This window comes from Gemmatimonadota bacterium (assembly GCA_040882465.1).
GTDB lineage: Bacteria > Gemmatimonadota > Gemmatimonadetes > Longimicrobiales > Gaopeijiaceae > JBBEBG01.
Genome location: JBBEBG010000007.1, coordinates 34,210 through 77,346 on the forward strand (window position 1 = coordinate 34,210; position 43,137 = coordinate 77,346).

General features: G+C 67.5%; 27 protein-coding genes and 1 pseudogene. 16 read left to right on the forward strand and 12 right to left on the reverse strand.

The window, feature by feature from the left end:
• Nucleotides 1–30: 30 nt before the first annotated feature.
• Nucleotides 31–1,080, reverse strand: coding sequence for an alpha/beta fold hydrolase (locus WEG36_01770; protein MEX1256321.1), 1,050 nt, complete (start codon nucleotides 1,078–1,080; stop codon nucleotides 31–33).
• Nucleotides 1,081–1,311: 231 nt separating this feature from the next.
• Between WEG36_01770 and WEG36_01775 the strand changes: the two genes are divergently transcribed.
• The 3 genes from WEG36_01775 (at nucleotide 1,312) to WEG36_01785 (ending at nucleotide 6,071) form a co-directional block, all read left to right on the forward strand.
• The gene (locus WEG36_01775; protein ID MEX1256322.1) at nucleotides 1,312–3,561 is read left to right on the forward strand and encodes a cation-translocating P-type ATPase; all 2,250 of its coding nucleotides are present in this window, start codon (nucleotides 1,312–1,314) and stop codon (nucleotides 3,559–3,561) included.
• A 105-nt stretch (nucleotides 3,562–3,666) separates the two neighbouring features.
• Nucleotides 3,667–4,746, forward strand: coding sequence for an alpha/beta hydrolase (locus WEG36_01780; GenBank protein MEX1256323.1), 1,080 nt, complete (start codon nucleotides 3,667–3,669; stop codon nucleotides 4,744–4,746).
• Nucleotides 4,747–4,757: 11 nt separating this feature from the next.
• A complete protein-coding gene (locus WEG36_01785) occupies nucleotides 4,758–6,071 on the forward strand; it encodes an amidohydrolase family protein (GenBank protein MEX1256324.1) in 1,314 nt (437 codons plus the stop codon).
• Nucleotides 6,072–6,131: 60 nt separating this feature from the next.
• Here the strand turns inward: WEG36_01785 and WEG36_01790 are convergent, their stop codons facing one another.
• The 6 genes from WEG36_01790 to WEG36_01815 all read right to left on the reverse strand — a co-directional run bounded on the left by WEG36_01790 (nucleotide 6,132) and on the right by WEG36_01815 (nucleotide 12,102).
• Nucleotides 6,132–7,928, reverse strand: coding sequence for an L-lactate permease (locus tag WEG36_01790; protein ID MEX1256325.1), 1,797 nt, complete (start codon nucleotides 7,926–7,928; stop codon nucleotides 6,132–6,134).
• Entirely contained in the window at nucleotides 7,925–8,332 is a 408-nt protein-coding gene (locus WEG36_01795; protein MEX1256326.1) for a hypothetical protein, read from the reverse strand. Before WEG36_01795 ends, WEG36_01790 begins: the two co-directional genes overlap by 4 nt.
• Nucleotides 8,333–8,462: 130 nt before the next feature.
• Nucleotides 8,463–9,170 carry a TVP38/TMEM64 family protein gene (locus WEG36_01800; GenBank protein MEX1256327.1) on the reverse strand — a complete coding sequence of 236 codons (708 nt, stop codon included), beginning with the start codon at nucleotides 9,168–9,170 and terminating at the stop codon, nucleotides 8,463–8,465.
• Nucleotides 9,171–9,207: 37 nt separating this feature from the next.
• Nucleotides 9,208–10,119 carry an ion transporter gene (locus WEG36_01805; protein MEX1256328.1) on the reverse strand — a complete coding sequence of 304 codons (912 nt, stop codon included), beginning with the start codon at nucleotides 10,117–10,119 and terminating at the stop codon, nucleotides 9,208–9,210.
• The gene (locus WEG36_01810) at nucleotides 10,116–11,096 is read right to left on the reverse strand and encodes a hypothetical protein (protein MEX1256329.1); all 981 of its coding nucleotides are present in this window, start codon (nucleotides 11,094–11,096) and stop codon (nucleotides 10,116–10,118) included. The genes WEG36_01805 and WEG36_01810 overlap by 4 nt, the downstream gene beginning before the upstream one ends.
• Nucleotides 11,097–11,169: 73 nt before the next feature.
• Nucleotides 11,170–12,102: a hypothetical protein gene (locus tag WEG36_01815; GenBank protein MEX1256330.1), complete on the reverse strand. Its 933-nt coding sequence runs from the start codon at nucleotides 12,100–12,102 to the stop codon at nucleotides 11,170–11,172.
• Nucleotides 12,103–12,355: 253 nt separating this feature from the next.
• On the opposite strand from WEG36_01815, the gene WEG36_01820 reads away from it, so the two are divergent.
• Entirely contained in the window at nucleotides 12,356–14,839 is a 2,484-nt protein-coding gene (locus WEG36_01820) for a zinc-dependent metalloprotease (GenBank protein ID MEX1256331.1), read from the forward strand.
• A gap of 179 nt (nucleotides 14,840–15,018) precedes the next feature.
• Nucleotides 15,019–16,722 (forward strand): aminotransferase class V-fold PLP-dependent enzyme, encoded by a 1,704-nt coding sequence (locus WEG36_01825; protein ID MEX1256332.1) that lies wholly within the window; start codon nucleotides 15,019–15,021, stop codon nucleotides 16,720–16,722.
• 80 nt (nucleotides 16,723–16,802) lie between these two features.
• Here the strand turns inward: WEG36_01825 and WEG36_01830 are convergent, their stop codons facing one another.
• Nucleotides 16,803–18,569, reverse strand: a complete 1,767-nt coding sequence (locus WEG36_01830) for an SLC13 family permease (GenBank protein MEX1256333.1) — start codon at nucleotides 18,567–18,569, stop codon at nucleotides 16,803–16,805.
• A gap of 303 nt (nucleotides 18,570–18,872) precedes the next feature.
• Between WEG36_01830 and WEG36_01835 the strand changes: the two genes are divergently transcribed.
• From WEG36_01835 to WEG36_01845, 3 genes and pseudogenes are all read left to right on the forward strand, one after another.
• On the forward strand, nucleotides 18,873–20,888 hold the full coding sequence (locus tag WEG36_01835; protein MEX1256334.1) for a PQQ-binding-like beta-propeller repeat protein: 2,016 nt from the start codon (nucleotides 18,873–18,875) through the stop codon (nucleotides 20,886–20,888).
• A 767-nt stretch (nucleotides 20,889–21,655) separates the two neighbouring features.
• A pseudogene (locus WEG36_01840) lies at nucleotides 21,656–21,922 on the forward strand (hypothetical protein).
• Nucleotides 21,919–22,242, forward strand: coding sequence for a type II toxin-antitoxin system PemK/MazF family toxin (locus WEG36_01845; protein ID MEX1256335.1), 324 nt, complete (start codon nucleotides 21,919–21,921; stop codon nucleotides 22,240–22,242). Before WEG36_01840 ends, WEG36_01845 begins: the two are co-directional and overlap by 4 nt.
• Before the next feature lie 64 nt (nucleotides 22,243–22,306).
• Here the strand turns inward: WEG36_01845 and WEG36_01850 are convergent, their stop codons facing one another.
• The 4 genes from WEG36_01850 to WEG36_01865 all read right to left on the reverse strand — a co-directional run bounded on the left by WEG36_01850 (nucleotide 22,307) and on the right by WEG36_01865 (nucleotide 27,464).
• Nucleotides 22,307–23,362 (reverse strand): 2-oxoacid:ferredoxin oxidoreductase subunit beta, encoded by a 1,056-nt coding sequence (locus WEG36_01850; GenBank protein ID MEX1256336.1) that lies wholly within the window; start codon nucleotides 23,360–23,362, stop codon nucleotides 22,307–22,309.
• The gene (locus WEG36_01855) at nucleotides 23,359–25,188 is read right to left on the reverse strand and encodes a 2-oxoacid:acceptor oxidoreductase subunit alpha (GenBank protein ID MEX1256337.1); all 1,830 of its coding nucleotides are present in this window, start codon (nucleotides 25,186–25,188) and stop codon (nucleotides 23,359–23,361) included. The genes WEG36_01850 and WEG36_01855 overlap by 4 nt, the downstream gene beginning before the upstream one ends.
• A 41-nt stretch (nucleotides 25,189–25,229) precedes the next feature.
• The gene (locus WEG36_01860; GenBank protein MEX1256338.1) at nucleotides 25,230–27,062 is read right to left on the reverse strand and encodes an FAD-dependent oxidoreductase; all 1,833 of its coding nucleotides are present in this window, start codon (nucleotides 27,060–27,062) and stop codon (nucleotides 25,230–25,232) included.
• A gap of 171 nt (nucleotides 27,063–27,233) precedes the next feature.
• Nucleotides 27,234–27,464: a hypothetical protein gene (locus tag WEG36_01865; protein ID MEX1256339.1), complete on the reverse strand. Its 231-nt coding sequence runs from the start codon at nucleotides 27,462–27,464 to the stop codon at nucleotides 27,234–27,236.
• Between the two features lie 248 nt (nucleotides 27,465–27,712).
• Between WEG36_01865 and WEG36_01870 the strand changes: the two genes are divergently transcribed.
• The 8 genes from WEG36_01870 (at nucleotide 27,713) to WEG36_01905 (ending at nucleotide 43,033) form a co-directional block, all read left to right on the forward strand.
• Nucleotides 27,713–28,615 (forward strand): DUF4159 domain-containing protein, encoded by a 903-nt coding sequence (locus WEG36_01870; protein ID MEX1256340.1) that lies wholly within the window; start codon nucleotides 27,713–27,715, stop codon nucleotides 28,613–28,615.
• A 137-nt stretch (nucleotides 28,616–28,752) separates the two neighbouring features.
• Complete coding sequence (locus WEG36_01875) at nucleotides 28,753–31,119, forward strand: vWA domain-containing protein (protein ID MEX1256341.1); 2,367 nt, start codon at nucleotides 28,753–28,755, stop codon at nucleotides 31,117–31,119.
• A complete protein-coding gene (locus WEG36_01880) occupies nucleotides 31,116–32,159 on the forward strand; it encodes a hypothetical protein (protein MEX1256342.1) in 1,044 nt (347 codons plus the stop codon). Before WEG36_01875 ends, WEG36_01880 begins: the two co-directional genes overlap by 4 nt.
• Nucleotides 32,156–34,822 carry a tetratricopeptide repeat protein gene (locus WEG36_01885; protein MEX1256343.1) on the forward strand — a complete coding sequence of 889 codons (2,667 nt, stop codon included), beginning with the start codon at nucleotides 32,156–32,158 and terminating at the stop codon, nucleotides 34,820–34,822. The genes WEG36_01880 and WEG36_01885 overlap by 4 nt, the downstream gene beginning before the upstream one ends.
• A gap of 156 nt (nucleotides 34,823–34,978) precedes the next feature.
• Nucleotides 34,979–36,007, forward strand: coding sequence for a MoxR family ATPase (locus WEG36_01890; GenBank protein ID MEX1256344.1), 1,029 nt, complete (start codon nucleotides 34,979–34,981; stop codon nucleotides 36,005–36,007).
• A 19-nt stretch (nucleotides 36,008–36,026) separates the two neighbouring features.
• Nucleotides 36,027–36,971 carry a DUF58 domain-containing protein gene (locus tag WEG36_01895; GenBank protein MEX1256345.1) on the forward strand — a complete coding sequence of 315 codons (945 nt, stop codon included), beginning with the start codon at nucleotides 36,027–36,029 and terminating at the stop codon, nucleotides 36,969–36,971.
• The gene (locus WEG36_01900) at nucleotides 36,953–39,163 is read left to right on the forward strand and encodes a BatA domain-containing protein (GenBank protein ID MEX1256346.1); all 2,211 of its coding nucleotides are present in this window, start codon (nucleotides 36,953–36,955) and stop codon (nucleotides 39,161–39,163) included. Before WEG36_01895 ends, WEG36_01900 begins: the two co-directional genes overlap by 19 nt.
• 279 nt (nucleotides 39,164–39,442) lie before the next feature.
• The gene (locus tag WEG36_01905; protein MEX1256347.1) at nucleotides 39,443–43,033 is read left to right on the forward strand and encodes a DUF4175 family protein; all 3,591 of its coding nucleotides are present in this window, start codon (nucleotides 39,443–39,445) and stop codon (nucleotides 43,031–43,033) included.
• Nucleotides 43,034–43,137: the final 104 nt, after the last annotated feature.

Below are 43,137 nucleotides of genomic sequence, written 5' to 3' on the forward strand. Positions count from 1 at the left end.
CGAGGGCCGACCCCGGATGACCTCTCGACCTCAGTCGGCGAGGGCCTCCATCAGGATTTGCCCCGCCTGATCCTCTTCCAGGATGAAGGCGTCGTGTCCGCGATCCGAGAGGATTTCGCGGTATTGGGCGTCCACCGCGTCCGTCCATCGCCGGACATCCTCGGTCGCATAAAGGAGGTCGCCGGGGATGCCGACACCCGTGAGGCGACCCGAGAACCGCGCCAGCGCCGGTGCGACGCCGCCCCGCCCGGCCCCGACGTCGTGCCCGTCCATGGCGTTCGTCAGGATTCGATAACTCTCCGGATCGAAGCGCTCCCCGAGCTTTCTTCCCTGGCGCGCCAGGTACGACTCCATCTGGAAGACCCCGTCTTCGCGTCGCTCCCGGCCGAACCGGCGCTCGAACTCGCTCGCGGTCCGGTAAGTGAGCATGGCGGCCTCGCGGGCGAGCTCGAGCCCCTCCACCGGGGCGCCGAGCCTAAGGAGCGCCTTCTGGATACGCGAAAATCCGATCGCCTGGGCCGTGTGCGCGGCCGGCGCCGCGAAGACCACCGCGGCACGGGCGCGGTCCGGGAAACTCGCGGCCCACTCGAGGGCCGCCATTCCGCCGAGTGATCCACCCGTCGCGAGGCGGACTCCCGGGAGGTTCAGCCGATCCAGAAGGAGGGCGGTGAGCGCGACCATGTCGCGCACGCTCACTTCCATTCCCTGAAGGCCGGCAGGCCGGAACACGGGCCCCAGCCCCCCCTTCAGCCCAGCGGGAATGCCCTCTTCGGGAGGCGCCGGCGCCTCTTCGACGCTCCCCGCGCCCTGGGCCCAGGTTCCGTAACAGGAGCCGAGGAGATTCGGGGTCAGGAGGGCCCAGCGGGCGGGATCGAGCACCCCCCCGGGACGAACCAAGTCCGGCCACCAGTCGCGGGGCTCGGGCCCGCCCGTGAGCGAGTGGAAGACGAGGACGACGTTCCCCCCGTCCGGATCCGGGCGCCCGTCGAGGCGATACGCCTGATCCACCACCTCGAGCTCGAGCCCGGAGGGAAGGGTGAGGTCGTGGAAACGCTCCACGCGGAGCTCGACGTCGCTCATGGACCCCGTGCGGCCAAAGTAGAAGCGCCCAACCCCTCGGGACGCCGTGATCCGGCCGCGTGGGGAGTCGGGCGGGGAAGGCCGGAGGCTACTCGCCTCCCCCCGTGGCTGTCAACCCGCCACCCCTCCCCCGGGACGGAGCCCCGGAACGCGTTCGGGGTAAGCAGATCGTTCGAGCCGATCTACCCTCAGGCGAGGCCGTTGGAACCCCGGCCCCTCTTGCCAAGGAACATGGCCGTTTCCGAGTCCAGGACCGTTCCCGAGCCTCCAGGTGGAGTCGTGGCGACCCCGGCGGGGCACGAGACCTCAGTGGCCGTCGAAGAGCGGCTTTTCCCCGCGGAGGGGATGGACTGCCCCAGCTGCGCCTCCACGGCCACACGTGTGCTCGGCACCCTCGACGGAGTCGTCGCGGTGGACGCGGACATCGTGGCCCAGCAGGTGCGGGTCGGGTTCGATCCCCAGCGGGTCACCACGGTCCGGATCCGGAAGGAGCTCGATGGGCTGGGTTACGGCGCTCCCACGCGGGCTTCGGCGGTGGGTGAAGGGGAGGCGGTCGAGGCGGCAACCGGGGGCTCCCGCCTTCGCGCCCTCGCGAGCACCGTTCCCGCACACGTCGCGATCGGGGGCGCACTCTGGATCCTCACCATTCTCGCGACGCTTCTCGGCGACTCCGAGGCGATGGTCGCGATCCTCGCCGGCGCGACGGTGTGCGCGGCCGGGTGGAGCATCCTCCCCGGCGCCCTGGCCGCCGCTCGGCGGGGGCTCCTTGACATGCACGTTCTCATGGCGGTCGCGGCGCTGGGCGCCTTGGGGATCGGAGAATACGTCGAGGCGGGGGCCGTGCTCTTCCTCTTCGCCGTGGCGAGGGAACTAGAACATCGCACGCTCAGCCGGGCCCGCACCGAAGTCCGCTCCCTCATGGATCTCGCCCCCGTCGAGGCGACGGTTCTCCGGCACGACCACCAGGTTCGGGTCCCCGTGGAGGCGGTTCGCGTCGGTGAAGTGATCCTCGTCCGCCCCGGGGAGCGCATCCCGGTGGACGGCACCGTCTTAAGCGGCTCGTCCGAAGTGGATGCCTCGGCGATCACCGGCGAGTCCATCCCCCATTCGAAGTTCCCGGAGGACCACGTCTTCGGGGGATCCGTGAACGGGAGCGGGGCGCTCGAGATCCGGTGCGACCACCCCGCGGCCGAATCCGCCTTCGGTCGCATTCTGAAGAGCATCGAAGACGCCCGGTCTCGAAAGAGCGCGGCGGAGGCGTTCGTGGACCGCTTCGCACGCCTCTATACGCCGCTCGTCATGGCCGGAGCGCTCGGTGTCGCCGTCGTCCCTCCCCTCCTCGGGATGGGTCCCTGGGCGGACTGGGGTTACCGGGCGCTGGTCCTCGTCGTGGTCGCCTGCCCCTGCGCGCTCGTGATCTCGACCCCAGTCACGGTGGTGAGCGCCCTGACGGGGGCCGCCCGGCGCGGAATCCTCGTGAAGAGCGGGATCCACCTGGAAGTCCTGGGAAGGACGCGAGTCGTCGCGCTCGACAAGACCGGAACACTGACGGAGGGGAGCCCGCGCGTCTCGCGGGTGCTTGGGTGGGACGGGACGTCGCGGGAGGAGCTCCTCCGGATGGCGGCCGGAGCGGAGAGCCGGAGTGAGCACCCGATCGCGCGCGCCATCATGGAGGTGGCACGCGAAGCGGAGATTCCGATCCGGGGCGGAGTGGAGATGACCGCCCTTCCGGGCCGCGGGGCTCGCGCCAAGGTCGATGGACGACTCGTCCTCCTCGGGAGTCCCCGCCTCTTCCGCGAGGAAGGCGTGATGGACGAAACCGCCGAACGACGGGTAGAAGAGATGGAGGAGCAAGGAGAGACGGTGGTGCTCGTCGGGTGGAGCGACGGCGAAGGCGAAGAAGTCCGAGCACGCGGTGCGCTCGTCCTCCTCGACCATCCCCGGCCGGGTGTGGACGCCCTCCTGGCTTCGCTCCGGAGCGAGGGAGTTCGGCACATCGTTCTCATGAGCGGGGACCGGGCGCAAGCCGTTGAGGTAGCGGTCCGCGGCGAAAGTCGCGCCGCGCCCGGATTCGACGAGTGGCGCGGGGACCTCCTCCCCGAGGAAAAAGTCGCCTGGATCAACGAATTGAGGGCTCGGCATGGAGCCGTCCTCATGGTCGGCGACGGCGTGAACGACGCGCCGGCGCTCGCGGCAGCCGACGTTGGGATGGCGATGGGGGCCGAGGGGACCGCGGTCGCGCTCGATACGGCCGACGTCGCCCTCATGGAGGACGATCTCGCCCGCATTCCCGAAGCGTTCCGGCTGGGACGCAAAGCCTCCCGCATCATCCGGGCGAACATCGCCTTCGCCCTGGCCGTAAAGGTCGCCTTCGTCGCGCTCGGAGGACTCGGGCACGCTTCGCTCTGGATGGCGGTGGTGGCCGACATGGGTTCGAGCCTCGCCGTCATCCTGAATGGAATCCGCACGCTCCGGGCCTGACGAGGAGAGTGACGCGCACGGCGCCCGCCCCCATACTTTGGGAAGGTCTTCCCTAAGGGTGCGTCGAAAGGCCCGGCCTCCCCGCCGGCGAAACCGGGAGAGGACATGGTTCCGGATGACAACGAAGTCGCAGCCTCCGGCGGCGAGACGGACCGCCGCCACTTTCTGGGAACCTCACTTGCCCTCCTCGTCGGCTCCGCGGTGAGCCCCGTGGCGGTCGGCGCTCTTTCCACCAGCGCATCCTCGGTTTCTTCCGCGAAGCCCGGTCAAATAGCCATCCCGCCCGGCGCGTTCCCGCGGCGGCCGACCCTCGACCTCTTCCCCGGGTTCGAAGAGATCCGGATCGAGACGAGCGAGGCGACGATCGCCGGAGTGGTCGGTGGAAGTGGGCCCCCGCTCCTCCTCCTCCACGGGTATCCGCAATCGCACCTCGAGTGGCACCACATCGCCCCTCGGCTGGCGGAGCGCTTCACCGTGGTCGCGACGGATCTGCGCGGATATGGATCGAGCAGCGTCCCGCCGGACGGCGAGGAGCACCTCGGCTATTCCAAGCGCGCGATGGCACGCGATCAGGTCGAGGTGATGGAGAAGCTCGGGTTCGACCGTTTCGCCCTCGTCGGTCACGACCGGGGCGGACGGGTGGCGCACCGCCTCACCCTCGACTATCCGGACCGGGTGGAACGTGTAGCGGTGTTGGACATCGTGCCCACGCTCCACCTCTATCGGAACGTCACGAAGGAATTCGCGACCTCGTATTACCACTGGTTTTTCCTGATCCAGCGAGCGCCCGTGCCGGAGACCCTCTACGGAAGCAACGCGGACTTCGTCCTCCGGAGCACGCTCTTCGGCGGCCTGGTAGGAGGGGCGATTCCGGACGAGGTCTATGCTGGATACCTCCGTGCCTTCAGCGACCCGGCCTCGTTGCACGCGATGTGCGAGGACTATCGGGCCGGAGCCGGAATCGACCTCGTTCACGACGAAGCCGACCTCGACCGGCGGATCCACTGTCCCCTTTTCGCTCTTTGGGGAGCGAGCGGGGCGATGGCACGGCTCTACGACGTTCTCGCGATCTGGCGGGAGCGGGGAACGGATGTGCGCGGCGCGGCGATCCCCGGCGGGCACTGGTTCCCCGAGGCGAATCCGGAGGAGACCTTTGCCGCGCTTTCGGAATTCCTGTCGAGCTGAGTGAACGACTCATGAAGTCACGCACCCGCCACGTCCTCTTCCTTGCCGTCGCCATTGCGTCCGGGGTCGCCGTCGCGGCGGTGGATGGCGCGCCTCGCCTGGCACCGGCGGCCCATCCGAGCGCACTCCCTTCGCCCGCCGACACCGGCGTCCAGGCCTTCGTGGGCGCCCGGATCTTCGACGGGACGGGCGGTCCGGTGATCGACAACGGGGCGGTCCTGGTGCGGGACGGAGTGATCGCGGCGGTCGGTCCACGGGACGACGTGGAGATTCCCGCGGAGGCATGGGTCTTCGATCTCACCGGACTCTGGCTCCTTCCCGGCCTCGTGAACGCGCACGGCCACGTGAGCGGCGATCGGGAGGCAATTCTCGAACAGCTCCGCCAGTACGCCTACTTCGGGGTCACCACCGTGGTGAGTCTCGGGGGGAACGAGGCGGCGGGATTTCCGCTCCGGGAGGAGCAGGCGAGCCCCACTCTGGATCGCGCCCGTGTTTTTCTCGCGGGTCCCGTCCTCTCTCCGGGGTCTCCAGCGGAGGCACGAACCGAGGTGGCGCGCGTCGCTGAGATGGGTGCGGATTGGGTGAAGATCCGTGTGGACGGGGGGCTCCAGGGGGGAGCGAAGATGTCCCCGGAGGTCTACGGGGCGGTGATCTCCGAAGCGACGGCTCGGGGCCTTCCGGTGGCGATCCATATCTGGGAGCTGGAAGACGCCAAGGGCGTCGTCCGGGCGGGGGGATCGCTCGTTGCGCACAGCGTCCGCGACGGCCGTGTGGATGCAGAGCTCATTTCGCTCCTGCGGGAGCGGGACGTCTGCCTCGTCCCGACCTTTACGCGCGAGCTGTCCACCTTCACGTACGCAGAACGCCCCGCCTTCTTCGCCGATCCCTTCTTTCTCGCGGGCGCGGCGCCCCCCGACCTCGACGCCTTCCTGACACCCACACTGATGCAGCAGCAGCGCGAGGGGGCCGCGGCGGCCTTCTGGCGGCAGGCGCTCCCAGTCGCGCAGGAGAACATGCGACTTCTCCACGAGGGAGGGGTCGGGATCGCGATGGGAACCGACAGCGGCGCGCCGACCGGACGCTGGGAGGGATACTTCGAGCACGTCGAGCTCGAAATGATGGTCCAGGGCGGCATCTCGCCCGAAGCCGCTCTCCTCGCAGCCACGGGCGTCGGCGCGGGGTGCATGGGGCTCGCGGGCGAAGTGGGGACGATCGCGCCCGGTGCCTGGGCGGACTTCCTGGTGCTGGGTGAGGACCCGCGGGCCGATATTCTGAACACGCGGCAGATCCACTCCGTCTGGATCTCGGGAAACCGAGTGCGTTAAGCGGACTCCCGTCGCGCGGCGCGGCGAGGCTCGCCGGGGCCGCACCGGGACTTCAGCCAATCATCTCGCCGGGCCGGGACGCGCGCCCCCGGACGCGCCCCCGCCTCGAAGCCGCGCGATGGTCCCGATTAGGACCGCGCCGAGGAGCCCGAGCACGACCGTCCCCGCGTTCGCCCCCACCCCGTTGTTCCAGATGAAGGAGAGGGCTCCAGTCAGGAGGCAGTAGTAGATCATCGGGAAGATCGTCTTCCTCAGAAGGATTCCCTCCTTCCCCATGAGACCTACCGTCGCGGCCGCCGCAACCACGTTGTGGACGGTGATCATGTTTCCGGCGGCGCCTCCCACCGCCTGCGCGGCGACGACGACTTCGGGAATCGCCCCGATATTCTGCGCCGTCGCGAATTGGAAGAGCGCGAAGGTGAGATTGCTCACCGTGTTGCTCCCAGCGATGAAGGCCCCGAGCGCGCCGATCCAGGGGCCGAAGAGGGGCCAGGTCGTCCCCGCGATCTCCGCCGCGCCCTGTGCGAGCGTGATCGGCATGCTCTCGAGCCCCGACGCGTTGAAGCCCGGCCCCGAATTGATGAAGACGCGCACCAGCGGGAGCGCAAAGAGGAGGGCCGCCCCCGCCCCGAGAATCTGCCCGCCGGCGACCTTCCACGACTCCACGATCTGGGAGAGCGACATCTTGTGGACGGCGTACGTCGAGAGGACGACGAGGAGGAAGATGAACCCCGGGAGATAGACCGGTTGGAGGGACCCGGTGATCGTCGTCCCGAAAATGTTCGGCCAGGAAATCGTGATTCCGGAGAGGATCCGCTGGAGGGGAAGCTGTGGGATCCGGGTAAGGACGAGGATAAACGCCACCAGGAGATAGGGCGTCCACGCACGCCCGATTCCCATGCCCCGTCCGTCGTCCGCGAGTTCTTCCTCGGGATCCACATTTCCCATCCAATCTTTTTCCCATTCCTCGCGGGGAGCGAAGTCCCAGGTGCGCTCGGGAAGGAGGAACCCTCTCTGCGCCGCCAGGACGACGATGCCGAGTCCGATGAGGCCGCCCAGGAGCGAGGGAAATTCAGGCCCTAACGTGAGCGCCACGAGGAGGTAGGGGACGGTCATCGCGAAGGCCGAAAAAAGCGCAAACTTCCAGACCCCGAGCCCTTCCCCGAAGCTGCGATTTTTCCCGAAGAACCCGGTCAACATACAGACTAGGAACAGTGGGATGAGTGTTCCCGCGACGGTGTGAAGGGTCGCCACCCGAGCCCCGATGAAGGCGAGGTATTCGGGGAAGGTCAGCCCGAGCTCCGCGATGCGCGCCTCCACCGCGGGGGCTCCTGTGAGCCCTCCGGAAACGCCCACCAGGATCGGCGTTCCCACGGCACCGAAGCTCACCGGTGTGCTCTGAATCACGAGCCCCACCATGACCGCGGCCATCGCGGGAAAGCCGAGGGCGAGCATGAGGGGTGCCGCCACCGCCGCCGGCGTCCCGAAGCCCGACGCACCCTCGATGAAGCTCCCGAAGAGCCACCCCACGATGATCGCCTGCACCCGGCGATCCGGACTGATCCGCGTGAAGGCGCGCCGGATCGTCCGGATGGCGCCGCTCGCCGTGAGCGTCGAGAGGAGGAGGAGGGCGCCGAAGATGATGTAGAGGAGCCCGGTCGCGATCACGAGCCCCTCGACCGACGCCGCGGCGATCCCCACCGGTTCCACCCCCCAGACCAGGAGGGCGATCACGACGACGATCGCGTATCCGATCGGCATCGCCCACTTCGCGGGCCACCGGAAGCCGACGAGGAGCACTCCGATCGTGATGAGCGGAGCCAGAGCCAGGAGGCTCAGGACGATCAGGTTATTCACGCGGAAATAGCCTCTTCCACCGCCTCGAAGACGACTTCCTCCGGGGGCCACTCGTTCCGCGCCACGAGCCGCCCATTCACGACCACCCCGCGCACCGGGAGCCTGAAGAGCGTGTGGAGGAGCTCGCCGAAGCCGACATCCTGCTGGCGATAGTCCCTCACGAGAAGGGTGAGCAGGGTCGGCCAGGAGCGCGGGTCCACGACCTGGAGATCGACCGTGTCGCCGAAGCGTTCGCGGACCGCCCGGTAGAGAGAGCCCATGGACTCCATGGCCTCGCGGCGCTGGGAGAAGACCGGCTCCCCGCCGCGGCTCAGGAAATCCCCCTCGAGACGTCCGCAGCATCCGCTCGACGACATCTGCTGCTCCCACTCGCGGATCAGAATCACACTCGGCCGGATTCCCATGGTACCTCCCGCTCACGCCGCAAGGTTGGGGTCGGGACAGGTCTCTCGGGCGGAATCGCCGCTCCAGGGGCCGGCGGCTTCGGGGCGCGCGTAAACGTCGGCGACGACCGGGCGCGCCACAAGGAGCGGCTCACCTCGGAAACCGCTCGCGGAAGACCCAGAGGATGGCGAGGGGGACAATCGTGGCAACCGTGACCATGGCGACGACCCACACGGTCGAGTCGAGGGCGAGCGCCCCGACGATCGAGTAGAAGACGGTAGCCGGAAACGCGCCGGCGGCCATCGCTGCCAGGAAGGGGACCCACCGGATGCCAGTGACCCCGGCCGCGTAGCTCAGGACGTCCGGGTTGATGAAGGGAATCAGCCGCCCGAGAAAGACCGCCAGGAGCCCTCGCCGCTCCATGAAGGAGTCCATCCGTTCGAGGCTCTCTTTCGAGATGATCCGTATCACACCTGGGCGCCCCAGCGAACGTGCCAGGGCGAAGCAGACGGCGGCCGCGGTGCTCGCGGAGGCGAAGCTCAGGAGCCCCCCCCAAAGCGCGCCGAAGAGCATGGCGTTGGCGATCGCGAGGACAAAGCCGGGGAGGACGGGAATCAGCGCGGACAGGATGTAGAGGAGGACCGAAAGGATGGGTGCCCAGGCGCCAAACTCCAACAGCCAGAGCCTCAGGGGTTCGGGGTCCCCCTGCATCATGAGTCCGGACACCACCCGGAGCTCTCCTCGCACGGTCGTGCTGCGCCAGATCAGGATCGCCGTGGCCCCGAGGATGGCCAGGACGACGAGCCCCGCGACCCAGGCGTGTGTCCTCGCCACCTTCACGGCGGACGGCTCCGGCATCGTCATCCCCGCTTACGCGCCGTCGCGCCCCTTCCCGTCACGCGCCCTCGCGTTCCGCCGGCGGACTCATCGCCGTCGCACCGGCAGGCCCCGCCGACGGATTGGACCGGCCACAGGTCGGACAGACACCGCTTTCTCCAGGGTGGCGAAGCTCCTCCACGAAGCCGGCTCCGATGATCCCCGTGGGAATTGCGATCACGCAGACGCCCACGAGAGCGACGATCGCCCCGAGGAGGCGGCCGAGCCCGGTCACCGGATAGACGTCCCCATACCCGACCGTGGTCAGCGTGACCATCGCCCACCACATCGCCTCGGGGATGCTCTCGAAGGAACCCGGCTGGGCTTGGCGCTCGACGAAGTAGAGGGCGCTCGAGGCGATGATGAGGACGATTCCGATCGCCACGCCAGTGAGCGTCAGATCGGCCCGGCGATTCATGAAAACTCGGCCGAGGAGCTGAAGGGCGTTCGAATACCGAGCGACTTTCAGGATGCGGAAAACACGCATGAGCCGGAGCGCCCGGACGAACCGGAAGTCCAGCCCCAGAAAGGGCAAATACGCCGGGAGGACGGCGAGGAGGTCCACGACCATCATCGCGCGGGAGGCGTAGCGGAGCCTGCCCCCGACCGGCGCCCCGTACCCCGGCGCCTCGACCGAGGACCAGAGCCGGAGGAGGTACTCGATCGTGAACACACCCACGGAAATGATCTCGAACCAGCGGAAGGCGGAGCCTCCTGCCGCCGCGACGGAGGGGACCGTCTCGAGGATCAGGGCGAGTATGTTCAGCCCGATCAGGGAGAGGATGAAGATGTCCACCGCCCGGCTCGCGCGGTCGGACGGATCGGGGACGTCGAGGAGCTCGAAGGCCCGGCGCCGAAGAGTGGGCCCCGCGGCACTTCCCCGGTTCGCGGGACGCTCGGAGCGGGTCGCGTGACCGGGGCTCGGCGTCACCGGACGAAGAGGGGCCGGCCTTCCCTGAGAACCACTCGAACCTGCGTGAAGGCCGTGGCGTCCAATTCCGGGTCTCCTTCGAGAAGGACGAGGTCGGCAACCATCCCTGGCTCGATCGCTCCGAGGTAAAGGTATCCGAAGCGGCCCGCCGCCTCGGTCGTCAGCGCCGCGAGCCGGAACGGAAACGGAATCCCCGCCTCTTCGAGGAGAAGGTGATCGGTCAGGGGGTCATATTGTCCGGCGAAGCCCGCCCCGGTTCCGAACACGATACGCCCCCCCGCATCCAGGAAGCCGCGGAGGCGGGTGAGCGCCAATCCGAGGGGATCTTCTTCCGCGACCGGGCCGCCGGAGGCACGGGCGGTCGCTTCCCGCTGGGTGGCCGCCAGGGAGAAGATGACCGCGATGCCACTCTGCGCGAAAGTGGCGAGCCCCGGCTCCGGGTCGAGCAGCTCCGCGGGGGTAGCCCAGTGCACGCCTTCGATCGTCGTCCCTCCGATCGCCAGGATCCGGGGACCTGCGACGGCGCCGGATTCGATTCGCTCGATGAGGAGGGCGAGAGAGTCGCGCGGCGTCACCGCATCCACGACGGACGAAAAGCCGAAGCGAGTGAAACGATCCTGGAGGAGGAGCTGGAGCTCCTCGTCCGATCCGCTCGCCGCCGCCGAGAGGAGCTCCTGGTCGGCCTGAACACGCGCGTTCCAGAATCCCGGAAGGACGGACAGTCCCACCGCGTCGAGGCGCACGGCAGCGGACGGGATCGAGACGGTCCCCCGCGGTCCGACGGCCTCGATGACCCCGTTGATCACGAGGACCACGCCATCCTCGACGGGGACCACACCGGGCGAGGTGAAGACGGTCCCGCCCTCGATGGCGATGATCCCGAGCTCCTCGCTTTGCTCCGCGGTGGAGCATCCGCCGAAAGCCGCGAGCGCGAGGAGGGAGGCGCACCCGGTCCATCGGCGCGTGAGCGGTGTCATGGGGGCCTCGAGTCGTGTAGTCCTAGGAATCCGGCCAGAGTCGGGCGGCCCATTCCGCAATTTCCCTGACCCGCTAGAGATCCACGAAGACGATCCGGTTCTCGTTCGTGAGTGGAACGAGGAGGCGATTCCGCATCGCGTCGTAGCCGAGGTCCCCCGGGGAAGACACCCCGGTGAGCACGGGGTGAACCGCACCCTGGCCATCCACATGGTACACGGTGGAATCGCTCGACGAAGAATAAGCGAATCCCCCATCACCCACGAAAACGACCCCCTCGAAATCCGAATTGGGAGCCGAGAGGACCGTGGTGCGCTGGCCGTCGGCGGTGAGACGCAGGACCTGGCCCGGATCCGAGGTCACGACGAAAATTCCGCGCGAGCCGACGGCGAGCCCCATCGGATGCCCGAGGTCCGAGCCCTGTGCAAGTGTCGAGCCGCGGCGATCGTCCCCGATGACGAGGCGGTACACGGCCGCAGTACCGGAGGACACCATCCCGCCGGTGCCGGTTTCGAAGCCGCTATCGGTCAGGAAAAGGGAACCCTCGGGACCCACGTCGAGCCCGCTGATGGAAGAGACTCCGTCCATGCAGGTCCGTTCGACCGCCTCCCCGCTCTCCCGATTGAAGACCCCGATGCACCCGAGATCCGCGACGTACAGTGAGTCGCCGCGAATCGCGATGCCAGTGGGCGAGTGGAGAGCGCTTGCGGCCCCGAACGGGGCAATCCAGGTGAGGTTCTGCACCGTCCCGTCCGGTGCGATCCGGGAGACGAAGCCATTCTGGTCTTCGGCCATGATCGGGCCGTTCACGTTGGTGACGAGGTAAACGTCCGCGACCGGATCGTGGATGACCGCCCGGGGGGAGAGGAGTCCCACGTCCGCCACGGCGATCATCCCGTCGGCGAGCGTCGCATCTCCTCCATTCCCTCCACACCCGGCGGCGAAGAGGCCGATGGCCATGACCGGAAAAAAGCGGATACCCGGGGACACGCGGCGCGACCGCACCATCGAAACCTCCAAATTGGGGAATTCCCGCGCCTGCGGGCATGGGAGATCGAGGGCCCGGGCGCACCCTCAATCTTCAGCACGCGGCCTGCCCTCGCAACGGGACCCTCGCAAGACCCTTTCCGGAAGGGGCGCGCGAAGATACCGTGCGGATTGCGGATTCGTGAGAATCCGAGACTTGCACGAATTCACAGATGGCGGTTTGGACCGTCTCCGGACGCTCTCGCCTCGTTCTTTCCGCAAAGGAGATCGCCGCGTGCGCACCCTCGTCTCCCTCGCCTTTTTCATTCTGTTCTTTCCGGCCCTCGCGGCGGGAAGGAGCCCGGCGATCCCCCAGCAGCCGCCGGACGCACCCCCGACCGACACAGTCCCCGATGCGCCGGACGCGGATGACGACGAAGAAACTCCGGCGACGCCGCGCCCCCGCACCGGGATTCGCCCATACGCGGAGGTCGTTCCGGACAGCGCGGTGACGGACGAGGGATTGTTCTCCATCCACCGGGTGGGCCAAAACTACCTCTTCGAAGTTCCCATGAACCTCCTCGGTCGCGAGTTCCTCCTCCAGACGCGGATCACGCGGACACCGACGGGGGCCGGTTTCGGCGGACAACAGGAGTCGTCGGCCGTGGTTCGCTTCGAACGCCGTGAAGACCAGATCCTCCTGCGGCTGGTCGGGCACGACAACATGGCCCCCGATTCGCTCCCGATTTACGAAGCGGTCCGCAACTCGAACTTCGAACCGATTCTCCAGGCCTTTCCGATCCGCGCCTTCCCGGAGGATTCTTCTGCGGTCGTCGTGGACGTCTCGGCCTTTTTCCGGTCTGATGCCCAGGTCATCGGAATCCAACAGACCCGGCGCGATCAGTACCAAGTTCGAAACCTCAACGCCGACCGCACCTTCATCGAGTCCATGCGGAGTTTCCCGGAGAACGTGGAGGTCCGGCGAACCGTGACCTACACGGCGGGGCGCCCCCCTTCAAACGCGGTCGGCGGGGTGCTCTCGATGGAGCTGGGACACGCCTTCGTCCTCCTCCCCGTCGTCCCGATGACCCCCCGCCCCTGGGACGAACGGGTGGGATTCTTCTCGGTCGCCCAGAACGACTTCGGCGCCGAGGCCCAGAGGCTCCTCGAGCGGCGCTTCATCCGCCGTTGGCGCCTGGAGCCCTCGGACCCGGCGGCCTACGCGCGCGGCCAGCTCGTGGAGCCGGTCCAACCCATCGTCATCTACATCGATCCGGCGACTCCGGAGAAGTGGCGACCCTACCTGAAGCAGGGGATCGAGGACTGGCAGGAGGCCTTCGAGGCCGCGGGATTCCGCAACGCCATCCTCGCGGCTGACCCCCCCTCTCCCCAAGAGGACCCGGAGTTCGATCCCGCGGACGCGCGCGTCTCCATGATTCGGTATCTCGCCTCCGCGGTGCAGAACGCCAGCGGGCCGAGCTACTATGATCCACGTAGTGGTGAGATCATCGGCACGCACATCCAGTGGCACCACAACGTGATGAACCTCGTCCGCAACTGGTACTTCGTGCAGACGGCGGCCGCGAATCCAGAGGCCCGTGCGCTCGAGTTCGACGACGAGGTGATGGGTCGGCTCATCCGCTACGTGGCCGCGCACGAGGTCGGGCATACACTCGGGCTTCCCCACAACATGAAGGGGCACTCCGCGATCCCCGTGGAATCGCTCCGCACGAAGTCGGTGTGCGAGAACGGGACTTCGACCTCGATCATGGATTACGCTCGCTTCAACTATGTGGCACAACCCGGGGACGACACTTGCTTCATCCCTGTGATCGGACCCTACGACCGGTGGGCGATCGAGTGGGGATACCGCGTCGTTCCGAATGCCGCCGATCTCGAAGCGCAGCAGGCCACCCTGAACGACTGGATCGTCGAGAAGGGGGACGACCCGGTCTACCGCTTCGGTGACCCGAGCCAGATGGATCCCGGCTCCACCCAGGAAGCGCTCGGAGACGACCCGGTCCGCGCTTCCGACTACGGGGTCGCGAATCTGATGCGAATCACCGCAAACCTTCGCGAGTGGACCTTCGAGGACGGGCAGAGCTACGCCCAGCTGGACGAGCTGTACGGGCAGGTGCTGGGCCAGTGGAACCGCTTCACAGGGCACGTAATTCTCTCGCTCGGGGGCGTGGACTGGACCCGCCGCGCGCAGGGGCAGGACGGGACGCCCTACAATCGCGTCCCCGCGGAACGCCAGCGCGCCGCCATCGATTACCTCGACCGCCAGGTATTCCAGACGCCGACCTGGATGATCGATCCGGACATCCTCTACCGAATCGAGGCGACCGGGATCCAGGACAGAATCCGCGGCTTCCAGGTTTCCGCGTTGAATGGGGTCCTGAACGTCCCGCGAGTGAAGAGGATGATCGAGCAGGAGGCGCTGCACGGGGCCGAGGCGTATGCGCCGCTCGAGATGATGACGACGCTTCGGGAAGTGATCTGGCGCGAGCTCGGAACCGGTGGGTCGATCGACTCCTTCCGGCGGAACCTCCAGCGCGCCTATCTCGACCGCCTGGAGGCCCTTTTGGAGAACGAGGAGGCGCTCACGACGGACATCGCTCCGCTCGTGCGCGGCCAGCTGGTCCGCCTCCTCGATGCGGTCGCGGCGGCCCGGATGGAGGCGCGGGATGAGGTGACGCGCCTCCACCTGGAGGACGTGTCCGAGCGGATCGTGCGGATCATGGAGGAGGCCGAGCCCCAGCCCGCCGCGGCGGCGTAGGGTCGAAGGCCGCGTTCTGCCCCGGTTCGTCCGAACGAGGGGAGGCGTGGGTGCTCATGGCCTCCGAGCCAGTGGCCGCGCTCGGGGTCGCTGAAGTCGACCTCGTCATCCTGAACGACCTAACGGCGGGATTCGGCCGGATCGCTGCAGAGCCACGCCCACGCGGCTATTCTACCCAAATGCCCGGCTCCCCCTCGCTGATAACCCTGATCCGCTCGTCAATCATCGGCGAAGGCGAGGCGGTGGCCGGTCCGTTCGGACCGAGGCGCGTCACTTACGCCGACTACACCGCGTCCGGCCAGTCTCTCTCTTTCATCGAGGACTACATCCGCGATGCGGTGCTGCCGCTGTATGCGAATACGCACACGGAGAGTTCGGGGACCGGGCTTCAGACCACGCGGTTCAGGGAGGAATCCAGGCAGCTTATCCGTGAATCGGCCGGCGGCACGAGGGACCTGCACGCGGTGATCTTTTGCGGTTCCGGTTCGACCGGCGCAATCGACCGCTTGATCGGGATCCTGAACCTTCGCATCCCGCACGACCTCGACGTGAAGTACGGGCTGAGCGATCGGATCCCGCGCGAGGAACGGCCGGTCATTTTTATCGGGCCGTACGAGCACCATTCGAACGAGCTGCCGTGGCGCGAGTCCATCGCGGAGGTCGTGACCATCCATGAAGACCTGAGCGGCGGCATCGACCTCGGCCATCTCGAGGAAGAGCTGAAGCGGTACTCGGACCGGCCCCTGCGCATCGGAAGCTTCTCCGCCGCCTCGAACGTGACCGGCATCGTGTCGGACACCCGCGCGATCTCGATCCTACTGCACCGGTACGGCGCACTTTCGTTCTGGGACTTCGCGGCGGCCGCGCCCTACGTGCGCATCGAGATGGGGCCCGGTGGAGTGGACGGCGATGACCCGCTCGATTACAAGGATGCCGTGTTCATCTCGCCCCACAAGCTGATCGGCGGGCCGGGCACGCCCGGCCTGCTCATTGCCCGGCGTGAGCTGTTCCGCAACACGGTGCCGTGCGTACCTGGCGGCGGCACGGTCTCCTATGTCAATCCGGAAGGGCACCGCTACCTGACGGATCCGGAGCACCGCGAGGAGGGCGGCACGCCGGCGATCGTCGAATCCATCCGGGCCGGTCTCGTCTTTCGGGTGAAGGCCGCGGTAGGCGAGGACACGATCCGCGAGCACGAAGAGTCGTTCATCCGCAGTGCGATGGCGTCATGGAAGCAGAACCCGAACATCGAGATTCTCGGCAACTGCGAAGCTGAACGGCTTTCGATCGTGTCATTCGTCGTGCGCTACGGGGACCGGTACCTGCACCACAATTACGTGGTCGCGCTGCTGAACGATCTATTCGGCATTCAGTCGCGCGGCGGTTGCTCGTGCGCAGGCCCTTACGGCCACCGGCTGCTCGGCGTCGATCTGGATCGGTCGCACGAATTCGAGCGCGAGATCGCCCGTGGCTGTGAGGGCATCAAGCCGGGCTGGATCCGCGTCAACTTCAACTACTTCATCTCGGCGCCGGTCTTCGATTACATCCTAGAAGCCGTGCACATCGTTGCGAAGGATGGCTGGCGCCTGCTCGATCAGTACGGCTTCGATCCGTACACGGGTCTCTGGAAACACCGTGGCGGAACGGCCGAGCCGCCGATGAGCCTGCGCGACATCCGCTTCGAGCCCGGCGGCATGATGTACGAGCGCAAGCGACGTCACCTCCCCGAGTCCGCGCTGGCCGAACACCTCGCCGATGCGCGCCGTATCCTTGCCGATGCGCGGCCGGATCCGGCCGGCCCTTCAGGCACCGGGCTGACGGCCGACTTCGAACACCTGCGCTGGTTCCCACTGCCGGGCGAAACCGGCGACAGCGGAAACTGACGCTCGGACCGGCACGGCGCGCATGCTGACGGGGCCAGGCCCCTCGTGTGATGGCTCACCTTGTTCGCACGCGCCCTGCCTCAGAAGCTCCAGAAGCGCGGGATGAAGATGACGGAAAGGATCCAGAAGATGATGTTCAGCGGCACGCCGGTGCGCAGAAAGTCGGTGTAGCGGTAGCCGCCGGGATTAAAGATCATCGTGTTGGTCTGGTAGCCGACGGGCGTCGAGAACCCCGTGGACGCGGCGAAGGTGATGGCCATCAGCAGCGGCCGCGGATCCACGCCGGTCTGCTGCGCAGTCGAGATCGCGATCGGCGCCAGCAGGACGGCCGCCGCGTTGTTGCTCATCGTCTCGGTGAGGATCGCCGTCAACAGGTAGAGGACCGCCAAAACGGCGATCGGTCCAAGGGGGCCGACGAAACCCACGGCACTTTCGGCGATCAACGCCGCGGCACCGCTTTTTTGCATCGCGATGCCGAGCGGCAGGATGCCCGCGAGCAAGAAGATCACCTTCCAGTCGATGGCCTCGTAGGCCTCTTCCAGGTCGATGCAGCGGGTGAGCACGAGTGCCAGACAGCCGAGAATGGCCGTGACCAGGATGGGCATGAGGTCGAGCGCTGCCATGCCGACGACGATGAAGATGATGGCCAGCACGTGGGGAACTTTCTTCCGTCGCATGCCCGGGTCTTCCACCTCATCGAGAACGATGAAGTTCTTATCGCTCCGGAGGCGCTCGACCTGCGCATCCAGCGCCTGGATCAGAAGGGCATCGCCCAGTCCCAGCGAGACCGAGTTGAGCTTGTCGCGAACCGACTCCCCCCGGCGCTGGATCGCCAGCACCAGGGCCTTGTAACGGCTGCGGAAGTCGAGATCCTTGAGCGTGCGGCCCACCAGCTTCGACCCCGGCGCGATGAGCGCCTGCACGAGCCGCAGATCCCCGGCCTGAAGCGTATCGTCGTGGAGCTTGAACGCCACGTTCAGCTCCAGGTTGGAGGAGCGCAGCCCCATCAGCTCTTTGATGCTGCCGCGAACCAGCAGCACGTCACCCTCCGACAGCGGCTGCCGCAAGGGCGCCCAGGTCTTTTCCTCGCCGTGTATCAGCCGCAGCACGGTGACGTCATGGTCCTCGCCGAGGCGGCTCGCCTGCACCGTCTTGCCGACGAGCGGCGACCCCTCGCCGACACGCAGCTCGGTGATGTACTCGCCGAGCTCGAAGGCTGCGCTGAGCTCCTCCGCCTCGCGCTCGGGAAGCAGCCAGCGACCGAAGATGAGGAAATAGAAGAAGCCGGCGACGAACAGAATCACACCCAACCGGCTGAACTCGAACATGCTGAACGCGCCGAAGCCGGCCTGGTCGGAGATCGCGCTGACGAGCAGGTTGGTCGATGTGCCGATCAGGGTACACACGCCGCCGAACTGCGAGGCGTACGAGAGCGGGATCAGTAGCTTGGAAGCGGCGATCTTGCGGCGGTTCGCGACGATCATCACCAGAGGAATGAATACGGCCACCGCAGCGGTGTTGTTGATGAAAGCCGACATGACGCCGACGGATCCCATCACCACGACCAGGGCAAGGAAGTGGTTGCGCCCGTAACGCACCAACACACGCCCGAGAGAGGCGGCCGCCCCGGTCTTCTGCAAGCCGGCGCTGAGCACGAACATCGCCGCTACGGTGACCGTAGCCGGGTTGCTGAACCCCGAGATCCCCTCCTCGGGAGTGACCAGCCCGAGAGCGAGGAGGGTCCAGAGAACGAGCATCGCCACGAAGTCGATGGCGAGCTTCTCGGAGATGAACAGGGCGACCGCACCGACGAGAATCGCGAGCACCAGAACGATATCCCAGTTCATCCCGAGCCCTCCTCGGGGCGAGCGTTTCGACTCGTCATGACGACCTCTGGAGAGGTTGTGAACGCGGGTGACGCGGAGGTCATGACGGAGTGAGCCAAAGGTCAGGACCAGGCCCCATCCTTCGCAGACGATAGGGACCCATGCGGGAACCGGACAAGGCCATTGAAGCCCCAGCCGGGGTCCGGCCGCCTATCCGGCGTCCGTCTATCCGGCTCCGTTCATTGACGACTCTTCCCGCCGCCGCGTACCCTTCCTTGGATCCCGCACTCCTCGATCGCCCACGCCCTCAACCCGAGGCTCCGGATGCGCGCTCCTAACCCCCTTCCCTCCCTCTTCGGTTTTTTCCTTCTGGGAATCTCCGGCGGTGCCGCTCCCGCCGCGGCGCAGGACGGCACGAATCCACCCGGCGAGTGGCGGTACTGGGGCGGGGACGCCGGAAGCACCCGGTATTCTCCACTGGACCAGATCGACTCGGAGAACTTCTCCTCTCTCGAAGTAGCCTGGGTGTGGAGGGGGAACAACTTCGGGCCTTCGCCCGACTTCGTGATGCGCTCCACCCCGATCTATGTGGACGGGATTCTCTATACGGTCGCCGGGGAGCGCAGGACGGTCGCGGCGATCGACCCAGCGACCGGAGAGACTCTCTGGACCTTCCGGGAGCCGAATACGACCCGGTGGGAAGAGTCTCCCCGACAGAACTACGGGCGCGGGGTCGCATACGCGGAGGTGGACGGACGCGGGGCCATCTACCTGGTGACCCCCGGCTTTTTCCTCCATGCCCTCGACGCGAAGACGGGATTGCCGCTGGAGGGGTTCGGGGGATCCGTCCCGATCGAGGGATTTCCGGAAACCGGAACGGTGGACATGCTCGCCACCCTCGGTCATGACTACGATCCCGAACGGGGGATCGACCCGCGCCTCGGCGCAATCACCACTTCCTCCCCGCCGATCGTGGTGAACGGAGTGGTCATCGTCGGGAACTCCGCCCACGCGGGCGGGGGCGGGCAAACCCGGATCGAGAATGTCCCCGGGGACGTCCAGGCGTTCGACGCACGCACAGGCGCCCACCTCTGGACATTCCACACCATTCCGCGCGCGGGCGAGTTCGGAAACGACACCTGGGAAAACGACGCCTGGCGGTGGAGCGGCAACGTGAACGCCTGGGCGCCGCTGTCGGCGGATCCCGAGCTCGGGCTCGTTTACCTCCCCACGGACGCGCCCACGAACGACTACTTCGGCGGGTTCCGCCCGGGGAAGAACCTTTTCGGGAGCAGCCTGGTCGCGGTGGACGTCCGCACGGGGGAGCGGCGGTGGCACTTCCAGATGGTCCACCATGACATCTGGGACTGGGATCTCCCCGTGGCCCCCATCCTCGTGGACCTCACCGTGGATGGAGTCCGGGTCCCCGCGGTGGTTCAGGCCTCGAAGCAGGCCTTCGTTTACGCCTTCAACCGAGAGACGGGGGAACCGATCTGGCCGATCGTCGAGCGACCGGTCCCGCAGGGGAATGTCCCGGGAGAGTGGTATTCGCCGACGCAGCCCTTCCCCACGCGCCCGGCTCCCTACGAGCTCCAGGGCCTCTCGGTGGACGATCTTTTGGACTTCACGCCGGAGCTCCGCGCCCGGGCCGTGGAGCAGGTGGGCGACATCCTCCTCGGGCCGATCTTCACCCCGCGCGTGCATGAGGGAAACCCCGGGGGATGGCGGGCCACGGCGCAGTGTCCGAGCGCGACGGGCGGAACGAACATCCCCGGGGGTCCGGTTCTCGACCCGGAAACGGGAATTCTCTACGTGCAGTCGCGGAAGGCCTGCTCCGGGGGGGGCCTCGCACCGGGTTCGAGCCGGGACGACGGCGGACCGGATGGCAGAGGCCTCACCGTGGTGGACTTCGCGGCGGGGACGGGCGGAGGCTTCACGGCGATCGATGGGCTCCCGATTTTCAAGCCGCCCTACGGCCGGATCACCGCGATCGACATGAACACTGGAGAACACCTCTGGTGGATCCCGAACGGCGACACGCCGGAAGAGATCGTGAATCACCCCCTCCTCGAGGGAGTCGAGGTCCCGAACACCGGTTTCCAGGGAAACGCCACGGCGCTCGTCACCGGTAGCCTCCTCATGTACGCCGAGGGGCGGGGGGGACGCCCGGTCTGGTACGCCGTGGACAAGGTTACGGGGGCTCGGGTCGGGGCGGTCGAGATTCCGGCGCCCGTGAGCACCGCACCCATGACCTTCCTGCACGACGGGGCGCAGTACATCGTGCTTCCGGTGGCCGGGAACGGGCTCCCCGGGTCGCTCGTGGCGTTGAGGCTGCCCTGAGACTCACCAAATTCAGGAGATCCTGCGCGTTTCCGTCGACGAAGTCGAGGAGGTCGAGCTGGAGCTCCAGAGGGATCGTCGCGCGCCCCGCGACCGGAATCCGCACAGGTGCGGGGAGCCCACCGCGAACCGTCTCTCGGTCCTGGACGAAAAAAGTCCAGTCGAGTGCGGCGAGCCGCGCTTCCGGATTCCCCTCGGGATTCATCGCCCCGATGTCGAGGCGAAGGGCAAGGGGAAGGGTGCCCTGCGCGACCGCGCCAACAATCCGTGCCAGGTCGAGCGCGCTGACCGCCTCGGGACGGTCGATTCGGTCCAGAAGGACTCCAGCCAGGCGCACCTCATGCACCCGATCCAGGACGAACTCGACCTCTCGGAGGGCGAGGATCCCCTGGAGGGTCGCGCACCCCGGTAAAAAAACGAAAAGTGGGGTCGAGCCCGGCAACCGCCGGACGCCACGGCGCTGCATGGCCACCGCCAGCCGGCATCGGCGGGGAGCGGCCCCCGTCCGACCTTCGGCGAGCCTGTGCTCCTCCATCGTCCCAACCCCCGCAGGCGGTGAACCAAGATCCCGGCTTGAATTTACGACGTAAGCCGCGTGCGGCGGAGCGATGGGAGCTCGTCTCGGCCCGGGGCCGGACTCTCCCTTGAAAATTCTTGACGCACCGCCAGACCGTTCTTACGATCCAGTATTCATATTATGCATACGTTTTCGTATCTAGAGGAGCCGAGCGTGCGAGAAGAACCCTAAGGAAACGGTCAACTTCCGGCTTGGACGCAGCTACAGAGAGGCGCTCGGGGAGTTGGCCCGCCGGGACCGGAAGTCGGTCGGACAGTTGGTGCGAGAGGCCGTCGAGGGCTACGTCGCCGATCGGAAGCGAGCCGCCTGGGAAGACGAGGCCCGCCGAACCGCCCTCGAGATACGCAGGGCTTTGGAGCATTCGGGATCCGACGAACGCGAGATGCTCGTCGCGCTCGACGCGGGCCTGGAGGAGTACGCGAAGGAGTGGGCCTGGGCGGAGAAGGTTCAGGAGTGAAGCGCGGGGACATTGTCACCGTCGTTTTGCCGGGCCGGTACGGGAAACCGAGACCCGGTCTGATCGTTCAGGAAGACGCCTTCGAGGCTCTCCCCTCCGTCACCTTACTCCCGCTGGCGAGCGACGTCCGAGACCTGCCGCTCCTCCGCGTCCCGATCGCTCCCGGACCCGAGAGCGGGGTCCGGACTCACTCGCAGGTTCAGATCGACAAGATCATGACCGTGCCACGAACGAAGCTCGGACTTCGAATCGGGTCGCTCGACGACAGCACGATGCGCCGCGTGAACGAGGCGCTGGGGGGATTTCTCGGGTTGGGTTGAGGACGACAGGCTCGTCGCGCCGGCACGCCGGCTTCAGGCGGCGGAGCGGCCCCCGCACCGCCGTCTACCGGTAGCCCCTCTGGAGCTTCTCGAGCGCCGCGGATCCCGGGCAGAGCCCTTCGAAGGGGAGGTCCACGAGCGGAGTCTCGACCGTCCCCGACACGCCGTGCATCTCCGGCGCTTCCTCGCGGATGTGCAGGAGTCCCGTGACGATCTCCCCCGCCTCCTGGCGCTCCCGAACGTAAGCGTACGCGCTGTCCCGATCCGTGGGATCGAACCCTTCCGCCACCTTTCGCAAGAGAACGCGGCTCCCGTCGTGCATCTGCACCTCGGCGGTCGCCCCGGGCTCGTAAGACAACGCAATCTCCGGCTGGCGGCCGACGTAATCCGCCTCGGTTACGGGAGCCATGTGCTCCCGCGTGTAGCGGTAGCTCTTCGTGGACCCCTCGTGGTCGTTGAAGGTCACGCACGGAGAAATCACGTCTATGAGCCCGAATCCCCTGTGCTGGACACCGGCCTTGAGGAGGGGGATGAGCTGCTCCTTGTCGCCCGAAAAGCTTCGCGCGACGAAGGTGGCGCCGAGAGAGAGCCCTAGGAGAACCGGGTCGATGGGCGGCTGGAAGTTTGCCGCGCCCCGTTTCGCCTTGGATCCGATGTCGGCGGAGGCCGAAAACTGCCCCTTCGTGAGTCCGTACACGCCGTTGTTCTCGATTACGTAGAGCATGTCCACGTTCCGCCGGATCGCGTGGCAGAGCTGGCCGAGCCCGATCGAGAGCGAGTCGCCGTCCCCCGAGATTCCGACGCAGACGAGGTCGCGGTTCGCCCCGGCGGTGCCGGTGGCGATCGCGGGCATCCGGCCGTGCACCCCGTTGAAGCCGTGCGCCTGGCTGAGGAAGTAGGTCGGGGTCTTCCCCGAGCACCCGATCCCGCTCACCTTCGCGACCCGGTGCGGCGGAATCTCCAGCTCGAAAAAGGCCTCGATGACCGCGGCGGTGACGGAATCGTGCCCGCACCCGGCGCAGAGGGTGGACATCGTCCCTTCGTAGTCGCGCCGCGTGAGCCCCAGCGCGTTTATTGGAAGGCTCGGGTGCGCGACACGGGGCTTGGCGATCCAGGTCATGCGAGGCTCCCGACGAGGGGGGGCTCGGAGGCCGAGGGGCGGTCGAGGAGGGCGAGCACGTCTTCGACCACGTCGGCGGCACTGAGGGGCATCCCACCCCAGTGGCGCACCGACTCGAGCCGCTCGAGCGGGACAGCGGTCTCCAGCGCCAGCAAGGAGCGGAGCTGGGCATCGCGGTTTTGCTCGACGATGACGATCCGCTGGTGCCCCTCGAGGAACTCCTTCACCGACGGATGGAAGGGAAAGGCACGGACCCTCAGGTAGTCGGCCTGGATGCCGGCATCCGCAAGGAGGTCCTGCGATTCCTTGAGGGCCCGGTCCCCCCCGCCGATCCCCACGATCCCGAGAGGGGCCGGTTTCCCGGAGGAAGCCGGGTGAAGGACGGGAGCGGGGAGAGCCAGGGCCGCGCCGTCGATCTTCCGCGCGATTCGCATCATCACATCCGTATAGCCCTCTTCGTCCTCCGTGTACCGCGCGTGTTTGTCGTGCCCGGAGCCGCGCGTGAAGTACGCGCCCTTCGAATGGACTCCGGGAAGCGTTCGGTAAGGGATTCCATCTCCGTCCACGTCCATGTATCGGGAGAACTTCTCCATTTTCTGGAGATCCTCCGCCCCGAGGACCTTCCCCCGATCCGGGCGAAACGCGTCGTCCCAGGTCAGCCGCGGCACGACCCAGTCGTTCATCCCGATGTCCAGGTCGGAGAGGACGAGGATCGGCGTCTGAAAGCGCTCGGCGAGGTCGAAGGCCTGCACCGCGAAGTGGAAACATTCCCCAGGATCCGAGGGGAAGAGGAGGAGATGTTTCGTATCGCCGTGCGAGGCGTACGCGGCGCTGATCAGGTCGCCCTGCTGGGTGCGGGTGGGCATCCCCGTCGAGGGACCCGTCCTCTGCACATCGAAGAAGACGGAGGGGATCTCCGCGTAGTAGCCGAGTCCGAGGAATTCCCCCATGAGAGAGATCCCCGGGCCGCTCGTCGCGGTGAAGGAGCGCGCGCCCGTCCAGCCGGCACCGAGCACCACTCCCGCAGCCGCGAGCTCGTCTTCCGCCTGGACCACGAGGAAGCGATTTTTCCCCGTCTCCGGGTCTTTCCGGTACCGCTCGCAGAAGCCGGAAAAGGCATCCACGAGCGAAGTGGAGGGGGTGATCGGATACCAAGCGGCCACGGTGGCTCCGGCGTACACGCACCCGAGCGCGGCTGCCGTGTTTCCATCAATGAGGATCGAGTCCCCGTTTTCGTCCATCCGCTCGAGGTGGAGCGGGAGCGGACAATAGAAGTGCTCCTTGGCGAAGTCGTAGCCGAGCTGCACCGCCAGGTAGTTCGATTCGAGGAGTGATTTCTTCCTCGAAAAGGTCTCTTCGAGGAGGCCGCGGACGATTTCCATCTCGAGGTCCAGGAGCGCGGTGATGACGCCGGCATAAGCGATGTTCTTCATGAGGATCCGCTCCCGGTCGCCCTGGAAGTGATCCACGCACATCTTCGCCATCGGCGCCCCGAGGAAGGTGACGTCGGGGCGGAGGAGCTGTTGGCGGAGCGGCCAGGAGGAGTCGTGCAGGACCCACCCCCCGGGTCGCACTTCCTTGATGTCGCGTTCGTACGTCGCCGGGTTCATGGCGACGGTCAGGTCGAAACTCCGGCACCGGGCCGTGTGCCCCCGATGGTTCACCCGGATCTCGTACCAGGTGGGAAGTCCCTGGATGTTCGAGGGGAAAAGGTTCTTCCCGCTCACGGGGATCCCCATCCGGAAGATCGCCTGGCGGAGGAGGGAGTTCGCACTGGCTGAACCCGTTCCGTTCACCGTCCCGATCTTGATGGCGAAATCGTTCACGCGAGAACGATCCGCCCCGGACCCGTTTTTCTGGGGAACCGTCATGCGCCCGCCCCGGCGGGGACCGGGTTCCGGTCGGGATGGCGGCCGCCGGCTTCGAGGCCGGCGTATGGAATCTGGAGGTCGAAGGCGCGCATGTCCCAGGCGGCGGTCGGGCACCGCTCGGCGCAGAGTCCGCAGTGGATACACAGGTCCTCGTCCTTCACCATGACGCGTCCGGTCTGCGGAAGGCCCTCCGAGACGAAAATGCTCTGCTTCAAGTTGAGCGCGGGAGCCGTGAGCCGGCCGCGAAGCTCCTCTTCATCACCGTTCGGCGCGATGGTCAGGCAGGAAAGCGGGCAAATATCAATGCAGGCGTCGCATTCGATGCAGAGCGGCCCCGTGAAGTGCGTCTGGACGTCGCAGTTCAGGCAACGCTCCACTTCTTTGAGCGTCTGCATGATGTCGAAGCCTTCTTCGACCTCCACGGAGAGTGCCTGAAGGCGCGCCTCCAGCTTCACGTGCCGCATCTTCTGGCGCCCCGCGGCATCGTAGTCGTTCGAGTAGCTCCACTCGTGTAGGCCCATCTTCTGGCTGACGAGATTCATTCCGTAGGGCGGACGCTCGGCCAGGGATTTCTCCTGGCAAGCCTGATGGATGGAGATCGCCGCTTGATGGCCGTGCTCCACCGCCCAGATGATGTTCTCGGGACCCCAGGCCGCATCACCGCCGAAAAAGACGCCTTCGCGGGAGGACTGGAAGGTCTTCCGGTCTACCTCCGGCATCTCCCACTCGCTGAACGCGATTCCGATGTCGCGCTCGATCCAGGGGAAAGCGGCGTCTTGGCCGATCGCGAGGATGACCGTGTCACAGGGGATCGTCTTCGTCCCGGTCGTCACCGACCTGGTGCGGCCATCCGCTCCTTCCACCCAATCCACCAGGTCGAACTCCATCCCTACGAGCTCGCCGCCTTCGAGGAGGAACCGCGAGGGGGAATGGTTTTCGAGGATCTCGACCCCCTCTTCCTGGGCGTCCTCGAGCTCCCAGGTAGAGGCCTTGAAGTAAGGGCGCGTGCGGCGGGCCATCACCTTCACATCCGTCCCTCCGAGGCGGAGGGACGTGCGGCAGCAGTCCATCGCCGTATTCCCGACCCCGATGACGAGGACGCGCGGCTCGATCTTTTCGATGTGCCCGAAGGCCACCGACTCGAGCCAATCGATCCCGATATGGATGCGGTCGGAGTCGTAGCGTCCCGGGATATCCAGGTTTTTCCCCCGCGGTGCCCCGGAGCCCACGAAGACCGCGTCCCACTTCCCGCCCATTTCCCCGTCGAGGAGCGCACGCATGCTCTCGACCGGGGTGTTGAGCCGGAGGTCCACCCCCATGTCGAGGATGGTGCCAATCTCCTCGCGAAGCACCTCGGGGGGGAGGCGGAACTGGGGGATGTTCGACCACATGAGCCCCCCGGCCCGGTCCTGCTTCTCGAAGATGGTGACCTGGTAGCCGAGGGGGAGGAGGTCGTTGGCCACCGTGAGGGATGCCGGGCCCGCCCCGACGCAGGCGACGCGCTTCCCGTTTTTTTCCTCCGGGATCCGAGGAAGGAGGTCGGTGATGTCTTCACGGAGGTCGGCGGCGACTCGCTTGAGGCGGCAGATCGCGACCGGTTCCCCGTCCAGTCGGGTCCGCCGGCACGCCGGTTCGCAGGGGCGGTCGCAGGTCCGCCCGAGGATCGCCGGAAAGACGTTGGAGTGCCGGTTCAGCATGTAGGCGTCCGTAAACCGTCCCTGCGCGATCATCCGGATGTACTCCGGCACGTTCGTGTGCGCGGGACACCCCCATTGGCAGTCCACGACTTTGTGGTAGTACTGCGGATCCGAGACGTCCGTAGGCTTCATAAGGGCCGTTGGCTTCGACGGTTACAGGCCACGAGGGCGTACGCGCGGGGGAGGAGCAGAAGGAGGGGTCCGGGAGTCGGATCGCGGAAGCGAGGACTTTACCGCATCTCGGAGGGGGAGTTTAACGTCGGGGAGGCCGGGCTCGCAATGACAGCCGGGGGGCCGGATCCCTCATCCGATGCGGGTCGCGCGCGGGTCCACTTCCCACTCCCCGCTCCGGGCCACGAAAAGGGGGGTGAAAAGAGGACACATCGCACCGGTGCAGCGGACGCCGTAGTCGAGACAGATGAGGATTTCGGCGTCCTGAACCGAAGGCGTCCTCCCCAGCCGCGCGCCGGCCTTGGGAACAACCGGAACGTTGCGGTCGGTCGCCGAGCAGTAGGCTTTGCGCGCCTTGATCATGAACGCCGCCGCGGTGTAATAGGAACGGGACTCGAACCGTTTCGCATGCAGTGTAACCGGCGCTCGGGCGGCACGCCATCAAGTTCACAAGGCGCTCACACTTTCGCGGCCGGGTCGCCTTGCCGCGCCGGATCGCGGAGCCTTACGTTCGAGTGAGCGCCAGTTGCGTGGTCCTCGCGGCTCCCCCGCCTGCCGGCCGGATCCGAAAAGCGGTTGGTCTCGCACCCCGACTCCGAAGCGGCCTGTCCATGTCCCGATCGGCGACGACGACCCCCCTTCCGGCACGCTCCGGACTCGCCGGCGGAGTGTGTGCCGAGGGGAGGGCGGGCCGGTGGCCGTGGGTCGCGCTTTTTTTGGCCGCCGCCGTTTCCCTTCCCGCGGAGCGGGGGGAGGCCCAGCGGCTCCGGGGATTCGGCGAGGCGCCGATCTCGCAGCCCTTGCGGCGAGGGCTTCCCGAACGTCCGGGCGGCTTTACTTTTTGCCGCCTCTGGTTCGACTCGGTACGGTACGAAAGCGACGGGTACGGGTGGAGCACGGATTATCCGCGGGGCGACTTGAATTTGACGCTCCGCCTCTCCGAGCTGACGACCGCCTCGATCAGCGGATGGCTCGACGGGGACCAGGGGACGGCCGCTCTGCGGGCGACCGACCCGAACCTCTTCCAGTGCCCCTTCCTTTTCGGGTCGGACGTGGGGACGGCAGGGTTCTCGAACGCGGAAGTCACGGCGCTGAGGGAATACTTCCTCAAAGGCGGCTTTCTCTGGGTGGACGACTTCTGGGGGACGCCGGCGTGGCGACAATGGTCTGCGGAGATGGCGCGCGTCCTCCCCGAATACCCGATCGTGGACCTCCCCCTCGATCATCCGCTCTTCGGAATCGTCTATACGGTAGAGAAGATCCCCCAGATCTCGCACATGCAGTACTGGAGAAACTCGGGAGGACAAACCTCGGAACGGGGATGGGACAGCGCCGAGCCGCACCTCCGCGCGATCCTGGACGAACACGAAAGGATCCTCGTTCTCATGAGCCATAACACCGACATCGCGGACGGATGGGAACGGGAGGCCGACGACGCCGCATTTTTCGCCCTCTTTTCGCCGCAGGCTTATGCGATCGGAATCAACGTCCTGGTCTGGATTATGACGCACTGACGTTCGGCGGAGCGCTCCCCTCAGCGAAACCGCCCCGGCGCGCGTCCTAATGCGGAAGGGAACAAACGAATCGAATTCTAGAGGGTACGACCCCGAACCAACGACCCTGAAGCGCGCGATAGCCGCGCACCGGCGAGATGCAATCATTCTTCGACGCAGTTTTCGAGTACTTCTTCAAGTATCCTCGCGTTGCGTACGACCGCGGGGAGATCGTCTGGAGCGGATCGTGGCCTACGATCCTCCTCGCCCTTCTCCTCGCCGTCGGGGTGGCCCTCGTCGTCTGGAGCTACTTGTCGAGCCGTGCGCGCGCAGCGGGCGCCACGACCTGGATCCTCGTAACGACCCGCGCCATCGGACTCGCGATCCTCACGGTCTGTCTGCTGCGCCCGACGCTCGTCCTCTCCACGGCCGTTCCTCAGCAGAACGTCGTGGCCGTCCTGGTGGACAACTCCCGGAGCATGGGAATCCAGGACGTGGATGGCCGCTCACGCGGCGCTGTCGCCCAGGAGCTCTTCGCCGCGCCGGAAAGCGCGCTCCTCGAACAGCTCGAGGAGAACTTCGTGATCCGGCAGTTCCGCTTCGACTCGAACGCCGCCAGGCTTCGCGATCCCGCAGATCTCGCCTTCGACGGAAACCGGACCCTCCTCGGGCCCTCGCTCGACCTCGTGCGGAGCGAGCTGGCGGGACTTCCCCTCGCCGGGTTGGTCCTGGTCACCGACGGGGGCGACCAGAACGCGGCCGCCCTCGAAGACGCTCTCCTCGGGCTCCGTGCCGAGGGAATTCCGGTGCATGTCGTGGGCGCGGGACGCTCCCGCCTCGATCCGGATGTGGAGATCGAGCGGGTCGAGCTCCCTCGGGCCGTGATGCGCGGCTCGACGGTCATGGCCAACGTCGTCGTCGCGCACACGGGACTCGGTGGACGCAACGTCGCGGTGAACCTGGAAGAAGACGGTCGGATCCTCGCCTCCGAAAACGTCCAGTTCGAGGGGTCGGGGGGGAGCACGACCGTCCGGATTCCGGTGACGCTCGAATCTCCGGGGGTGCGCGGGCTCACCGTCCGGGTCGCGGCCCAGCCCAACGAGGTCGTCGCCGACAACAACCAGATGGATGTGCACATCCGCGTCCGCGACGAGCGGGACAAGATCCTTTATTACGAAGGCCAGCCCCGATTCGAGGTGGGATTCCTGCGGCAGGCCGTCCGTGACGACCAGAATCTCCAGGTCGTGGTCCTCCAGCGCACGGGCGAAGACCGGTACGTTCGCCTCGACGTGGACAGCGGGGACGAGCTCGCGGGCGGCTTTCCGAGGACGCGCGAGGAGCTCTTCGAGTACCGCGGGCTCGTCCTGGGGAGCGTGGAGGCGAGCTCGTTCACGCCGGATCAGATCCGGATGATCGCCGACTTCGTGGATCGCCGGGGGGGAGGGCTGCTCTTCCTCGGAGGCCCGCGCGCCCTCGCCGAAGGGGGGTGGACCCCGACCGCGCTCGCTCCGGTTTATCCGCTGGAGCTCGAGAATCTTGGACCGGACCGCTCGGGCACGGTGGACTTCTGGGCGACGGTGAAGGTGACTCCGACCCGGAACGGAATGACGCATCCGGCCCTGGGGCTCGAAGGCTCTCAGGTGGAGATGGACCCGGGGGGCGCCGCTCCCGCGGCCGTGGTGGCGACCGATTCGGAGGACGCGCGGACCGCCCGCTGGGACCGCCTCCCCGAGCTCACCACTGTGAACCGGATGGGAGAGCCGCGCCCGGGGGCGACCGTCCTCCTCACCGGAGTGAGCCCGGACCTCCCGGGCGGAGAGCAGCCGGTTCTCGCCTTCCAGCGTTACGGCGCGGGGATGGCCGCCGTCCTCGGCGTGCATGACACCTGGCTCTGGCAGATGCACGCGGACATTTCGCTCGAAGACCAGACTCACGAAGTCTTCTGGCGACAGATCCTCCGCTGGTTGATTCAGGAGGTCCCCGATCCCCTCACCGCGACCGCCGTGCGGAATCGGGTCGCACCCGGAGAGTCGGTGCAGCTGATCGTGCGGGTGTCGAGCGAGGAATTCCTTCCCGTGAACGACGCGCGGGTCACCGCACGCGTCATTGATCCCTTCGGTGCGGAGCAGGAGCTCCCCCTCTACTGGAATCTGGACCGCGACGGGGAGTACCGGGGATCGTTCCTTCCGGCGAGCTCGGGGCCCTACGAGGTTCAGGTGGACGCGGTTAGGGGCGAGACCTTTCTGACGGCGCCTCCCCTTCACATCGAAGCGGGCGTGCTCGACGAGGAGCTGCGGAGCGGTGCGATGAGGGAAAACCTCCTCCGGCGAATCGCGACCGAGACCAACGGGGCTTTCTACACGCTCGACCAGGTCTCCTCGCTCCCGCAAGCGCTCACGTACACGGAACGCGGAACCGTCGTCCAGGAGGAACGGGATCTCTGGGATCTTCCCCTCTTCTTCTTTCTCCTCATGGGTCTCCTATTCACCGAGTGGATGGTGCGCCGGCGGAGGGGGCTCGCGTGAGCCGGTACTTTTTCGTCGGCTCTGCGGGAAGCGCGGCGCGCGCCATTTTCGCACCCCTCCTCTTCGCCGTGGTCGCGCTCGGGGGAATGGCCGTCCCCGGGGCGGCCCAGGAAGCTCACGTCCTGATCGTGGCGGGGCTCGGCGGAGAGCCGCAGTATCGGGAGTCCTTTCTCGAGTGGGGAACCCAGCTGAGCGATGCAGCCGTGGAAGCGGGGGTGAAGCCGGAGAACCTGATCTTCCTCGCGGAGGATCCCGAGACCGGCCATGGGAAGGTCCGGGCCCGCTCCACACGCGAAGAGATCGAACGCGCCTTCCGTGAGACCGCGGAACGAGCGGCCCCCCAGGACCGGGTCCTGGTGGTTCTCATCGGGCACGGAACGGGGTCGGGGGAAGAGTCGAGGGTGAGCATCCCGGGACGAAGTCTGACCCTCGCGGACTACCGCGGATTCCTCGAGCTCCTCGCCCCGCGCATGGTCGCCTTCGTGAACGTGGCGAGCGCGAGCGGCGATTTCGCTTCGGCGCTCGCGGGCGAGGGCCGCGTCGTCGTGACGGCGACACGAAGCTCCCAGCAGAGGAACGCGGCGATCTTCGGAGGCCACTTCGTGAAGGCCTTTATAGGAGAAGGCGCCGACCTCGACCGCGACGGTCGCGTCTCGATCCTCGAGGCCTTCGAATTCGGTCGATTGGAGACGGAGCGCCACTATCGTGACCGCGGGCTGATCTCTCCGGAGCAGGCCCTCCTGGAGGACCGCGCCCAGGGGAGCGGCGTTCCCCTCCCGATGGAGGACGAAGCCGTCGGGACCCTCGCCGGGCGCTTTTTCCTGGAGAGCGTGGTCCCCGCCACAGTGGCGGGCGATGCAAGCGCGGAGCGGCTCCGCGAGCTCTACCTCCGCCAGGAAGCGCTCGAGGTCGAGGTCGCGGCGCTCGGCCAGCGCCGGGGGACGATGGAGCCCGCCGCTTACCAGGCGGCGCTCGAACCCCTCCTTCTCGAGCTCGCGACAGTCGGACAGGAGATCCGCCGCCTCGAGGAGGGACGATGACCGGCCGTCCTCGCGCACGTTTTCTCCTCCTCCTCTTCGGACTCCTTCTCGGCGGATGCGTCGGGAGCGACCGCGCGACCGCGCAGGGGCCGGAGGGGGCCGCGGCCCTTCTGCAGGAGGGCAACTACGACGAGGCCATCTCCCTCCTCGAGCGGGAGCGCGCCGCGGCACCCGGCCCCCAGTCCACCCGCGCCCTCGCCTCGGTTTTCCTCGAGGCAGGCCGTTACGACGACGCCGAGGCGCTGCTGAGGGATGCCTCGGAAGGGACGGACGATGCCGAACTCCAGCTCCTCCTGGGCCGATCGTTGTTGCAGCGCGGCCATCTCGATGAAGCGGATCGGGTGTTCGCCGCGGCGGCGGCGGGAACGGGGGGGGCAGCGCTCCTAGCCGAGATGCACCGGGGGGAGATCCTCCTTCGCCGGGGAGAGCGGGAGGCGGCGCTCGCGCTCTTCGATCGATTCATAGACGTCTACAACAACTCGTCCTCTCTCGGGTCGCGCGAGCTCCAGGCGGTGGCGGCCGCGGTGGCTCACCTCGGCATCACGAACCCGGCACTCTACCAGGACGCCCTGATGGCCTACGACGAGGCGATCGCGGCGGACCCCGAAAATCTCGAGGCGCATCTCGAGCTCGGCTTCCTCTTCCTGGAGCGGTACAACATCCCCGACGCGATCGCGTCCTTTCGCGAGGTGCTTCGCCGGCGTTCCCGCCAACCGATGGCGCTCTACGGGCTCGCCGAAGCGGCATACCTCGAGGGCTCGGAGGAGGGCGCGCCCCTTTTGGACGAAGCCCTGAGCGCGAACCCCAATCTGGTCCCCGCCCTGATTCTCCGCGCCCGGAGCCAGCTCGGGGCCGAGGAGGTCGAGGCTACCGAGCGCGACCTCGCGTCGGCGCTCGATGTGGACCCGACCGCGACCCAGGCGCTCGCCGTACTTGCGGCGACCCGCCTCCTCCAGGGGGAGACCGAGGACTTCGAGTCCATCGTGGACCGCGCGCTCAGGATGAACCCGCGCGACGCGGCTTTTTTCGTCACCGCGGGCGAGCTCGCCTCGCGGGGAAGGTTCTACGAGGAGGCCGCCGAGCTCGCCGTGAAGGGCATCGGGCTAGACACGCTCGCCTGGGACGCATATGGGACTCTGGGGATGAACCTGCTTCGCCTCGGAGCGATGGAGGAGGGGCGCGCCAACCTGGAGATTGCCTTCGATGGAGACCCTTACAACGTCTGGTACAAGAACACCCTCGACCTCCTCGACACGATGGAGGGGTTCGAGTCGTACAGCTCTGACCGGATCCGCGTTTACGTGGACCCTGAAGACGGTGAAGGGCTCGCGCTTTACATGCTCGACGTCGCGGAACGGGCTTACGCGGAGCTGGCCGAGCGGTACGGGTACGCACCAACGCCACCGATCCGCGTCGAGGCGTTCCGGCGGAGCGGCGACTTCTCCGTCCGCACCTTCGGGCTCACCGGGATCGGCGCACTCGGTGTGAGCTTCGGAAACGTCCTCGCCATGGATTCGCCGGCGGCGCGAGGGACCGAGGGATTCCATTGGGCCTCCACCCTCTGGCACGAGATGGCCCATGCCTTCCACCTGGGGATGACGGATCACCGCGTACCTCGGTGGTTCAGCGAAGGCCTGGCGGTGCACGAGGAGCGGCGGGCCGGCCCGGGCTGGGGGATGCGTCCTTCCATTCCCTTCTTCGCGGCTTACGAGGAGGGCGAGCTTCGCTCGCCGAGCGAGCTAAGCCAGAGCTTCGTCCGGCCGCGAAGCCCGGATGAGGTCGGGTTCGCGTACATCATGGGCTCGCTGGTCATGCTCTGGATCGAGGAGGAGTGGGGAGCCGACGCGATCCTCGGAATGCTGGAGGGATATCGCAACCGGACGAGTCCCGACGAAGTGATCCGGAGTCGGTTGGACCTGAGTCTCGCGGAATTCGACCGCGGCTTCGACGCCTGGCTTCGCGACCGATACTCCGGGGGGTTCGCCGCGGCGCGCGCGGCACTGGAGCTTCGGGAGACTGGGCCCCAGCAGCGAGGGGATGTCGACTGGCTCAGGGAGCGGGTGGCGCAAGCCCCGAACGATGTGGAAGCTCGTATCGCGCTCGCGGCGGTCCACTTCGATGAGGAGCGTTACCGGGAGGCGATCGCCCCCCTCTTGGAGGCGCGCGACATTTTCCCGGAAAATCCGGATCCCAGGGGACCGAATCGATTCCTCGCGGAGGTCTACCGGGAGCTTGGTGATTCGGACGCGGCCGTGGAGGCCCTCGTCGAGCACCTCGCCCAGGCGGCCGGCGACTACCGGGCCCAGCTCCTTCTGGCCGATCTCTTCGAGGAACGGAACGACTCGGAACGAGCGGTCGGTGCACTCGAAGAGGCGATCAACGTCTATCCATTCGAGATCCCGGTGCACGAGCGGCTCGCGCTCCTTTACCGGGAGATCGGGAATGCAGGCGGTGAGGTGAGGGAGCGGAAGGCGATTCTCGCGCTGGATCCGGTGGACCGGGCCGGCGCCCTCTATGAGTTGGCGCTGGCGCAGCTCCGCGACGGGGATCGAGGTGGGGCGAGGACGAGCGTGATGGGTGCGCTGGAACTCGCCCCCCGCTTCCCCGAGGCTCAGGACCTCCTCCTCGAGATCATGCAGGGGGGCGCGCCGAACGGCCGGTGAGGCCGGCAGTCCAAAGGAGTGTGGGTGGGATGGTGGCCGGGCGACGCTCGTCGGCGATGCCGGAATCCTAGAAGCGGGAAATAGCGGGGGTCCGGAGTGGCCGGCCCCCCTTCGGACCAACGTGTGGGCGACGCCCCAGGAGGCCTCGTGGAATCGGTGAGAACGGAAGCAACGCGGGTGGACGACCGGGACGACATTGATCTCGCCGACCGGATGAGATCGAGCCGCGAGGAGATCCTCAGAGAGGTCGCGAAGAGGATCGTCGGGCAGGAGGACGTGCTCGAACAGGTCCTCCTCTCCCTCTTCGTGGGAGGAAACTCCCTCCTCCTCGGGGTTCCAGGCCTCGCGAAGACGATGATCGTCCAGACGATGGCGGAGGTGCTGGACCTGAACTTCTCCCGGATCCAGTTCACTCCGGACCTCATGCCCTCGGACATCACCGGGACGGAAATCCTCCAGGAGGACAACACGACGAATCGCCGGGAGCTCGTGTTCCGCCCTGGGCCGATCTTCGCCAACATCGTCCTCGCGGACGAGATCAACCGGACCCCGCCGAAGACCCAGGCGGCACTCCTCGAGGCGATGCAGGAACACCGTGTCACCGTGCAGGGAACGACTTACACGCTCGAAGAGCCCTTCTTCGTCTTTGCGACTCAGAATCCGATCGAGCTCGAAGGGACCTATCCGCTCCCCGAGGCGCAGCTCGACCGCTTCATGTTCGAGGTGATCATCGACCACCTCCCGGAGGACCTGGAGCTCGGCGTGGTGACCCAGACGACAGGGGTCACGGGCGAGGTACCCCAGCGCGTGGTCTCCCGCGAAGACCTCGTCGCCTTTCAGCAGCTCGTCCGGCGCGTCCCCGTTTCGGAACCCGTTGCGCGCTACGCGTTGAGCCTGGTGCGTGCCACGCGCCCGTCGGAGAGCGCGAACCGGGAGTTCATCAAGAACTGGGTCGCCTACGGCGCCAGCGTCCGCGCGGCCCAGTACCTCGTCCTGGGCGGGAAAGCGCGCGCCCTCACCTTCGGGCGCTTCGCGGTCCATTTCGAGGACATTCGCGCCCTGATGCATCCGGTCCTGCGCCACCGCATTCTCTCGAACTTCCAGGCGCAGTCGGAGGGAATCACCACGGACCGGATCATTGACCTCCTGATCGAATCCGTGCCGCAGCCGAAGTCCGGGATGTAAGGGGAGGAACGGAGAGGAGATGAGCGTCGGACACGGTTGGGGCCGGGGGCAGGTCGGGCCAGGGGCCCGTTTCCTCGACCCCGTCGTCCTCCAGCGGATCGGAAGCCTCGAGCTCGTGGCACGGAGCGTCGTGGAGGGCTTCATGCAGGGGCTCCACCCCTCCCCCTTTCTCGGGCAGTCCGTGGACTTCGCGGAACACCGCCCCTACACGGTCGGCGACGATCCACGGCGGGTGGACTGGCGCGTTTATGCGCGCACGGGCCGGTACTACGTAAAGGAGTTCGAGGCCGAGACGAACACGAACTTCACCGTCTACATGGATACCTCGCGCTCCATGGCGTTCGGGGAGCCGGTGACGAAGCTCGACTACGGGAAATTCCTCGCGGCCAGCCTCGCCTTCCTCGCGAGGCGGCAGGGAGACCGGGTCGGGTGCATCACCTTCGACCGGGGAGTGCGCGACGTCGTCCCCTGCTCCGCACGGCATCTGGAGCGAGTCCTCCTCGCGATCAGCCGCGCGAAGGCGGAGCGCTCCGGCGACCTCGCCCCCGCGCTCCGGGACGCAACGGGTCGGCGAGGCCGGAAGGGGATCATTGCGATCGTCAGCGATCTCTACGTGGAGCCGGAAGAGCTTCGGCTCCCGATCAGGCGTCTTCGCGAGATGGGGAACGACGTCATGGTCTTCCACATCCTCGATCCCGCCGAACGCGAGCTCCCGTACGAAGGTCCCTTCACCCTCGAGGACATGGAGACGGGAGAAGTCCTTCCACTCGTCCCCAAGGAGCTGAAGGAAGAGTACCGGAATCTCGTGACGGCGCACGTCGCGAAGGTGGCGAAGGTCCTCGCGGGCTCCGGGGCGGACCATATCCTGGCGGATACTTCGCGGCCCCTCGACCAGGCCCTTTTCCACTACCTACTCGCGCGACAGTATCGTAAGCGCAGCGGACGATGGGCCTCTCCTTCCTGACCCCCCTCTTCCTCGCCGGGCTCCTCGCGATCTCGGTGCCGATCTTCATCCACCTGATCCGCAGGCATCAGGGGAAGAAACTCGACTTCCCTTCCCTGATGTTCCTGCGCCAGCTCCCGGTGCGGTCGGTGAAACGGCTCCGGGTCCGCGATTGGCCCCTCCTCCTCCTCCGCGCGGCCGCGCTCGCCCTGATCGTCCTGGCTTTCGCGCGCCCGGTCCTTCAGATCGGCGCGCAGGAAGAGGGCGTCGGAGGCGACGGGCTCCGAGAAGTCGTCGTGGTCCTCGACCGGTCCTGGAGCATGACGCGCGGCGATCGTTGGGATGACGCACTCGGTGAGGCGCGTGACGTCCTGAACGGGTTGGTGGCGCCCGATCGGGTGGCTCTCGTCGTCTTCGACGCGTCGGGGCGGGTGGTCGTCGAACCGACCCTCGAGCCCGGTCGGGTGGCCGCGGCCCTCGACACGATCCGGGCCGGCTGGGGGGGCACGCAGGTGGGCGCGGGGCTTCAGGCCGCGCGCGGGATTCTCGAGGCCTCGGAGCGGTCGCGCAGGGAAGTCGTCCTGATCTCCGACTTCCAGCTTCGGGGTTGGGAAGAGGGCGTGCATGAACAACTCCCGGCGGGAACCACTCTTGTCCCGGTGGATGTCGGGGACGACGGGATCGGCTCGCTCATCGTGTCGGACGTGACCCTGGAGCATTCCTTCTTCGAAGGGCGCCAAAGGGTGCATCCGCAGGTGCGGATCATCCGGAGCGGCGCGGAGGCGCCCTCCCAGGCCCGGGTCGCTCTGGAAATGGACGGTCGCGAGGTGGAGTCGCGGACGGTCGAGCTTCCCACGGAAGGCGCGGTCGCCGTGGCCTTCGAGCCGATCACCCTTCCGGATGCCGGAGTCCGTGGCGCGGTGAGGCTGGAGCCGCAGGGAGCGGCGGCCGAAGAGCCGTTCCGCTTCTTCTTCTCTCCGCAACAGGTACTCTCGATCCTCCTGGTCGAGGGGGCGAACGCGGGCGCGGGGAACAACCCGTACCTACGCAGCGCCCTTTCGATCGGGGGCGGCCAGGCCGTCCAGGTGCGCACGCGGGCCGGGGGCCAGGTCACCGCCGCCGATCTCCAGGGGACCGACGTCGCCGTTTTCAGCGATGTCCCGCTCCCCTCAGGGGCCTCGGGATCGCTCCTGCGCGCCTTCATCCGGCAGGGGGGAGGTCTCGTCATCGCGACGGGCGCGGCGAGCACCCCCGCGACCTGGGAGTCGGACTGGGACGAGTTCCTTCCGGGGGAAGTCGGGATGCCGGTGGACCGGAATCCCCTCCGCGGCGGAACGCTCACGGGTGTGGACCGCGACCACCCGATCTTTTCTCCTTTTACGGCGCTCGCGGGGAGCGGCCTCGGAGGCCCGCGATTCTACCGTTATCGGACCCTCGTGCTCCCTCCCGAGGCGCCGGCCCAGCCGACGCCAGGCGGAGGGGTGGAAGAGGGCGCCCGTCCGGATGTCCCGCTGGTGATCGCGCGCTTCGACGACGGGGCGCCGGCGCTCGCGGAGCGCACGGTAGGCCTCGGACACGTGCTTCTCTGGACCTCCACGCTCGACAACAGCTGGACCGACTTCCCGATTCACCCGGTCTTTCTTCCGGTGGTTCAGGAGATGGCCCGGTACGCCGCCTCGGAACGGGAGGCCGAGCCCTACTTCACCGTGGGGCAGCCGCTCGACGCCGAATTTCTCCTCACCGAGGCGGGAGCCCCCGCGCCGGTCGCGCGGCCGGGCGAGGCCCCAGTTCCCGCACCCCTGGCGATCCTGGTGGGTCCCGACGGCGTCGGAGCCGAGTTGGGCGGCGAGGCGGGCGATCTCGTCCAGCTCCCCGTGCCCGGGTTCTACGAGGTCCGTCTGGGGGAAGACGGGGCGGACGGAACGCGCACCTTCGCCGCGAATCCGGATGTCGCGGAAGCCGATCCGACGCGGATCGATCCCCAGGAGTTGATCCTCGCGGTCGCACCGGGGTCGGGGAGCGGGGGCGAAGGAGCGGAGCCGGCCGACGACGCGCTGGGCAACGCGGCGGCCGCCGCCACCCTCTTACAGGAAGGAGAGCGCCGCCAGGGCGCGTGGCGGTTTTTCCTCCTCGGGGCGGTCCTCCTTCTCGTGAGCGAGGCCCTGGTGGCGAGCCGAACCCGACCGCTGAACCGGGCCTTGTTGGAAGAGTAGAGGTCCTAGTGTCCCGTCCCCGGAGTTCGTTGAGCACCGAGGGTGCCGATGCGCCGCGCCGGCAAGGCGCGACGACGAGGAGTAGCAGGGCTACTTCGAGGAGGAGCAACGCTACCGGGGCGGATGCAGCGCCGCACGAATGCCAACGAACTCCGGGGACGGGACACTAAGATCCCAACGAGATCCTGACGTCAGGGCGGGAATGCGCGTCTGGCGCGGTTCCTGCTGATTGCACATCGTACTGAAGAGCCTCGGACCACTCCTCGACGGAGAAGGGCCATGAACCACCGCGTGGGCGGAAGCGAACGGAGAGAGCTGCGAGACGTCGTCCGGACCGTGCGGCGCCGGTGGCGAATTCGAAATGCCCTCCGGGGAGGCCTTCTGACCGTCATTTCCGCGGTCGTCGCTCTCCTCGTCGTGAGCTTCGCGATGGACCGCTGGACCGGAAGCCAGGCCGCGGCGACGGTCTTCGCCCTGGTCCTATACCTCGGTGTCGCCTGGGTTGCCGTCCGCACGCTCTTCCGGCCGATTTTCCGGAAACTCACCGACCTACAGGTCGCGCATTATCTCGAGGAGAACGAACCCGCTCTCCGTGCCGAAATCCTCACCGCGGTGGGCGCGATGGAGGAGCAGAAGCTCGAGAGGACGGTTCTCCTCGACGGGCTCATCCGCGCCGCGGTGCTCAGGGCCCGGGAAGTCGAGGGTGGACTCCGCGTGGACCGGGAGCCACTGAAGCGACTTTCCTGGGTGAACGCGGGGGTCGCCGCGGTGCTCCTCGCCTTCCTCCTCGTGGATCCGCTCGGGTTCCGGGAGTCCCTCCCGGATCTCGCGCGCCCTTGGACCGCCGTGGAAGCCGCGAGCCCGCTCGCGATCCAGCTCAACCCGGGCGACACCTCCGTGGCGCGCGGCGCCGAGCTGCGCATCGGCGCCGAGGCCCAGGGATTCGCGCCGGAACAGGTGGACGTCGTCTACCGGAGCGAGTCCGAGGCGCAGTGGGCGCGGTGGCCGATGCTCGCGTCCGCGGAAGGGACGGCGGCGTACGAGTTCGTCTTTTTCCGCGTTGACGAGCCGGTCGAATATTACGTCGAATCCGAAGGGATCCGGTCCGGGACGCATACGATCTCCGTGGTGGACCTCCCCTACGTCTCGCAGCTCGAGATCGAGATCCATCACCCGGCCTATACGGGGCGGGCGCCGGACATCCTCGAGTTCGGGGGGGACATCGTCGTCCTTCGCGGAACCCGGGTGGTGGTGCGCGCGCACCCGACCATCGCGGTGCCTTCCGGGAAAATCGTCCTCGAGGAGGTGGGAGAGGTAGCGCTCGCCGCCGGGGCCGAGGGTGTGCTCCAGGGCGAGTTCGTCGTCGAGCGGGCCGGATTCTACCGGATCGAGCTCCAGGACGACGCGGGGCAGATCCATCGAGGGACCCCCGACCACCTGATCGATCTCGTCCAGGATCTCCCGCCCCTCGTCTCTTTCGCCCGCCCGGCGAGGGACGTTCGGGTGACTTCGATCGAGGAAGTCTTCGTCCAAGTGGAGGCGAGCGACGACCACGGGATCGCGATGCTCGAACTCGTCTATTCGGTGAACGCGGGCGAGGAGCAGACGATCGCGCTCCTCAACGACTCGGGAACCCGCCTCGAAGAAGTCTCCGCGGGGCACACCTTCTTCCTCGAGGAGCTCGAGCTCCAGCCCGGCGACCTCGTCTCCTACTACGCCCGCGCCCTGGACAATGGGCCCGGCGCGGAGGAGCGCGAAGCCCGCACGGACCTCTTCTTCGTGCAGATCCGGCCCTTCTCCCAGGACTTCCGCCAGGCCGAGCAGGGCCCGGCAGGCGGCGGGGGGGGCGGTGGAGGCGGCGGCGGTGGCGATCCCCTGGCCGGCCAATTCTCGCAGCGCCAGCGGGACATCGTCACGGCCACCTTCAACGTGGACCGTGACTGGCGGCGCTCGAATCCAGAACGGCTCGCCGAGGACATCGCCACGATCGCGCAGTCCCAGGCCGCGCTGCAGGGCGAGGTCGAAGCGTTCCTGAACGAGCTGCGGCCGCGGCTGGCGCGGATGCCAGTGGAGATGCAGCAGGTCGCCGAGATCCTCCCGGTTGCCACCGAAGCCATGCAGGCCGCCGCACTCGAGCTCATCGCCCAGCGCCCCCCCGAGGCGTTGCCACCCGAGCAGCGGGCGCTCCAGTTCCTCCTCCGGGCGGAAGCGGTCTTCCGCGAGGTGCAGCTCCAGGAGCAGCAGGCCCAGCAGGGCGGAGGCGGAGGCCAACAAAACCAGCCGCGCGAAGACCTCGCGGACTTCTTCGACCTCCAGATGGATCGGCTCCGGAACCAGTACGAGCAACTCCAGCAGGGGGAGCGCCAGCAGCAGAGCCAGCAGATGGACGAGGCGATGCAGCGGCTCCAGGAGCTCGCGCGCCGTCAGCAGCAGGAGGAGGAGCGCCTCAGGAGGGCCGCGGACCAGCTCCAACAGGGTTCGGCCGCGGGAGGAGAGAGCCAGCGTCGTCTCGCGGAGGAAACGGAAGAGGCCGCCCGCCAACTCGAACGGCTCGCCCGCGAGCAGGGGTCACAGGAGCTCGCGGAAGCGGCCCGACGGCTTCAGGAAGCCGCCGACGCGATGCGGCAGTCCGCCGCGGCGCGCGACGCCCGTGGCCTCGGCCAGGCCGCCGCGGCCGCCGACGCGCTCGAAGAGGCCCGTCGCCTCCTCGACCGAAATCAGGAGAACCAGCTCGGACAGGCCGTCGAGGACGTGGCGAACCGGGCCCGGCAGGCGCTTCAACGCCAACAGGCGATCGAGGAGGCCGTATCCGAGCTTCCGATGGAGGCGGGTGCGCGCCAGCAGGCGATCCCCGACATCATCGAGGAGAAAGAGGCGCTCCGGGAGGAGATCCAGCGCCTCGACGAAGACCTTCGCCAGATTTCACGCCAGTCCGCCGCCGAGGACATGGAGGCGGAGCGCGCTTTCCGCGACGCCGCCGCCGCGATCCGGGACGGGCAGTTGGACGATCGGATCGAATACTCCCAGGACCTCATTCCCTCGCCCTCGATGGCGGAACGGGCCCAGGAATTCGAGCAGCAGATCTCCGAGCTGGTCGAGGAGATGAACGCACAGGTTCAGCAGGGAGCGCGAGCCCTGGACGGGCAGGGCCGCGCCGGCGACTCCGAGCTCGCCGACCGGGCCCGCGACCTCATCCGCGGTGCCGAGTCCATGGCCGAACGCACGCGCCAGGCTGCCCAGCAGGGGCAGGACGGCCAGCAGCCGGAACAGCGTGGGCTCCAACCCGGCCAGCAGGGGCAACAGCCGGGCCAGGGGCAGCAGGGCGAGCCGCAGCCTGGACAGGGCCAACAGCCAGGTCAGGGCCAGCAGCCTGGCCAACAGCCGGGCCAGGGGCAGCAGCCCGGTCAAGGTCAGCAGGGTCAGCCCGACGGCCAGCAGCCCGGCCAGGGCCAACAGGGCGGGCAGCAGAACGCGGGCGGTGGTGGCCCGAACGGCGGTGTGGACGCGGAAACGGTCCGCCAGCTCCAGCGCGAGGCCGGTGCGCGCCGGGCCGACGCCGAGGCGCTCCGCGACGCGATCCGGGGCCGGACCGACGCCGGAAACTTTGACTGGGTGGACGGGCTCGAGTTCGCCATTGACCGTTTCAGCGAGCTCCAAGAGGCCCGCGCCTACGCCGATCCTCGCGACCTGGCCGACCTCCAGCGAGAGCTCGTCGAGGCGCTGAGGGAGCTCGACTTCGCGCTGCGCCGGGAGTTCGCCACGACCGGAAGGGAAAGCCCGATGGTCGCGGGCTCGGGTGACGTTCCCGAGGAGTATCGCCAGTCGGTGGAGGAGTATTACCGCTCACTGGCCGGCGGCTCCCCGCGGTGATCGGGAACACGCACACGCGCCAATGAGGTGAGCGGGGCGGCCTTACTCCGACGCGGACTCCTGTCCGCGCTCCTGGCCGGGGGGGGGGGGGGGGGGGGGGGGGG

Coding starts and splice junctions, on each gene's coding strand:
- WEG36_01865 (MEX1256339.1), bottom strand. CDS start 27,464: ATGATCAAGGCGCGCAAAGCCTACTGCTCGGCGACCGACCGCAACGTT.
- WEG36_01875 (MEX1256341.1), top strand. CDS start 28,753: ATGCAATCATTCTTCGACGCAGTTTTCGAGTACTTCTTCAAGTATCCT.
- WEG36_01830 (MEX1256333.1), bottom strand. CDS start 18,569: ATGAACTGGGATATCGTTCTGGTGCTCGCGATTCTCGTCGGTGCGGTC.
- WEG36_01895 (MEX1256345.1), top strand. CDS start 36,027: ATGAGCGTCGGACACGGTTGGGGCCGGGGGCAGGTCGGGCCAGGGGCC.
- WEG36_01885 (MEX1256343.1), top strand. CDS start 32,156: ATGACCGGCCGTCCTCGCGCACGTTTTCTCCTCCTCCTCTTCGGACTC.
- WEG36_01870 (MEX1256340.1), top strand. CDS start 27,713: ATGTCCCGATCGGCGACGACGACCCCCCTTCCGGCACGCTCCGGACTC.
- WEG36_01770 (MEX1256321.1), bottom strand. CDS start 1,080: ATGAGCGACGTCGAGCTCCGCGTGGAGCGTTTCCACGACCTCACCCTT.
- WEG36_01825 (MEX1256332.1), top strand. CDS start 15,019: ATGCCCGGCTCCCCCTCGCTGATAACCCTGATCCGCTCGTCAATCATC.
- WEG36_01795 (MEX1256326.1), bottom strand. CDS start 8,332: ATGGGAATCCGGCCGAGTGTGATTCTGATCCGCGAGTGGGAGCAGCAG.
- WEG36_01810 (MEX1256329.1), bottom strand. CDS start 11,096: ATGACACCGCTCACGCGCCGATGGACCGGGTGCGCCTCCCTCCTCGCG.
- WEG36_01850 (MEX1256336.1), bottom strand. CDS start 23,362: ATGACCTGGATCGCCAAGCCCCGTGTCGCGCACCCGAGCCTTCCAATA.
- WEG36_01775 (MEX1256322.1), top strand. CDS start 1,312: ATGGCCGTTTCCGAGTCCAGGACCGTTCCCGAGCCTCCAGGTGGAGTC.
- WEG36_01815 (MEX1256330.1), bottom strand. CDS start 12,102: ATGGTGCGGTCGCGCCGCGTGTCCCCGGGTATCCGCTTTTTTCCGGTC.
- WEG36_01835 (MEX1256334.1), top strand. CDS start 18,873: ATGCGCGCTCCTAACCCCCTTCCCTCCCTCTTCGGTTTTTTCCTTCTG.
- WEG36_01780 (MEX1256323.1), top strand. CDS start 3,667: ATGGTTCCGGATGACAACGAAGTCGCAGCCTCCGGCGGCGAGACGGAC.
- WEG36_01900 (MEX1256346.1), top strand. CDS start 36,953: ATGGGCCTCTCCTTCCTGACCCCCCTCTTCCTCGCCGGGCTCCTCGCG.
- WEG36_01785 (MEX1256324.1), top strand. CDS start 4,758: ATGAAGTCACGCACCCGCCACGTCCTCTTCCTTGCCGTCGCCATTGCG.
- WEG36_01905 (MEX1256347.1), top strand. CDS start 39,443: ATGAACCACCGCGTGGGCGGAAGCGAACGGAGAGAGCTGCGAGACGTC.
- WEG36_01800 (MEX1256327.1), bottom strand. CDS start 9,170: ATGCCGGAGCCGTCCGCCGTGAAGGTGGCGAGGACACACGCCTGGGTC.
- WEG36_01860 (MEX1256338.1), bottom strand. CDS start 27,062: ATGAAGCCTACGGACGTCTCGGATCCGCAGTACTACCACAAAGTCGTG.